We start from the raw sequence: 57,671 nt of genomic DNA, 5'->3' as shown, positions 1-57,671 counted from the left end.
GGATTTGCACCAGATAAATGCCCGGCGTAAGTTTGCTTACGTCCACCTGGGTTTCCGCTCCCGTTCCGTTTTTCGCCAGCACCTGCTGACCGGTAATCGTGAGGAGTTTTACCTCGTCGAATTCGCCCTGAATGGTAACGCTGGAGGTGGCCGGGTTCGGGTATAGTAATAGCTTTTTCGCGGCAAAATTACTTTCTTCAATTCCGGTAACGTGGTTGCCCATGTAAACCCGCACCATAACGGCGCCGTTGTTTTCAGGCAACCAAGTATTGGTGGCATTAAAATAGCGCGGGGCATTGTGGTTCAGGTCGAAGCCGGTAGAAAAGGTCGCGCTTCCGGAGGGAATGGTCCAGCCGGCAAAAAAACTACCAGATACGGTTACCGGCGGATTGACCGGAATATCTACCCAGGTATCGAGTTGAGCTAATGGCGGAACGGTATAGGTTTGGGAGAAAATACTGTTTCCGTCGGGTTCCCCGCTGGGTTTGGCGTTCCAGATCCGGAAAGTGACTATTGTGCCTGGCGTATTGTTGCCTTTCGGCACGTAAAAGGAAAGTTTCTTTACCTGGTCGTTTTGGTTCAGGAAATACTTCTGGCCCATCTGAAAAAGGGATCCCGGGTTGGTGCGCGGAATATTGATCACGGTTTCCGGCGAGCCATCGTCGTAAGCATAATAATCGCGAAGCGGGGTTACGCCGGAAATGGTATCGTTGTAAAGGGTTGGAGAATCGGTTGGCTCCTGGGTATCTACAGTAACAGTGGTCTTTACGTCTTGAGGACCCGAAAGATTGGCAAAAATGCTCTGGTTGGGGCTATTTGGGAATTCCCGGTATTGCCGGGCAAAAGCCGCAATAGCGATAGGATTTACCGCAATGGTTGCAGGGGTTCCGTTTCCGATCTGCACCGTAGTCGTGCTCGTAATATTCCGTTGCTGGTCTTCCAGGTTATTCAGCGTGGTATAAACCGAATCGTTCAGTTCACCGGCTATATTGGCCTGGAACTGATGAATGGGCATGGCCGTGTAGCGCTGAAGCAAAGAAGTTATCGGGCGGCTGGTGGTAATATCTACCCTTCTTTCGTTTTTCTGGCGCTTGGCATTCAGGTACACATAATCCAGGTTCCAGGTATCGAAGCGGGGTCTAGATTCGCCGTAGCTCCGGAACCGGAACTGGAAGTTATTATGGAAGAACTTCGCGTCGGTTATTGGAATAAAGTATTGCGTAAACTGATCTGCTGATTGAGAACCGCGGAAAATCCGGGCAGAAGCGCTTTGCCAGACGCCAAGATTATTCAGGAATTCGACTTGAAAATACGAAGAAGTACCAGGCACTAAACCAATACCGCCCAGCTGCAGATAAAAGCTCAGATAAACGGAATCTGAAGCGGAGAACCCGGATAAATTAATTGGCCGGGAAGTTAAGGTATCTACGCCGGTTTTCTGGGTGCTGCTTACCGTGGAAAGGTTACCGGCGGCAGAAAAACTGTTAAAGGTGGCTATGTTCTTCGAAACCGGATTCCGGCTGAACTGATTATTCACATAAACGCTGCTACCGTCTTCCCACAAAGTGGTATCGAGACGGTTATTAAATTTTGCAAAATCGTCGAAGAAGGGTAGCGAAAGCGTCCGGGAAGTTTGGGCAAAACCACCGAAACCGGCCAGGCTAAGGCAAAGCAGTAAAAACGTTTTTTTCATAGGCCTATTAATGCAAGCGTTATTTTTTTACCAGAAACCTACCGTTTTCTCCTGCTGCCAAACCGCGGCAACTTCCATTTGCTAAAGGTGTTCCGGATAAATTTCTGGAGTTCAAACCTTCATCCTGCGCCACCCCCGAAGGTATAACATAGAAGTAAAAGCGATAAGCCTACAACGTCCGGAACTTTGAATTTATTTTATACTATTCCAGTCCTTCTACCGGTTCCTGACCGTTTACCCAGATATCTACCAACTGCCCCACACGGATCTTAACGCCGTTACCGGCCTCCGGCCGTTGCCTTACAACAGCTCCCTGGGGTTTTCCGGCCATCTGCACGTAATTGATGCTGCCGATCTGCAGGCCCTGGCCCACAAGTAATACACTGGCTTCGTCTACCGGCATGCCCACTACGTTTGGTAATTCAAATTCGGTGTTGCCTTCACCGTCGCCCACTACCAGGTCTACCGTAGAACCTTTGGCTACCGGATCGCCGGGTTTAATTTCCTTGCCTTTAACCAATTGCTTTAAAACCGCATTCTGAGCCAGATCCGGCACGTATTTAATTTCACCCACCATCAGGTCGTAGCTTTTCAGGATCATCTGGGCGTTTTTCAGGGAACCGTCGATCAGCTTCGGCATTTTGATGATCGGCGGATTCTTCATGTTTACGCTGATATAAATTTTCCGGTTCTCTTTTACTTTCGCGCCCGGCGCCGGGTCCTGGGTCAGGATCACGTAGGGCTTAATGCCGGGGTTGTAGCTGGAATCGGAAACGTAAAAGCGCAGGTTCTGCTCGTCGAGGTAATCTTCCAGTTCGGGCAGGGTCATGCCGGTAATTTTAGGTACCGAAATGGTTTCGCCGTGGTTGGTGGTGGTGGGCAGGTACACAAAAAAGAAAAAGCCCAGCAGCATAAAGGCTACTACTAAAATAATTACCACGTGCTTCAGCACATCGGCTGCCGAATTTGCTTTAAAAAAACTCATATTTGGTTGTTCGTTGTTCGTTGCTGGTTGTTAGTTATTTGCGTTGATTTAGAATTCTGAAGATCAAATTCATACTTCCCAACAACCAATAACCAGCAACCAACAACAAAATTAATGTACCCGGGCTCTTTTCTGGTTTCTTTCCATACCGTATTGCAGGATCCGGTCGATGAAATCGTAGGGCTTGTAGCCGTTGATCGCAGTCTGGTGGAAAATACAGGTGGCCGGGGTCATGCCGGGCAGGGAATTTACCTCGATGATGATCGTTTCCACTTCCTCGTTTTCCAATATCCGTACAAAGGCATCGATGCGGGCGTAACCTTCAATGTTCAGGATCTGGGCCACTTTCAGCAGGTCGGCTTTCACTTTATCGGAAATTTCCTGGCGCTTCTCCGGGTCGGTATCGTAACGGGCCGGGGTAATGTTCTGCCCTTCGCCGGCCAGGAATTTCTCTTCCAGGGAAAGCACCTCACCCACCGCTAACGCTTCCGAGGCCTCGAATATTTCGTAAGAAACCTTTCCATCGGGCAAGAATTTGGTCAATAAGCCGCCGGTAATTTCCAGGAAGTGTTTGGCACCTTCGGCGGAGATCAGGTTCTCGATCAGGTACACTTCTTTCAGCGGGAATTCTTCCTTGTAGTTCAGGGAAAGGGTACGGGCGTGGTCGGCCAGCAATTCTTCCTGTTCCCGGAAGATCAGATTCGTGAAGGCTTCCAGTTCATCGCGGTTTTTGATTTTTTTCACCGCCGAAGAGCAACCGTCGTCGGAAGGCTTGGCAATGAACGGATAACGGAACTGGTTTTCGACTTTCTGATAGAATTCGGTAGCGTTTTTCTGCCAGTCGGCTTTGGAAACCAGCGCGTGCTGCGCTACTTTAAAGCCGTGCTTCCGGAGAATTTCGTTGGTTTCGTATTTATTGATCGTGATCTGGGAAGAAGCAATGCCGGAACCGTTATAAGGAATGCCGAACGTTTCGAGTTTGCTTTGCAGCGCCCCATCCTCGCCCGGACGGCCGTGCAGCGCAATGAACACCGCATCTACCAGGTTGGCCAGTTGGCTGAACGAGATCTGCTGCGGATTCTGAAGCACGTTACCGGCAAACGTAGCGGTTATGCTTTCGGCTTCGGTACGGATCTTTTCCAGGACCGGATGCGCCAGGCCGCCGTTCTCATAATACAGGATCTTTTCCCGGATATCATCGGCATTGTCTTTCAGCATGATGTTTACCGGAATTTCGTACAGGCGGTAATCGTCGGAAGAGCCGGTCAGGAAGATCGGAATGGGTTCGTATTTGGCGGAAGAAGCCAGTTTTTCGTAAATATTGCGGCCGCTTTCCACGGAAATATGGCGCTCCGAAGAATAACCACCCATAATTACACCCACCTTCATTTTCTCTTCTTTCGCGGTCCGCTTGTTCGCAATGGCGCGGTCCAGCATTTCCAGTTGCGAAGCCAACGCCATTACGTTCTTGCCCGACTTGATCCGTTCGGCCATGGACGTGCGGATAATGTAGGTCAGGAATTGCGACGGGTTCAGGCCGATCTCGGCAGCCTGGTGGAAGAAGAACGACGAAGGCAGCATGCCGGAAGTCGTGTTCGGATCGTTCAGGAAAATGGTACCGTCTTCGGCATAAAAACCATCGAGGCGCGCATATACGTTAAACCCGAAGGCTTCGAACAAACGCACGCACTCCTGCCGGATCTTCTGGATCTCTACTTCCGGCAGATCGATCGGGGTAACTTTGCGGCTCAGGCCGGGCAGATATTTGGAACGGTAATCGAAAACTTCGTTGCCTTTTATAATTTCGGTTGGCGGCAGGGCAATGGCTTTGCCGGTACCATCCTGCACTACAATACACGAAAACTCCCGGCCCCTGATAAAAGCTTCTACCAGCACGGCCGGTTCGGTTGCTACGTTGGTAAGCGTTACTACTTCGGTACCGGTAAGGGTGAAAACCGATTGCAGGTGCTTAAGCAGTTCTTCCGGGTGGTAGATGGTAGTTTCTTCGTCGGCGATAACCGGCAGGCCAATGCCTTCGCGGATATCGGTAAGCTGTTTTACCAGGTTAATTTTACCGTTGTGGGTAAGGCCCTGCCATTGCTGGTGGGTAATGGTTTTGGTGAAGAAACTTTTATTCACAGCCGTTTCAAAAGCTTCGAAATCCGGATCTTTCAAAACCGAAACCCCGATAGAAGAACCCTGGTGCGGCGCTTTTATAACCAGCGGCAAACCCAGTTCATAAGTCAGTTGCTCGAACATGGCCGGACGATCGGCTACCTTAGCCCAGGCTTCGGCGGAAATGACACTGTAGCTCGGCGAAGCAAACCGGTTGTTCTGCATGAACTGCTTCTGCACAATTTTGTCGATGCCGATGGCCGAAGCCAGAATGCCAGAGCCGGAATACGGAATGCGGTACCACTCGAGCAAGCCCTGAATGTTACCGTCTTCGCCGTAGGGGCCGTGCAAAGCAAGGAACGCAAAATCGAAGTGTTCCCGGAATTTATGCGGTTGGATCTTGCGGCCTACTTTGGCAATAATGGCATCCTGTTCTTCTTTTTCCAGCTCGCCCAGCGATTCGATGTAGATCTGAAGGTGGTGCATGGAAAAAGGCACAGATTCTACCGGCGGGTAAAAATCGCGGATGGTGCCTTTGTAAATAAAGTGCCAGTCCAGCAGGATGAAGTTTCCGAGGCTATCCACGAAAATGGGAACAGCGTCGAAAAGGGTTTTATCTAAATTATCGAAAACGGTACGGCCGCCGGCAAACGAAATTTCCCGTTCGCGTGATGGCCCGCCAAATATTATTCCTATTCTCATAATGGGTACAGTTGGTGCAAAGTTACAAAAAAATAGGTTCCAGCCCCTACCCTAACCTTTCGCGAAAAGCCGGGGCCAGCATTTTTTATTTCCAACTTATACTGTTTTTATTTGAATGAAGGAAGGGACTTCATCTGATTTTCCCGCGTTATCTAACCGACTTAAATCTATCCTGACTTTTAAGCCACTAAATGCTATCCTTTTCGAAATACTTAAAGTCAGATAAAGGCAGTTGCTTTCCTTTTACTAATCAGTAGCGAAACAATTTTAATTTTAGCTACTACGATTATAATTCTGTAAGTAATTATGGCTTCCAGGCACAGAATCCACAAGATTCCCTGAAAGTATTCGGGATCAGTGACTTCCTGAATGATAGAATGGGAATGGCTATTATTATGTATCCTATTTATGTTCTCCTGTTTAGATCAAAAAGCACTATTGCCGTTTTAGGTTTATAGTTTAGGCTGAAAGGAAAAGGAAATTTGGTTTCTACCAATCAGATCTGCAGCCAGGCCTGGGCTTCGCTTTTAGTATTGAAAACCTGAACGGCTATGGTTTGGGTAATTTGGGTTACATCCCGGGTTTGGTTTACCAACTGTTCCCGGTTTTGGTCCTTTGTTCCGATGCGGGCAAGTTTGATGAGCCGGGTCTTCATCAGTTCCCGGGCAAAAGAAACCAGAAAGTTCTGGTAGGCTTCTTCGTCTACGTCAACCGCTGCCCTGGAGGTGTCGATCAGGAGTTTTTTAACGTCGTAATGCTTAATGGTTTCCACTAAAACATTCACTTCCTTTTTTACAGCGGGGATGTACAATTCCTGCACATCGGGCCAGTTTACGGAAAGAATATCGGTTGCAGGATCGTAATCTAGGGTTATAAGGCTGCTTTGATAGAGTATCATTTAGTTGCTCAGGGTTTACGAGCGGGAACAGGTTTGAGAATCGATTTAAAAATCTGCCTTTAATTGCAGCCGCCACTGTATATCAGAACGAAATTCCGGCGAAAGCATTGCTTAAGTAATTGGTAAAGACTTAAAATTCAGGCAAAATAACTGAGATCAGGAGTTTACACGAACCTTAACTTCTGGGTTTGCGGAACCATTCCAGCGCTTCCTCCTTGTAAACAAAATAACGGGAATCGAATTTGAACTGGCTTTTTCCTTTCACCATAATCGCGCTGATAGCCAAATGATTATAAACGCTTTCCGGAATTACAATGGCTACTTTCTCCATTCCGGCATCGGAGATCGGGAAGAGCACATTTTCGTTGGTCCAGTCCTGGTCCTCGGGTTTTATTTCGTCTATGTGGCGGGTATCGGCCAGCCAGTTCTTCAGTTTGAACTGCTTTACCGCGGCTACACAGGCTTTGGTGGCTTCCCGGTATTGCGCCGAAGTAAAGGTACCCTTCCAGGTCATGATGATGGTTGCGTTCTTTTCTTCTACTTCAATTTTTAAAAACGGGAACTCCTGGTAGATCATGGGCAAAACAAGTCGGCAAAATTTACCTGACAAAGTAAGCCATTAATTTTCAATAATTCCAAAGTTTCCCCGAATAGTACAGCATATCCGGTTTTAATTGTTTTTCATAAACCCGAACCTGGATTAAATCCGGCTCAATGAATTATATTTCAGGCTTTTATCCTGCTTTTCTTAAATTTGAAAGGAAAGTGGCAGGCAAATTTTCCAAAATCTGATACCTTTGTTTCAGGGTACAGCAATTGCGCCCTGCTTCATCCTCAAAATAGAACTTTATGAAAACTGTAGACCAGTATAATTTTGCCGGCAAAAAGGCGCTTGTTCGGGTAGATTTTAACGTTCCGCTCGACAAAGATTACAACATTACCGACGATACCCGCATCCGGGCCGCCGTGCCTACCATTCAGAAGATCCTGGCCGATGGCGGCGCGGTTATCCTGATGTCGCACCTGGGCCGGCCGAAAAACGGACCGGAGGAAAAATACTCGCTGAAGCACCTGGTGCACCGGTTATCGCAAACCTTTAATACCGACGTAATATTTGCCGATGACTGCATGAGCGAAAAAGCCCTGCACATGGCCCAGGAACTGCAGCCCGGCCAGATCCTGCTGCTGGAAAACCTTCGTTTCTACAAAGAAGAAGAGAAAGGCGACCTCGAATTTGCGCAGAAACTGAGCCGCCTGGGCGATGTGTACGTGAACGATGCTTTCGGTACAGCGCACCGCGAACACGCCTCTACTGCTGTAATTGCTCGTTTCTTCCCGAACGACCGCGTTTGCGGCTACGTAATGCAGGCCGAGCTGGACAATGCCCGCAAAGTGCTTGACAACGTGGAGCGCCCTTACACGGCCATCATGGGCGGCGCGAAAATTTCGGACAAGATCATGATCATCGAGCGTTTGCTTGATAAGGTAGATAACCTGATCATTGGCGGCGGCATGGCTTATACTTTCTTTAAAGCGATGGGCGGCACTATTGGTAACTCTTTAGTAGAAGCCGATAAACTGGATTTAGCGTTGGAATTGATACAGAAAGCTAAAGACAAAGGCGTAAACTTATTATTGCCTCAAGATTCTGTGGTTGCCGATGCCTTTAGCAACGATGCGAATATAGAACTACAGGATAACATGCATATCCATACCAACTGGATGGGCCTGGACATTGGACCGGAAGCCCGCGAAAGCTTCGAAACCGTGATTCGCAACTCAAAAACCATTCTCTGGAACGGACCAATGGGCGTATTTGAAATGTCGAACTTCTCTTTAGGCACCAAAGCCGTAGCCGATGCGGTGGTAGATGCCACCCGCGCCGGCGCTTTCTCGCTGATCGGCGGCGGCGATTCGGCAGCAGCGGTGAACCTGTTTGGTTACGGAGAGCAGGTTTCTTACGTATCTACCGGCGGCGGCGCGCTGCTGGAATACATGGAAGGCAAAGTGCTGCCGGGCGTACATGCGCTGGAAATGGAAACGGTTTAACCCCACCCAACCCTCCCCTAAAAACAGGGGAGGACTTTTTTACCGACTACGTATAGCGTCTTTGAGAGCCCTGCCGGAAACGGTCGGGCTTTTTTAGTATGAGGGATACCGTTTCTACTCCCCTACTTTGTTTTCCAACACTTCGTTTTTCCTCCGGATCAGTTCAAGCGTAAATTCTATTTCACGGTCATAACCGGAAAGGATTTGTTCGGAGGTTGGCGAAGCCGGGTATTGGGGCAGTACACCACGGTTTAAGTTTTGCTTTTCGTCTACGTCCAGGGAAATTGCCCACAAGGGAATAGAAAGTTCGAATTTGCTGTTGGGCAGTTTTACCTGCACGTATTTTCCGCCGTTGCTTCCGCGGTAAGCGCCGGCCGTTTCCTGACCGATTATGGTTGCTCTTTTCCGGGAATGAGCAACAGCTGCAAATTCGGCGGCGCTGCCAAATGTTCTGCCGCTCTGGAGGATATACAGGTTGCCGGCGAAAGCATTGAGTTGCGGCTTTTGTTCCTTCAGGTTACTGTGGTAGGTATAGCGAAACGTGCTGTCCGGATTCATTTTAAGCAGCCGACGGTAAAAGAAAAAGTTCAGCGGCACGTGGCCATATTTCAGAAACGTGAAACGACGGTTGGTATTGGTATTGATCTGGCGGTAAAAGCGGAAAGGTTTATCAGTCAAATAAGCATACAGCAGCGCGCCGTATTTGTCATTTCCCTCCTTATTATCCCGAAGGTCGATGATCAGGGTTTTCACTTCGCTGTTCTTGATTTTAGCGAAGGCGGTTTCCAGGAATTCTTCGAAATCGGGTAAGCTTTTATCCGGTTGGAAAGTTGCCAAAGTCAATACAGCGATCTTTTTATCCTGAAATTCCAGCGACCAGGCCGGTAGTTTTTTAAAAGCTTCGTCTTTGAGTTTTACTTTTCTTACCTGTTCCAACTTAGCTGCGTTTGCCCTTACGGTCCTGAAGTTGTCGCCGGTACGGAAAGTGATCTCGTAGACCGGTTTTGCTTCGCCGAAGGTGGCAATATAGCCGCTGAAATTGTCGCCCAGTTCCCGGTATTTTGAACTGGTTACCTGTCCGTCGGCAAAAGAAACGTAGGGCATTAGGTCAGAAACCTGGTAATTCATTTTCCGGCCGTTTATGGCTACAATTTCGGCGTTGGCGGGTACGGCAGCAGAATCGGTAAAGGAATTCAGCGCGTAGGCTTTGCCATTGTTGAAATAAAGCTGAACGGGAAAAAGCTGGTCAGTGTGGTAAGGAAATTCGGGTTCGGTGCGATTCGCGGTTTTTAAAATGGTATTCGCGCAACGGATATTGGTAACCAGGTATTTCAGGCTTTTGTAAAAATCCTGTTCGGTGTGTGGCCGGCTTAAAGAGAAGTAAACGCTATCGAATCTGGTTTTAAAAGTCGGTTTAGAGGTGTAGCGGTACAAACCCGGGTGCGCTTCCTGCAGCGCTTTGTGAAATATGGCAAAATCGGCGCGAAGTTGTTCCGGTTTGAACGTTGGAATGGCCTTTACCTTGCTTTTATTTTTAAACCCGGAGAACAGCTTGCTTTGGGCAGCTACCGGCCAGGTTAAGAACAGAAGCGAAGCTGCAATTAGCAGGCAAAGTACCCGGGAATATTTAAAAGACATAGGTTTGCGAATTTGAGGCAAGGCCTACCTTGCAGGTTGGCTTAACCGCCGCAAAGTAAAGAATAAAACGCATGTACCGGGCATTGTTAAAGGCGAAGCTAGAAACTAAGCGATCGTCAGGTTGCCGTTTTCCTTGTACTTCAGTTTGCCCAGGTCCAGCATTTCCCGGAGCAGTTGGGTTAAGGTTTCTTTCTGGGTAGAGGTAAACCGCGACAGCAGGATTTTCGGCGACACTTCTTCCTGGTGCAGCATTTCCAGCACCTGCTTTTCGAACTGAATTCTTTCGTCCAGCTGTTTTTCTTGTTTTCTGACCTTCAGGCAATAATCGCATACCCGGCAGCTTTTATCGTACAGCTCCCCGAAATATTCGAGCAACATTTGGGTACGGCAGCGGTCATCCGTCTGAATATAACTGATCACGCTTTCGGCTTTTTCCAGTGCCAGTTTCCGGAAAGCCTTCAGTTTTTTCAGGTTCAACGGCAGGCTGGCGGCATCGAATCGCGGAGTAGAAAAAATTACCTGCGGGGCATCGCGCTGCGGTTCGTATACAATTACGCCTGACCTATGCAGAAATTCCAGCGCTTTCCGGATCTGCGGTTCGGGGGCATTTAATTTCTGCGCCAGGCTCCGTTCCGAGATCTTCACGAAGTTACTGAAGAGTTCGCCGCCGTGCATCCGGAGCAGCAATTTAAGGAAAGGGTCGTGCTCGCGGTTAGCAACCTGGAATTTGTAAAGCTCTTCTTTTCCAGCCGGAACGTAAACTTTAGAGGGCGAGAAATACGCGTCGTTAAGTTGAAGAAAGCCTTCGGTTTCGAGCTGTTTTAAACTGTGGTGCGTTTCCAGCGGATTCAGTTTGTAGGTCTTTACCAGTTCGTCGAGCTTAAAATCGTAGGTCTGGAATTCCCCGCTACCTACCGCGATCTGGTAATAATTGGCCAAGGCCTGGTAGGTTTTGCGCAAGGCTTCGGCCGGCGGGTGCGCCTCCTCTACTTTTTCCCGTAGTTCCGGCAAGTCGTTCGGGCTAAACAAAACCACTGCAAAAGCATATTTCCCGTCCCGACCAGCCCGACCGGCCTCCTGGTAATAAGCTTCCAGGTTATCCGGCAGATCGATGTGCACCACTAACCGCACGTCAGGCTTATCGATTCCCATCCCGAAAGCGTTGGTGGCTACCATTACCTGCACCCGGTTCTCGATCCAGGCCGCCTGGATCTGGTTGCGTTGTTCAAAAGTAAGCCCGGCGTGGTAAGCCGCCGCACTGAAACCCTTGCGGAGGAGTTCTTTGGCAATTTCTACCGTTTTCCGGCGGCTGCGCACGTACACAATTGAAGTACCCGGCACGCTTTTCAGCACTTCTACCAGGCGGTTCAGTTTGTCTTCGGCCGGTTGGGCGGAATAAGATAAATTGGTGCGGGCAAAGCTGTTCTGAAAAACATTCTGCTTCTTAAAAGCCAGTTTCTCCTGAATGTCTTTTTTAACGGTTTCGGTAGCGGTAGCGGTAAGCGCCAGTACCGGCACATCCGGCAGCAATTCCCTTAATTCGGCGATCTGTAAATACGGCGGACGGAAATCGTAACCCCATTGGGAAATGCAATGCGCTTCATCTACCGCAAGCAAACAGACATTCATTTTCTTTACCCGTTCCCGGAAAATTTCGGTCTGCAAACGCTCCGGCGACAGGTACAAAAATTTCACACCGCCATACGCACAATTATCCAGTGCAATGTCGATTTCCTGCCGGTTCATGCCCGCGTGAATGGCAATGGCCGAAATGCCCCGGCGCTGCAACTGCATGACCTGGTCTTTCATTAAGGCAATCAGCGGCGAAATTACCAAGCAAAGCCCTTCCTTAGCCATAGCTGGTACCTGAAAGCAAATGGATTTCCCGCCACCCGTTGGCAGCAGCGCTAACGTATCGTTTCCGGCCAAAGCAGAATTGATTATGTCTTCCTGCAGCGGCCGGAATTGATCGTAGTTCCAGTATTGCTTTAGTATTTGGTGAATATCGGGCAAGGTTTTTTTGTGATTTTTGCGGCTTTAAAGATACGGTTTTTAACTTGTTTATAGTTGCTGCAGGTATTTTCAAAAGTATTACATCGGTATTGAAAGTTGATTAAGTGAAGATGTAATTTTATTTTTCCGCTTTTAAATGGCTTTAACTCTATATTCATAATTTTCAACTTCCAATTGAGCTTTCCCCCTCAAGCCCCGAAATGCTTCGGGGTAGACCTAAAGGCTTCGTTTCTAACTCGAAAGCCGTGGATTCACCTGCCCTACCGGGCTGCCTCGTTCCTCGGCACCGGTTAATCCAAAGTCTTTCTCCTTAGAAACTGGTGTCAGTTCTCCTTCGATTTGGCTTTTCTTTTTAGTTTAGTTTTTATCCGCTAACGTGGTTTTCGGGGGCGCTGCGCTGGCTATATGCGTGGGACAGGTCAAGCCATGCTCGTACATGTGAAGGAAAATTCTGGAAATTCTATAATTCTGTAAATTCTGATTCAGATAAGATACCGAATTGATCGGATAACGTGCGGACAGGTCGCGACCTGTCCCTACAAATTGATTACGCCAGACCTCATCACGGAAATCATAAATCAAAAAAATCATAGTTCAGGCAATTGTCCTGAAAATCCTTGAATCCTGAAAATCCTGATTTTGACAATTACTCCTGTTGCCAGCATTCGGATTAAATCAGCAAAATCCAGAAAATCGTTTTCAAAAAAAAAAGCCTGCCCCCTTTGCAGGAAGCAGGCTCTGAGGCAGGATTTAAAAGAAGCTTAAGCAGCTTTGGCTTGGTCTTCACGCTCTTCAATTACTTTACGTAATTTCTGAATGGACTGCGCGGCTCTTTCTTCATCCAGTTTGTTGATGTTGAGCAGCATTTTGGTTTTCTCCTGACGCGTAATCACCACGTTATTCAGCAGGCGGATAATTTCTTCTTTCTGCTTGGCGGTAGCGTATTTCACGTTAGGAGCTTCTCCTTCCGTGATCGGCGCTGCAGTAGTTGTTGCTGCGGCTGCTTCTGCCGGAGCGGCCGGGCTTGCGGTCATGGTAACTGCTGCGGCCGGAGTTTCAGGAGCAGAAGCCGCTGCCTTGGCCGGTTTATCGGCTTTTGCTACAGGTTTCTGTACCGTTTTCACTTCCGGCTGAGTGGTATAATCCATTTCTTCTACCGGGGTCGGCTCGTAACCGGCGGCCCGGATGATCCAGGCCAGAATATTCCGGTAAGCTTTACCAATGGCGCGGGTCTGGGCCATGGATGCGATCGCAAATTCCTGGTAATATTTTTTACCGTTCTCTTTGTTCGAGCAGATCGCAAAACCAGCCCCTACCGTCTGATTGGTTCGTACGTTCACCAGGCTTACTTTGGCTTCGTACTTCATTTCAGCGTCGGTACTCACGTTTACCACATGGTCTACTACCGGGAAAATACCTAAACGGGAACCGGCATACTGCCAGCCTTCCACGTTCACAAACTCCTTGCCCTGAATGTTTTGGTATAATTTGTTTTCTTTGATAAACTTGGCCAGGTCAATGGCCAGGTGCATGGTTTCATCCGAACGGGAAATGTCATAGCTTTCTACCTTCGCCTTTTTAACCATCTTATTTTCGTTCATTTCCTGATTCATTTTACTTCTTTTGTTTGTCTATTTCTTAACAGAATGGCCTGCTAAAAGGTGCAAAACATGACAGTTTTAAATAGAATTAAACACACTGATTATCAATTATTTATAAAGTATTTTAAAATATTTTTAAATTTATTTAAACGGCCTGAATAATAGAAGATTATTGGCTTGGCTTACAATTAACATTCAATGTTATTTTAACCAATTAAGATGGGTAGGATAAGTTGTTGGAAAAATTATATTTGTGTAAAAATGCTCCTGCAATAATGTCGTTCGGAAGAAATTTGTGATCTCAATACCTTCAGCTTACACGATTCTTCCGGAAGGACAATAGTGGAAGTTTAAATTACCTTTTGTCCTGGTGTTTGGTTTCTAATATAAGCATTACAGAACCCAATGGACACGGCTTAAGAAATACCGGAAAAAAGTTAAAAGGGGGTTTTCAGCGGAAGGAAACCAAAGCCAGAAAGCATAAATCTCAGAAGAATTATGATCCTATGGTTCTGCTAATTTTAAAAGCCCGGCTTAAAGTACGATATGCCCGTCTTTCATAACCAGTTTGCGGTCGGCCATGTTGGCGAGTTCGTCGTTGTGGGTTACCACTACAAAGGTCTGGTTCAGTTCGTTGCGAAGGCGGAAGAAAATTTCGTGCAGTTCGTTGGCATTCCGGGAATCGAGGTTGCCGCTGGGTTCATCTGCAAAAATAATTTCCGGGGAATTAATTAAAGCGCGGGCCACGGCAGTGCGCTGCTGTTCACCGCCGGACATTTCGGAAGGTTTATGCTCGAGCCGGTGCCCTAAGTGCAGCATCTCCAGTAATTCGGTTGCCCGGGCTTTCACTTCTTTCTCCGGCTTACCGGCCAGGAAACTTGGCAAGCAGGCATTTTCCAGCGCCGTAAATTCCGGCAGCAAATTGTGAAACTGGAAGATAAAGCCGATGTTTTTGTTCCGGAACCGGGCCAGGTCGCCGTTCTTCATTTTGGTAAGTTCCTGTCCGGAAAAGTGTACCTCGCCCTGGTCGGCAATATCCAGGGTGCCTAAAATATGCAGCAGAGTACTTTTCCCCGCCCCCGAAGCCCCTACAATAGAAACTACTTCGCCTTTGGCAATGCTGAGGTCAATCCCTTTTAATACCGGCAGGGTACCGTATTTTTTATGGATGTTGGTGGCTTGAAGCAGGATTTCGGACATAACGGTAGCAAACTTACTAAAAAAGTACCTACTGGTTTAGAAATTCTACTCAATTCTATGCTTCTTACCCTCATCCCTTCGATTACGATTAATACATAAAATAATTATAGCGTCATCTCGACGTCAGGAGAGATCTCATCAAGTTGGTAATACCTTTTATTCTGGCCTTACTTCCTTATTCCGGAGATTTGACTACGCCGAACTTCGTTTCTCCTAACGTCGGGAAAACGGCAAAAGCTAAAGTTTTGCGTTTTCTTACCCTTTTTAACCTTGCAAATACCTGTTTTAATTCTGTGTCCTATACGTAGCTTCCCTTCGGAGGCCCAACCGCAAAGCCTAGGTGCTTAAAATAAAAAAGCTCAAAACCCGGAACAGTTAAAATGGTTTGGTATGGTATGAAGGAAGTTTACAAAAAGCACCGGTACCAGCCAATCGAAAATTACGGAATCATCGGCGACCTGAACACCATTGCCCTGGTCGGCCTGAACGGCTCCATCGACTTTATGTGCTTTCCCGATTTCGATTCTCCCAGCATTTTTGCCGCTCTTTTAGATGCCGACAAGGGTGGCCGTTTTGAGATCCGGCCGGAGTTTCTGGAAATGAAAACCAAACAGCTTTACCTGCCCGATACCAACGTGCTTCTTACCCGTTTCCTTTCGGCCGACGGCGTAGGGGAAATAACCGATTTCATGCCCGTGGAAGAGCTTTATTCCGGGAAAGAACTGATCCGGCGGGTTACCACCATCCGCGGCGAAGTAACTTACCAAATGCGCTGCCTGCCCCGCTTCAACTACGGCAGAAGCAGCCATCAGCTTGAGGCCATAAGCGATACGGAGGTAATTTTTACCAGCACCGGCGAAGATAAAACCCGCCTCCGCCTGCTCAGTTCCGTACCGCTCCGGATCGAGAACGGCGATGTGTTCGCCCACTTTACATTAACCCCAAACCAGACCGCCGACTTTCTGCTGGAACACATCGAAAAAGAAAACCACGAAGCCCGGGATTTTAAAGCCTTTATTACCCAGAGCCTTTTCGATACGGTAAACTATTGGAAAAACTGGATCGCCCAATCTACTTACCGGGGCCGTTGGATGGAAACCGTAAACCGTTCGGCGCTGGTGCTAAAACTTTTAACTTCCTATAAATACGGTTCTATTATAGCCGCGCCCACCTTCAGCCTGCCCGAAAGCATTAACGGCAAACGCAACTTCGATTACCGCTACACCTGGATCCGCGATGCTTCTTTTACTATTTATGCGTTTATCCGGTTAGGCTATACCAAAGAAGCCGGCGCGTTTATGAACTGGGTAGAAAAATCCTGCTTCGATATTAAAGGCCAGAACCGCCTGGGCATTATGTATTCCATAAACGGGAAAAGGCAGCTGAAAGAAACCATTCTGGAGAATCTGGAAGGCTATAAAAAGTCGGCCCCGGTGCGCATCGGCAACGACGCTTACAGCCAGCTGCAGCTCGATATTTATGGCGAACTTCTGGATGCGGTTTACCTTTACAACAAATACGGCGAACCCATTTCCTACGATTTCTGGAAAGACCTCGAAAGCCAGATCGAGTGGCTAAGCCAAAACTGGAACCAGCCCGACGAAGGTATCTGGGAAGTGCGCGGCGGCAAACAGCATTTCCTGTATTCGCGGCTTTTGTGCTGGGTGGCGCTAGACCGGGCCATTAAGATCAGCGAAACACGTTCCTTCCCTTTAAACCCGAACTGGCACACCGAACGCGACAAGATTTTCAACAGTATTTTTACCGATTTCTGGAGCGAAGAAAAGCAGGCTTTTATGCAGTTTCCCGGCTCCGATACGGTAGATGCTTCCGCCCTTTTAATGCCCCTCATCCGGTTTATCAGCCCCAAAGATCCGCGCTGGCTTTCTACTTTAAAAAGAATTGAAGACGAACTCGTTTCCGATTCGCTGGTTTACCGCTACCGCCACAACAAAGCCGCACCGGACGGTTTTCTAAGCCGGGAAGGCACTTTCTCCATGTGCTCGTTCTGGTACGTAGAATGTTTATCGAAATCGGGGCAGCTGGCCAAGGCACGGCTTTATTTTGAAAAAATGCTGGGCTACGCTAACCACCTGGGGCTTTACTCCGAACAACTGGGCTTTGAAGGCGAACATTTAGGCAATTTTCCCCAGGCATTTACCCACCTGGGTTTAATAAGCGCCGCCCTGAACCTGAACCAGCAATTAAACGACAGCCGCAACAAAGACGTGAATTATTGATTATGAATATGAGCACAAGGTTTAACTGAATTTGCTCTGTTTATGATTGTTTTTTTTGCCCCCCTTTGGAGGGGGACTTTCAGCCTGGTTGCGTAAGGTTAGTTAGTATTCGAATCATTTGAATTGCCCATGGCTTCAGCCAGATTTACAAAAAACGGAGTGGCCTTAAGCCGATTTACATTATAGAAACCTTTTAGCCGCTACTTATGAAAGCAATTGCCCTGGTGCCCGGCACCACCACCGTTTGCCTCGAAGACAGAACCGAACCACAAATTTCCGCCGACGACGAAGTAAAAATAAAAGTCTGGGAAGTAGGTATTTGCGGTACCGATCGCGAAGAAATTTCCGGTGGCCGGGCCTTAGCGCCCAAAGGCAAACAGGAATTGATCATCGGTCATGAAATGTTCGGGCAGGTGGAAGCGGTAGGCAAAAAGGTAAAAAAAGTAAAACCCGGCGATTTCGGCGTTTTTATGGTGCGGCGCGGCTGTAACCAGTGCGCGGCCTGCCTTAACGGCCGAAGCGATATGTGCTACACCGGACATTACACCGAAAGAGGCATAAAGGGCGCCGACGGGTATCAGGCCGAATTTGTGGTTGACAAGGAAGCATACCTGGTAAAAGTACCCGAAGAGATCAGGCACCTCGGCGTTTTAACCGAACCCATGAGCGTAGCTGCCAAAGCCATAGACGAAGCTTTATGTCTGCAGAAAGCCCGCTTAAAAGACATCATGGATCAGGAAAAATGGCTGCAGGGCAAAAAGGCTTTGGTAGCCGGCATCGGTGCCATTGGTTTGCTGGCCGCTGTCGTTTTACGCCTGAAAGGAGCCGAAGTAATTGGCCTCGATATTGTACCGGAAGATTCGCTAAGGCCGCAACTATTAAAGCAGATTGGCGGCGCTTACGTGAACGGGAAAGAAACCCAAACCCAGAAGCTAGACAAACACTTCGGCCAGATCGATTTCATTTTTGAAGCTGCCGGCATTGCCGAACTCCAGCTCCAGTTACTCGACGCCTTAGGCATTAACGGCATTTACGTAGCTACCGGCATTCCCGCCGAAGAACGCCCCGTAGCAAATATTACCGGCGACCTGATGAAACAACTGGTGCTCAAAAACCAGATCCTGCTCGGTAGCGTGAATGCCAGTTATCAGCACTACGAAATAGCGGTGGAAATGCTGTTGCAAAGTTACCGGAAATGGCCCGAAGCCATAAACCAGCTTATCACGTCCCGCATTCCCTACCCCGAATTTCAAATCGCTTTGCACCGGCACGACCCTGATGAAATTAAAGTAGTGGTACAATGGCAAAAAGAAAGTACCTGAAACGATAAGATTTTCCGCCCAAAAAGTACGGGCTAACCGCAACGCTTCAAAACTAAAGCAAGCCGGCTATCAGATTTACTCCATTAAAATCCAGAACTCATTCCGATAAAAAATACAGCATGCAGCATTGGATCGACATAACTACCACCATCGAGAACGGCATGGTGCATTGGCCGGGCGATATTCCGGTAAGCGTAAAACAAACTTCCAGCATAGCCCACGGCGACGAGGCCAACGTAACCAGTCTGCACTTTAGCGCGCACACGGCCACTCACCTCGATGCCCCGCTGCACTTTATCGCCAACGGGAAAGACATCACTCAAATTCCACTTGAGATACTAACAGGCCCAACCAAGGTTTTCCATATTAAGGATGAAAAACAAATTGCCTTAAACGAAATCAAAGACCTGACCATTTCTGCCGGCGACCGCGTACTTTTCCGCACCCGCAACTCCGACAAGCCCTGGTCCATGGCGCCCTTTCAGCAGGATTACGTGTACCTGGCCACGGATGCCGCCCTGTACTTAAAGGAGTGCGGCGTGATTTGCATCGGCATCGATTACCTTTCCATTGCCGGCGAAGTGAACGGTACGGAAGTTCACCAATTACTTTTAGGCGCCGGAATATGCATCATAGAAGGCTTGGACCTACATAAAACCGAACCCGGAAATTATGAAATGGTCTGCCTTCCCTTAAAAATTAAAGGTTCGGATGGCGCCCCGGCCCGCGTAATAATCAGGAAAATTTGAAAGAACGAAAATGGCAAAAACAACTATTGGTATTATCGGACTCGGCAAAATGGGAGGCAATTTAGCGTTGCAGGCCCTTGAAAAAGGGTATGCCGTGGCAGGCTACAGCCAAAAACTAAACCCGGAACTGCAACAGGCAGGCGTTCAAGTGGAAAAAACGCTACCGGAACTGGTGCAAAAACTGCCTTCGCCCCGAATCATTTTCCTATATATCCCTGCCGGCAGCGCCGTAGACCAATTACTCGACCAATTATCAGTTCTGGTTTCTCCCGGCGATATCCTGGTAGATGGCGGCAATTCGTACTGGGGCGATTCCATCCGGAGGGCGGAAAAATTAAAAGCTAAAGGCATTCACCTAATAGATTGCGGCACCAGCGGCGGCGTAGCAGGCGCCCGCAACGGCGCTTGTTTCATGGCCGGCGGCGATCCGGAGGCGATAAAAATTGTCGGCCCCATTTTAAAGGAGCTGGCCGTAGAAAACGGCTACCTGCATACCGGCGCATCGGGTTCAGGGCATTTCGTAAAACTAGTGCACAATGGCATTGAGTTCGGCATGTTGCAGGCCATCGGCGAAGGCATGGCATTGCTTTCCGCTTACCGTGATGATTTAGATGTTAGTACGATCTTAAAGGTCTGGAACCACGGCTCGGTAATCAGGTCCTGGCTTATAGAATTAATGGATAAAATTTATACCGAAAAGCAAGGCTTCGAAAAAGTACCATCCTACATCGAAGATACCGGCGAAGTAAACTGGCTCGTGGCTGATGCCTTGCGCATGGAAATTCCGGTGCCCGTAATCAGCCAGTCGGTAATGCAGCTTTTTGCCTCCCGCGAAACCAAACATATAGCCGACAAAGCCATTGCCATGATGCGGCACGGCTTCGGCGGCCACCCATTCGGTGAAGATGCCGGCATTAAACACGAACGCAAAACCGGCAAAGTAGAAAATGAGCAAACCGGATTTCTTTACAACCGCCCGAAGAAAGAGTAATAAAAACGTGTATGGTCCTGAAAATCCAAAAATCCTGAAAATCCTGATCCGGAAAGCTCCCTCTCCTGTTTTTAGGAGCGGGCTGGGGTGAGGTAAAGCGTTTACTTTTGCAGAATTAAGGCGGCAGGTTTGAAAATAAAAAAGGAAAACCTTACTTTCGTGCGACCATTAATCTGTACTCATGAACATACACGAATATCAGGGAAAAGAGATTCTGAAACGCTATGGCGTTCGGATTCAGGAAGGCATTGTGGCTGAAACGCCGGAACAGGCCGTAGAAGCTGCCAAACGTTTAACCGAAGAAACCGGCACCGGCTGGCACGTAATTAAAGCGCAGATCCACGCAGGTGGCCGCGGCAAAGGCGGCGGCGTGAAGCTGGCTAAAAACCTGGAGCAGGTAAAGGAACTTTCCGAGCAGATCATTGGCATGAACCTGGTAACGCACCAGACCGGCCCTGAAGGCAAAAATGTACATAAAGTACTCGTAGCCCAGGATGTTTACTATCCGGGACCTTCAGAAACGAAAGAATTCTACGTTTCTATTTTATTAGACCGCGCTACCGGCCAGAACGTGATCATGTATTCTACCGAAGGCGGTATGGACATTGAAGAAGTTGCCGAGCACACGCCGGATAAGATCTTCAAAGAATATATTAACCCGACTGTTGGCCTGCAGGGCTTTCAGGCCCGTAAAGTTGCTTTTAACTTTGGTTTAGAAGGCGAAGCTTTCAAGGAAATGGTGAAATTCATCACATCGCTTTACAAAGCGTATGTAGACACCGATTCTTCCATGTTCGAGATCAACCCGGTTCTGAAAACTTCTGACAATAAAATTTTAGCGGTAGATGCTAAAGTTGACTTAGATGATAACGCCCTATTCCGCCACAAAGACCTGGCTGACCTTCGCGACACAAACGAGGAAGATCCGTTGGAAGTTGAAGCGGGCGAGCACAACCTGAACTATGTAAAACTGGACGGAAACGTTGGTTGCATGGTAAACGGAGCTGGTCTGGCCATGGCTACCATGGATATCATTAAGCTTTCCGGCGGTGAGCCTGCTAACTTCCTGGACGTAGGAGGTGGAGCAAACGCGAAAACTGTAGAAGCCGGTTTCCGCATTATCCTGAAAGATCCGAACGTAAAAGCGATCCTGATCAACATTTTCGGCGGTATCGTTCGTTGCGACCGCGTTGCAAATGGTGTGGTGGAAGCTTACAAAAACATCGGCAACATCGATGTTCCGATCATTGTTCGTCTGCAGGGAACCAACGCCGAAGAAGGCGCCCGCATCATCGACGAATCTGGCCTGAAAGTTTACTCTGCTGTTGCTTTGAAAGAAGCTGCCCAGAAAGTGAAAGACGTAATTTCCGGTGTGATCGCGTAGTTTTTTCGCCCAAAAGCATATTGTTTTTAAATGCCTTCCTGAGAAATCGGGAAGGCATTTTTTTTTGCGAAATGCCGGTGAAATCGAAATGCCGGTGAAATCGAAATGCCGGGAAAATCGGAATGCCGGGAAAATCGGAATGCCGGGAAAATCGGAATGCCGTAGAGACGCCCAAATTGGGCGTCTCTACAATCCCCCACCACCTATCACCACATCAACGCAACGCCATTACGGTACCTTACGTTATCGGGAAATGCCTGATAAATTTCAAAATAAATACCGTATCCCTTCGGCCCGGTTGCAAAACTGGGATTATGGTTGGAATGCGCCTTATTTTGTAACCATATGCACCAAAGACCGGGAACATTATTTTGGCGAAATTTTGGATGGGGAAATGCAATTGTCGGAAATTGGCCAATTGGTAAATCAGGAATGGATAAAAACCCCGCAAATCCGTCCGGATATGCATTTGGTATTGGATACATTTGTAATTATGCCTAATCATTTTCATGCAATCATCCATATTGGAGAAAATGAATTTAATACCGTTATGGTTAATGGGAATGGTGGTGGTAATGGTAGAGACGCGATGCATCGCGTCTCTACGGTAGGCAATAAAAATACCTTTGCGCCCCAATCCAAAAACCTGCCATCTATTATCCGGGGTTTTAAATCTGCCGTGACCTGTGCTGCCCGAAAAATAAATCCCGATTTCGCCTGGCAGTCCCGGTATCATGACCACATTATCCGGAATGATATTTCCTTTAATAGGATTGCCGAATACATTCAACATAACCCTTTCAAATGGACGGACGATAAATTCTATTCCTGAAGAATAGGTTGAACATACAAGATAAGCATCCGAAAAATCGCTATAACTTAGGGCCGAAAACCCAGCCACGAACCACCATGGTAGAATTTATCCTTTACGTTTCCGACCAAACCCGAAGCCGCGATTTTTATGCAAAGGTGCTGCAAAAAACGCCGGTGCTGGATGTACCCGGCATGACTGAATTCCAATTGAACAAATCCTGCAAACTTGGTATGATGCCGGAAAACGGAATTTCAAAGATCCTTGGGGAACACCTTCCCCACCCTGCAAGTGGCAACGGAATTCCGCGTTGTGAGCTTTACCTTTTTACCGATAACCCAGAAGAAGCCTGTAACCGGGCAGTAGAAAAAGGAGGTAAATTGATCAGCGAAGTGCAACTCAGAAATTGGGGCCATACGGTTGGTTACGTAGCGGATCCAGACGGGCATGTATTGGCTTTTGCGGAACAAGCATAAGCCGCCATAAAAAGAAGAACCTGACCGTCATGCCGGTCAGGTTCTTGAGCTTCAACTTAACTCAGAATTAATCAGCCTTGCTTTGTTTGATGGTGAATACCCGGGAAATATTAAACCCGAACCGGATATCGCCTTTTTCCCAGCTTCCGGTAGTTTCGGTAATGAAGCCTTTTTCGACCATGGCAGTGGAGTTGGTAAAGTGCAGCTGGAACACGTGCCCGCCGGTTTCAATATCGAAGCCGATAGCCAGGGAGTTTTTGAATTGTTCACTGATCTGATCAGGCAAAACGTAATAATATTCAGCATTTACGGCCAGGCGCTTGGTTAATTTAAGCCGGCCGGCCACCCCGGCAGCCATCACGTCGTGCTTTTCATCGGGGGTAGCCACCAGGTTGCGGTGCACGACCGTGGGCATAAACTGCAGGGTAAATCCTTCGCTGAATTTCCTTCCAAAGATTAACTGGTGCGTAAAGGCCAGGCGTGAGCTGAAATAATTCTCCCGCTCCGGATATTGCCATTTCAAAGAGTTCAGAGCGGTGCCGGAAAACCAGATAACGGTTAAAGGCATTGTTTTAGCGCCGGAGCTTTGGCGCAACAGTTTCATTTTCAGAAAGCCGTCGAAGGTTTTCTGCACCGAACTCCGGCCAACGCCTATCATGAGCCTATCGGAAACACCGTAATCCAAACCGATCCGGATGGTAGCCGCATCAAGACCAAAGAGCTCGTAGGCGCCGCCGTTCAGCGGACCGAAGCGGTGCGATATTTTCATGTCGAGTACGCCGCCGGCCGTGTTCTCCAGCGACTGGCTGTTGATTACGCGCGTGGTTTTAAAACTGGCTTTCGCAAATTCCCGTTGCGGCTTGTCGTCTTCAATTAAAGAAAGCAGATCGTCCTGGGCAAAAACGGTACTCGAAAAGCAAAAAAAGGTCAGGCCTAGAAAAAGGAATTTAAAAAAGGGCGTATTCATTTTACTTAGCTTTTCAGGCCCTGGTAATCCATATTCACAGTTACTTTAATTTGCCTGGCAATTTTCTCGCGCACCAGTTTCGGGATCTCGATCTGGTAATCTTCCGGCGCTACGTTAAAAACCGCGTTGGCTTTAACCGCCCCGCTTGCCACCGTAATGGTAGCGGGCAGTTCCACTTCTTTCGTAACGCCATGAATGGTCAGGTTGCCTTTCACGTTCACTTTATAAGTACCATCTTTTTTGAAATCTACGGCCGATAAATTGGTAAGGACGCCGGCAAAGGTGGCCTTCGGAAACTTGCCCGATTCCATGTAGTTTTCGTTGAAATGCTCTTCCATTAAGGCTTTCTTGAATTTGAATGCTTTGATGAGGACGGCGAATTCCATTTTACCGGTCCTGGCATCGATCACACTGGTGGCGTTGCTGTTGTGGGCTTCAATATCTTCCATGGGCGTGCTGGAGAAAAAAGAAACCTGGCCGTTTTTAGTAAAATATTTATCCTGAGCCAATGCCGCCGACAAGGCTACAAAACAAGTAAAGAGCAGGGTGAGGAAGGAACGTTTCATATTTTCGGATTTAAAGAGTGAATAAAAATCGGTATGGTTTTAATTGAAAAATCAGAGAACAAGCACGCATTTTACCAGTACTACATCCATCAGGTAGCCGGTGCACTGGCCTTTCACTTTTACTTGTTGCCCCACCTGCAAAGCAAGGCCTTCGGGAATGTTGGCCGCCGGAACTTCACAGGTTACGCCGCCCATTTCAGAACCGGCATCCAGGTTCAGGTTCAGGGAACCGTCTTCTCCACGGCTAATTTCTTTTAAGACACCCTGCACCTGAAGAGTTTTGTCTAAATACTGCTGATTGGCGGTGGTTTCGTTTTGGGTAAATTGCTCGTAAAGTTCTGTGGTGGGGATGCTGAAATCGGCTTTTTCGTTGTTCAGATCCCGCGCCGGTTTGTTGTATTGCCACCAGCCGCCAAGCCCCACCAGGAGCAGCAATAAAGCGAGGGCGAATATATAATGCTTCGTTTTCATGTCTTCTAATTGTTTGGGATTCCGATTTGGATCCAGCGGTTTATCGTTTCAATATCGCAAGCTGAAAGTTTGTTGCCGCCTTTCGGCATCGGGGAAGGCCCGGTGTGCGAAACGGCGCGGTACAACCTTCCGTCGGAAGCCACTTTCTGCAGGTTGGCGTAGCCTTCCAGCAGGATATTCCCACCGCCTTCAGCCGAACCCGCATGACAGGCATAGCAATTTGCCTGAATAATGGGCAGCACCTTGGTCTGGTAGGTTACAGCCGTGGAATCACAAGCGCTTGTATTCAGGTTCTTTGGGTACAGCTCGCTTTCCACGTCGTAATAGCAACCGGGCAAAACCAGCAGCAGCGCACCAATAATTATTAAGAAATATTGCTTCATGATGTTAGTTATGCAAAGCACTGTCCTCCGATATCTTTCTTATTCTCATTCGAAGTGTGGAGTAAAACCACGAATTGCTGAGGCAGTATTTAAAATCGAATATTGTGAAAATCCTCCCCCTACCCCCTCCAAAGGGGGACTTTCCTTCTACATATAGCATCAGTTATTCAAAGCGCCGTCGCGCACCCATTTTTTAATGAGTGTAATGTTACAATCGGATAGTTTATTTCCGCCCTGAGGCATGGACTTGTAACCGGCTTTATGCGAAACAGCGCCTACCAACCGGCCATTCCGGGCAACGGCAGCCAAACCGGCGTGCGTGCTGTAATTCAGACCGCCGGAAGCCGAAGCGCCGCTGTGGCAGCCTAAACAGTTAGATTGAATGATCGGGAAAATGGTTCTGGAATACGTTACGTTGGTAGAATCGCAGGTAACGGTCGAGCAGGTTTCGTTTTTAGCGCCTTGGGCAATCCATTTTCTTATCGTTTCGATGTTTGCCGCCGAAAGGGGTGGTCGGTTATAAGGCATCCGTTTCCGGGAATCGGTTTCCGTGATACGCTCATACAGGTCGCTTCCTTCAGGATCACCGGGACGCACATCGGCATTGCTGGTCATCACGCTGTTGTAGGAATCCAGCACCACGCCTTCTTCCCGGTCGTTGGCGTTATGGCAACCGCTCATGGTACAGTTCGAAAGCAGGATAGGCAACACGTCGCGCTCAAAATAAACGGTGTTCGGATCGCAAAGCTGCCCCGGATTATTCGGGTTGTTCGGATTATTGGGATTAGCCGGATTTTCCGGCTGTACCGGGATTTCGTGCTTGCAGCTTATCGTAACGGCAAGCCACATCAGCATCAGGCCGGCCTTCCATAACTTTCCCGAAAAACGTACCATGGGCATATTCCTGATTGTTGTTCCTGTAATTAACTTTTATCCGCTGCTGCTTTCTTTCTTCGGCAAACTTCTATTCATAAATCAATTGATTGCCGTTTGCTTCGGATTTCTACGTCTAAGTTGCTGCCTTTAATTATTAAAAAGAACTGAATATTGCTGAACCGGTAAAAGCATCTTCTGAACGGGAAAATTCCGGTTCTACCGGAAGGCAGCTTTTAATGGGCTTCAATTTTTTTTCGGATAATATAAGGCCGGAGATTACAGTACCGCTACATTTTAAATCAAAAATCTCCTTGGCCTGTGTCTCACAGGCCAAAGCACTACAGTTTAAAATTAGGCTACATTCAAATATCCTTCAATAACCCTTATGAGGCTTCGCCTTACTGAAGTTAAAAACTTCAGATCATAAATAGGTCTCAGTTATAAACTTAGACCAGCTAATATGAAAATGAAACAAGTAGTACAGTCTGAATAAAAGCCCTACCAACCTGATGAGATCCCTCCTGCCGTCGGGATGACCGGATGATTATTTTTACAGGATTAACCTTCAAAGTAGTACTTCTTCAAAATTTAAGTTTCATGAATGTTACTTCCCCGTCAGCCAGCTTTTAAAGGAAGAGGACCGTTCCGTGCTCACAATAGTTTCAATATCGGAGGGCGGATTCAGCTCGATCTTTACCCGCGATTTGGAATAGCTGTACATGCTGCCAATTGCTTTCACGTTGATGATGAACTGCCGGTTGATGCGGAAAAATTGAGCCGGATCGAGCACGTCTTCCAGTTCATCCAGGGTATTATCTACTGGCAGCTTCTTGTTTTCAAACGTGTTCAGGAATGTAATTTTTTCTTGGGTGAAGAAATAGGCAATATCGGCTACTTCTACCGTTTTAATGTTGGCGCCGTAGCGGATCACCAGGCGTTTCTGGAAGGTCTTGGGTAGGTTGGGTTGCAGCGCCTGCAGCAGTTGCTGGTAATCGATAGCAGGTTTCTGAGCAGGCGTTTGCAACTTTTTCCATTTCTCCAGGCTCTTTTCCAGTTCGGGCAGTTTCACCGGTTTCAGCAGGTAATCGATGCTGTTGAGTTTGAAGGCTTCCAGGGCGTACTGGTCGAAGGCGGTGGTAAAAATAATGGGTGCGGTAACTTCCACTTCCCGGAAAACCTCAAAACTGGAACCGTCGGCCAGGTGGATGTCGGAGAAAATCAGCTCGGGCGCCGGATTACTCTTCAGCCAGCTTACAGTGCTTTCAATGCTGTCGGTAACTTCCAGGATATTCACCTCCGGATCGAGTTGCCGCAAAAGCTTCTGCATGCGTTGTGCCGCCGCTTCTTCATCTTCAATCAGTAATACATTCATAACTACTCAGGATAAAATAGTGGGACTTTTACTTCAAAAAGGATATCGTTTTGATTTATGACCACGGGGCGTTTGCCTAAAATGGCGTAACGGTTCCGTATATTCGCAAGACCAATGCCGGTCGATCTTTCGGCTTGTTTTTTAGGTTGCAGGTTATTGCGTACGGCCAGGTAATTTTCTGCTTCCGCCCCAATTTCTACCATTAAAGGTTTGCTTCTGGAAACCACGTTGTGCTTGATGGCATTTTCCACGAGCAGCTGCAAGGTGAGTGGGGCAATACGTAACTCCTGAACCGAATCCGGCACCTTTACTTCCAGCTTCAGGTTGGAACCGTAGCGTTTTTGCTGCAGAAAGTAATAATTCTGAATAAGCACCAGTTCTTCGCGTACGGTAATGGTATCTTTCTCGCGGTAAACCAGGATGTCGCGGAAGAAGTCCGATAGCTTTTCCACGTACTCCACCGCGGCCTCCTGGTCGTCTTCGATAATGCCGATCAGGGTGTTGAAACTGTTGAAAAGGAAGTGCGGGTTTACCTGGTTCTTCAGCGTTTCGAACTGAAACATTACCTTGTCTTTCTCGAGGCGTTCGGCTTTTTTCAGGCGCTTTTCCCGGCTTTTAATAAAGCCGAACAACAAGCTACCCGCCCCGGCCAGGCTTGCCAGGTAAAACCACATCGTATTCCAGAAAGGCTTTTCAATAGTAAAGGTATAGGTTTGCACCGGGGCATTAGAAAAATTACCGGTGGCCGAAGCGCTAACTTTAAAGGTGTATTTTCCGGGCGGAAGCTTGGGGTAGGTAATGCTCCGGTTATTCGACAGGATCCATTCGCGGTCGTAGCCTTCCAGTTTCAGGCGGTAAGAAACATCGGCGGGCGCCTGGTACCAAAGGCCGGCGTATTCGAACGTGATGTGGTTTTCGTCGTAGGCCAAAGGTTGCGCGTTTTGCCCAAGAGGCTTCAGAAAGAGCTGCACGCTGGTCAGGCGCATTTGCGGCGAAACCGGCAGTTCCGCTTTTTCCGGTTGATAAGCAGCCAAACCTTTTTCGGCGCCAAACCATACCGGTCCGGCAGCATCGCGGCTGACCGTATTCAGGTTCGGATCTTTCATTTTCAGGCCCCGTTCTTCGCCCAGGTACGAAATTCTTCCCGTAGCCGGTTCCAGCACGTCCATTCCTTTTTTATGCAAAATGAGCAGGTTCCCGAACTTATCCGTAGCCAGACTGCTGATGTCCGGGTCGCGTAAGCCTTCCTTCAGCCCGAAATTTTTAAAAACCGTTCCGTTGAATTTAAAGATACCGGCTTTCGGGGCGCTTACCCACAGGCTTCCATCTTTCGTTTCGGCAACGGAATAAACGGTGCGGGAAATCAGGCCATTTTTTTCGGTGAACCGGGTGAAGCGGCCGTTTTGGAGTTTTATCAGGCCTTTGCCGTCGGTAGCAAACCAGACCTGCTTTTTAGAATCGATGAATACCTGGTAAATGTAATTAAAGCCGATGCCGTCGCGCTGGTTAAAATTCTCGAAGTTTAGTGGTGTGTTCAGCGCTTTATTTTCCGGCTGTATCCGGCAGCGGGAAGCGCCGCCCAGGGTAGCCAGCCAGACTTCCTCTTTCGTGCCGGCTATCGATAATACGTTGTCGTTTATCAGGCCGTCTTTTTCGGTGAATTGCCTTACCTTTTTCGAAACCGGATCGGCCAGGAAAAGACCGCCGCCAAACGTCCCGATCCACAAAAGCCCATGAACGTCTTCGTAAAGGCTGATGATCTTGAATTTCCGGAAGGGCTGCTCCATGAATGCCGGTTCTACTTTTAATCCCTGCAACTGCTTTCGGGCACAAAACAAACCTTCTTCCGTGCTGAACCAGATATTGCCGTTCCTGCCGGTAAGCACCGCCTGAACGCCCGTTGGTTTTACGCCCTTGGCCGTTTCTAAAAAGCGAAGGTTTGGGAAGGCTGTCAGCACTTCGGGAGCATTGCCGGCAACCCACATGGTACCTTCGGCATCGGTTATCAGGTCGGTAATTCTTAAACTGGTTGAAGCGGCATCGTTGTTTAAGGAAATTAACCGCTCAGGCTCTGTAGGATCGAATTTCCAGAGGCCGCGGCCGTGCGTACCGATGATGCAGGAACTGCCGGTAGGCAGCAGCGCTTTCACGCCTCCCTCCTGCCAGTTTTGCGAAGCCGGGAAGTTTGAAATTTTCAGCGTAGCCGCATCGATCCGGCAAAAGCCGCCGGAATACGTGCCTGCCCAAATCGTTTTGCGGGCCGGGCATGGGGCCAATGCCGTTACAATATTATCGGAAAGCCCCTGGGCCGCACCAATTTTCCGGATCGCTTTCTTATCGGTACTGAAATTACAAACGGCAATGCCGCGATCGGTTCCCGCCCAGATCTGACCGTAAGCATCCCGTGCCAGCGAATAAATATAATCGTCCGGCAGGCCGTCGTCGGTGTTCAGGTTGTAAAGGCGGTTCTTTATCCAGACGTAAATGCCTTCGCCGTAAGTAGCAAACCAGATATTACCTTTGGCGTCTTCCTCAATATCGAGAATGGCTTCTTTGGGCGTTCCTTCTTCGGGGCTGAAAGCCTGAAGTTGGTTGTTTACTAAGCGGTAAATTTTCCCATTATCGCAACCGATCCAGAGTTGTTTTTGCTTGTCCTGGAAAAGCGCGGAAACCGAAGGAAGGGGCTTTTTACTGGCTAACCGATACGGTTCCGGTTTCAGGCCGTCGAAGCGGAAAAGTCCTTGCGCGGTGCCAAGCCAGATAAAGCCATCCTGATCCTGGTAGAGCTTTTTAACTTTCAGGAGTTCGTTCTGGTATTCGAAGGTGCGGGTGTTTAATTGTAGCTGCTGCCCGGAAACCAGGAGCGGCAACAAAAAAAACAGAACCGAACACCACCTTAAAAAGCGCATTTCCGGGAATTAAGATTGCGGCAGGAAAACAGCATTCACGGTAACCGAAATCTCTTCGGCAATTTTCTGGTACACGATCTTGGGAATGGTGATATTATGATCGGCCAGCGGCACGGTGAAGTTCGAGGTAATAGTTATCGTGCCTTTTTTAATTTGGATGGTAGCTTTAATGATCCGCTCCTGCTCCACGCCGTGTACGTTTAGTTTGCCCTTGGCCCGAACCGTGTAGGTGCCATCGGTATCGTAAGGAACATCTTCAATAATTTTCCCGGTAAAAGTGGAGTTCTGGAATTTATTCGACTCCATGTAATTTTCGTTGAAATGTTCCCGCTGCAAGGCGCTGTTAAACCCTTCGAAGGTATTGTTGGGCACCGAAAAGGCAAAGGTCTGGTCGTCCGGCTTCAGTACGCCCTTCATTTTGGTAGAAGTAGCCTCAATGAGTTCCAGTGGGGCATCGGACTTAAAATGAATGGTAGCGTCTTTGGCCAGGTACAAACTTTTAACCGGCGCCGTTGCCAGAAACTGCCACACCAGAAACCCGAGTAATGCAAAAGACTGAATCATGCTCTAAAACTATCCTTACAAACAAAAATGCCAATGGAAACCATTTGCAGGGTAGTAAAATTAACACAATTCCCGGAAATTGCAAGAGACCAAAACAGCCTTTACTTTTTAACCTGAAATGGTAGCGTTTTAAACACAAAAATGAACGTACCCAGGCACGTTCCTTAATTATTTTTCATGAAGGTATCTAAACCTCACAGGTCTCGGAGACCTGTGAGGTTTTACTAATGCACATTCAGTTTCACATCCACATTCCCGCGGGTACCTACCGAATACGGACAAATGCGGTGCGCTTCTTCTACGATCTGCCGGCCTTTGTCTTTATCGAATCCCTTCAGATCTACATCCAGGGTTACTCCCAGGCTGTAAGCGCCATCGTCTACCTGGTTTAAATCTACATGGGCCGTAACGGTACTTTCCGGATCTAAATGCACGTGCTGCCGGCCGGCTGCCACCAGCAAGGCGCTCTGAAAACAGGCAGCATAGCCGGCGGCAAACAGCTGTTCGGGATTGGTGCTCCCACCGTTGCCTCCCAGGCCTTCCGGCAAAGCCACCTTCATATCAATAATGCCATCTGAAGATTTTACATGACCGCTACGGCCTCCTTTGGCCGTTACTTCGGCCCGGTATAAAGTTTTCATAGCTTCTCCTTTTTTAAACTGAAACGATAGCGTTTTAACCAGGAAAACCAAAAAAGGTTTAAAACGCTGCTCAGCAAAAGAACTTAACTGCATAGAATGCACTCCTTTCATAAACTGGCAATTGCTGCCTGCCTTTTCTAAACCGGAAATTTGAACTTTACGGTTGTTTTTGCCTGGCAACTACCCGCAACCGGCAACCACAAAAAATGTTTAAAACACCGCTTGAAAATTTCTGATACCGCATTAAATCCCTACCTTTAAGCGCTCGAAAAGTGCATCTGACGCATTACGGCGGCAGTTGCCCATAAAAATCAGCCTCACCAACCTTAACATCAACTTCCCTATTGTTATGAAAAATGCTACGTCGAAAGTAATAAGAAAGAATAAAGCCCAGATCCTTGAAAGCTGGATGAAATACCAGCTGACAGACGAAGACTTGCGCGACGACCTGATGAACATGGAAGAACTTCATGGCCAATCGGAACAATTACTCGACAGCTTTTTAAATGCACTGGAAAGCGGCAACATGAACGATATAAATGCCCGGGAATTTGAACCGATCCGCGATACCTTAGGGGAAATTTCGGTGATGCGGGCCCGGCGGGGTTACTCCCCGCGCGAAACCGGTACGTTTGTGCTCAGCCTGAAACAAAGCCTTTTCGATGCCCTGGAAAAAGAATTTAAAAGCCAGCCGGAAATACTTTATAAGGAAATAATTCTGGTAAATAACCTGCTCGACAGCCTGAGCATTTTCACCTTCGAGACGTTTATTAAAGGCCGTGAGGAAGTGATCCTGCGCCAGACCGACGAAATAAACGAGATCTCTACGCCGGTTATCCGGGTTTGGGAAGGCATTCTGGCATTGCCGATCATTGGAACCCTGGACAGCGCCCGTACCCAGATCGTAATGGAAAACCTGTTGCAGGAAATTGTGGCTACCGGCAGCAGCATTGCCATTCTGGATATTTCCGGCGTACCGGCCGTAGATTCGCTGGTGGCCCAGCACTTAATTAAAACCGTAAGCGCCACCCGTTTAATGGGCGCCGAATGCATTATCAGCGGGATCAGGGCCGAAATTGCGCAAACCATTGTGCACCTGGGCATAGACCTGAGCAACATAAAAACCAAAGCCTCGCTGGCCAGCGCCCTCCGTCTTGCTTACGACATGATGGGCGTAGAAGTAAAAAAAATGGATAGAAGATCAAAAATTTCATTGCTGTAATATAGATGGATAGAATACCGATCCTGAAAATGGGCCCCTTTTTGCTGGTGACCATTCAAGTTGACCTTTACGACCGGTTGGCGCTTAACCTGGAAAACGATCTGATTACCATGGTAAGCAAAACCGAAGCAAAAGGTGTTTTAATCGACATTTCGGCAGTAAGCATTGTAGATTCGTTCATGGGCCGCATTCTGGGGAATATTGCCTCCATGTCCCGGATTATGGATGCCGAAACCGTTGTTGTGGGTATGCAGCCGGCCGTAGCCATTACGCTGGTAGAATTAGGCCTTACACTACAAGGGGTGCATACTGCCCTGAACGTAGAAAAGGGAATGGAGCTTCTTCAGAATAAGATCGGGCTTAACCTCTTAAATCAGGAAGAATACCAGGAGCCCGCCGATGATACAGATCTCTAAAGATTCGATGCCGATTTTGCGGGAGCAGGATGTGGTTCCGTTCCGGAACCGCGTGCGCGAGCTGGCTACCAAAATCGGCATGAGCCTGGTAAACCAAACCAAGCTGATTACCGCGGCCAGCGAACTGGTCCGGAACATGCTGAAGTACGCCAACGGCGGCAAAGTTTTGCTGGAACTGATCAGCAGGAACGGCCAGACCGGCGTGCGGCTTACCTTCGAAGACCAGGGTCCCGGCATTAAAGACATCGACCTGGCCATGAAAGACGGCTTTTCTACGGGCAAAAGCCTGGGCCTGGGCTTACCGGGCACCAAAAGGCTGGTAAACGAATTCAGCATTAAAAGCGTACCCGGCGAAGGCACCACCGTTACCATTACACACTGGAAAAATGGACGTTAACCAACACCAGCGCTTTGTGCTGGCCGACCGTAGTTACCTGAGCCTGGTAAAGCGCGACATTACCAAGCTGGCCGAAACCTACGGGTTTTCAGAAACCGAGCTCGGCAAAATAAACATTGTGGTGTCGGAAATGGCTACCAACCTGGTGCGGCACGCTACCACCGGCGGCGAAATACTGGTTAAACCCACCGATCCGGATCTGAAAGGCATCGAGATCATCTGCATCGATCACGGACCAGGCATGGCCAATCCGGAGCGGATGATGGAAGACGGCATTTCTACGTATGGTTCCTCCGGCGAAGGCCTGGGCGCGATAAAAAGGCAGTCTTCGTTTTTCGATTATTATTCCCGCCCCGAAACCGGCACCATTTTGCTTTCCCGTATTTTCAAACCCGTTCACCCGGAAACCCAGATTTCCAAGCCCCCCAAACTGGAGATTGGCAGCGTGATGGTGGCCAAAAACGGCGAAACCGTGTGCGGCGATGGCTGGTACTGCCGGCAGATAGACGGTAAGACCTACATACTGGCTTTAGATGGCCTGGGCCATGGACCGGACGCCAACGAAGCCGCTTCGAAGGGAGTTGCCAGTTTTCTGAAAAGCCGAAACATTTCCCCGGCCGAAATGATGCGGGAGCTGCACGCCGACATCCGGAAAACGCGGGGAGCGGTTGGCGCAGTGGTAAAAATAAACACCCGCGAAGGCGAACTGGATTTTTGCGGCATCGGCAACATTACCGGGAAGATCTTCAGCCACAGCAGTTATACCGTAATTAAAAACCTGGTTTCCTATAACGGTATCTTAGGCCATAATATTCCGCATACGGTGCATAACCAGCGTACCGAATGGCAGGCCGGCCGCCTGATGGTGCTTCACTCCGACGGCATAAAATCGCGCATGGACCTTACCCGTTACCCGGACCTGCACCGCCACGACCCGAACCTGATTGCGGCAGTAATATACCGCGATTTCAGCCGGGGAACCGACGACACCCTGGTGATCGTTACCAAACCGAAGATTTAAGTATGCAGCGTAGCATTGCCAAAATAAATATCAGCAACGAACTGGATGTGGTGCTGGCCTATAAACGGGCCATGCAACTAGCCGAACGATGCGGCATTGCGCTGGCCAATCAAACCAAATTTGCCACCGCGGTTTCGGAAATCTGCCGGAATGTAGTTGAATTCGTAGGCGAAGGCAGCATTCAGTTCAATATAACCGACGATTACGGCCTTTTGTACCTGGAAGCTTATATTGCCGATCGCGGGCGCGGCATCGGGAACCTGGACCTGTACCTGGATCCGGGAAACACCTTTTCCGGCCGGGGAATGGGTATTTCCAACGCCCGTAAATTAGTAGACAGTTTCAGCATTGAGTCGGAAGACGAAAAAGGGACGCGGGTAAAGTTAAAAAAAAGGATTCCGGCCAACCATCCCATTATTTCCAAAGCCGTGATCGATAACTGGGTGGAAGACTTTGCCCAAGATTCGGAAATTTCGCCTTACGCCGAGATCAAGGATCAGAACATGAAGCTGATCCATTTGCTGGAGGAACTCCGGGTAAAGAACCTGGAAACCGAAAGCCAGCTGCACGAAATCAAGCGCCTGAACCTGGAATTGCTTTCGTCGAACGAGGAAGTTACTACCCTGCTGGCCGAAAGGGAAGCAAAAAACGACCTGCTGCAGCGCAAAAATCAGGAACTCGATGCGTTTGCCCACATTGTTTCGCACGATCTGCGGTCGCCGCTGCAAAACATAAAAGGGCTGGCCATGCTCCTGGAGGCCTACCTGAAAATGGGTGCCATAGAAGAAATTCCCCCGGTTCTGAACCTAGTGGTAAACCAGACGGACCGGATGGATAACCTGATCCTGGATATTTTATCGTATTCGCTGGCCGGGAAAAACAAACTACCGAAAAAAGAAGTGCAGGTGCAAAGCCTGCTTTACGAGGTAACTTCCTTCCTGAACATTCCGGATAATTTTGAGATAGAAATACCCGAAAATCTGCCAACGCTATACACCGAAGAAATATTCTTGCGGCAGATCTTTAACAACCTCATTAACAACGCCATAAAGCACCACGACCTGGCCAAAGGCAGCATCCGGATTGGTTGCGAAGCAGAAGGGAAATTCCTCCGGTTTATGGTAGCCGACGATGGCCCCGGCATTAATCCGAAAAATCAGGGAATCATTTTCAGGCAATTCGAAGCCTTGGGAAGCGGGTTAACCTCGGAGAATACCGGTCTGGGTTTATCTATAATTAAGAAAATTACCGAAGAAAAAGGCGGAGCGATCTGGGTGGAATCGTCGGGACGGGGTTCGCAATTCTATTTTACCTGGCCCCTTTCCGAAGTAATAGCCTAGAGCAGATAAAGTTTTATTTGTCGGGTAAAAGCAGGCTGAAGCATGGTTGTTGGTGAAAACACTATAGCCGTCAAGCTAAGAAGAAAAGCTGGTCATTCCGAGCAACGCCGAGGAAACCTATACATACCTCTATGACAAAGCGAGCGTAGCACGATTTGTCTTACCGTTTAATTTTAAATATGCGGCTGCATAAGTTCCCTCAGAGCTCCGCTCGCAAGTTTCGCGCTTCCTCGCGCTCACTTGTGTTCGGGATGACCCAATAAATTAGCTTAGCTTAACGGCTATGGTATGCTATTTGGAGTCTTCCGCAGGTCGACTTCAAATTCAAAATGAAATGGGAAGTCTCTGACTTCCTGTTAGCTATGAAAAACGGCAGCTGAATTAAAGGGAGCAGGTGAAAGCCGATTGCCAATCAATCAACTTTTATACCTGAAGAGCCGGGTCGGAGACCCTGTTTTTCATTCATAGTTTGAAGTCATCCTCTGGAAGACTCCAAACAGCTTGGGGACTAAAGCAGAGAGGCAGTTATTTCCAACCAACTTTTCAGAAGAATTAGATAGCCGGTAAAACAAAAAACCACAGTTAAGCCTGTGGTTTTTTGTTTTGTTTATGAGCAAAATAGTTTTTCAGAATTTCCCTTACATCGGCTTCGGAAAGCGCTTTGGAAAGGTGCTTTTTCACTTTCGTATAGTTCTTGAGCTTTTCCAGATCGTAAAAGCTGGCCGAAGAAGTAAGCATTAGAATTATTACATGGTCGAGTCTGTCGAACCCTTCTTCCGCATATTTTTCCAGAAAAGTAAAGCCGTCCATAACCGGCATTTTAATATCCAGAAAGATCAGATCCGGGCAAACAAAACCAGGTTTCGGATTTTCGCTGCAGGCTTCTTTTAAAAACTCCAGCGCCTCTTTGCCATTCCGGACAGCTTTTATCTCATTGGCAACTTTCATGTTGGTAAGCAAACGGGAATTCACCAGATTGGTAACATCGTCGTCGTCTACCAGTAAAATTAAATTAAGCGGTTTGGTTGTTTCTCCCATCTTTTTCCGTCACAAATTCCTGTTTCTATCTTTAAAAAGGAAACTCATCCAATCATTTATACCTCCCAAAATCCGGAAAATATAGAAGTCGCAACTGCCCTTTTCAGAAAACAAATGTAGGGGTTCTCCCCCTGTATTTCAAACCAAATTACTTCTTTTCAAAGGAATAATCCATTGCACAAGCCACCAGACCATTGAAATAAAGTCTGAATCCGCTGGCACTTGTACAACCTTAAAAAAACAATGTGGGGAAGTAAACCTGAAACCCGAAGCGTAACTATATCCTTTTAAGCCTAAAGGCAGTATTAGGTTTTAAGCCGAAAACGGTACCGTTTTCGGCGCAAAACCTAAAAGCAAACAAACCATGGACACGTATAACTTAAAACCGGAAAACATGCGCGCTCCCGAGAATTTAACGGAGGCAGAGATCAGGAAAAGCCTGGAAGAACTCGACAATAAGATCAAAACCCTGCAAGCCCGCGCCAATGCTACCACAGCCGATTCCAACCATACCTACCACGAACACATTGCTGCCCTGGAAGCCAAACGCGCTAAGATTGCCGAAAAAATGAGCTCCCCGGAACAAAAAAGCCAATCGGCCTGGGACGAAATTAAAAAGAACATCGAAAACCTGGGCGAAGATTTACGTGGCCTGATTGCCGGCGGAAAAATGTAGAATTGTTTAATTGTTGATTGCTGATTGTTAATTGATTTATAATAGAAAAACCTGCCGTTCTTGAGCGGCAGGTTTTTCTATTAATATGATACTGTTTTGAGTTGGTACAAACTTATAAATGGCTGTCATGTTGAGCGATAACGTAACAACTCGTCAGCTCTTGGTACACCCCTTAAATCTGGCTTAGTGCTGAGCGCCAACGAGGTCCTTCGCTGGCGCTCAGGATGACAGTTAGTTTTGAGATAGCTTTCAGATATCTTCCATCATCAATTACCTATCATCAATTACCAATCAGAAATTACAAATTTCAGAAATTACCAATCAACAATTAACAATTAACAATCAGCAATTCTAAAATTAAGCAACCGGCTCGCGGAAACCTACCCAGGTAAAGCGTTTAATTAAAAACTCCGGGTTGGTGATGGAGGCGTTTCCGGCCGGGTTGCCGCCGGTTACGTGGAAGTCGGAGAAACCGGCATTCTGGTTCACGTAAATGCCGCCGGTCAGGTTGAAGCTTACCGGGGTGCCGGCCAGACTCATTTCGTCCATGATTCTTTCCTTCGTTTCCGGATCGGTGGTGTAAGCGCCACAGGAAATTGCGCCGTGCTCCATAGCCATTTCTTTCGCCAGTTCAATGCTTTCGTCGGTATTCCGGGTTTTAATTAATAAAGCGATCGGGCCGAAAAGCTCTTTGCTGTACACTTCTTTGTCGGTAGCATTTACTTCATAGATTACCGGCGAACAGGTACGAGCTTCGTGGAACATCGGGTTTTGTACCTGGCAGGAATCCAGCACGCTCCGGCCTTTAATGGAAGCCATGTCTTTCACGCGGTTTTCGGTAAGCGGGTTCTGAATGGCGCCCAACACGTGCGGACCGGCTTTCGGGTTATTTACCAAAGCAGTTACCGCATCGGCAAGTTTCTGAGCTACCGTTTCGTAAGGCACTATTTCGCCGTTCACATTTACGCCGGTTTCCGGGATAAAGAAGTTTTGCGGCGCGGTACACATCTGGCCCGAATACAGGGTTAAAGAGAAAGCCAGGTTTTGCGCCACTTTATCCAGGTCGTTCATCGAATCGAGGATAATGGAGTTTACCCCGGCTTTTTCGGTGAATACGATCTTACCCGGCAGGTTTTCCAGGTAGTTACCAAATTCGGTACCGCCGGTATAGTCGATCACTTTTACTTTCGGGTTTTCGGCTAATTCTTTGGCGATCAGGCGGTCGTCGGCATCTACGGCTAACTGGCAGATGTTCGGATCCAGGCCGTTTTCCTGCAGCACTTTCTGCACTTCGGCAACAATAATGGCAATTGGCAATACAGCTTTCGGGTGCGGTTTCACGATAACCGGGTTACCGGTAACCAGACTGGCATACATGCCCGGCACGGTGTTCCAAGTCGGGAAAGTGGAGCAGCCAATTACCAGGGCAATTCCTTTCGGCACAGCTTTCCAGGTTTTATTCAGGCGAAGGCTGTATTTGCCCATCGGTTTTTCCCAGCTGGCCTGCTCCGGATAGCGGGTTTGTTCTTCCAGGCCGGTGGCAACGGCCTCTAACGCGCGGTCGGCAGCGTGCGGACCGGAGGCCTGGAACGACATCATAAATGCCTGGCCAGTGGTGTGCATGGTGGCGTAACCGATCTCGAAGAACCGGCTCCGCAAACGCTCCAGCGATTCTACCAGCAGGGCAGCCCGGTCGGAAGGGGAAACTTTCCGCCACTGGTGAAAAGCAGCTTCCGCACGATTAATCAGCGTTTCAGGGGAAAAGAACGGATATTTCACGCCCAGCTTTTCCTGGGTGTACGGCGATTCCTCCTGCCCTACCCAGTTTTCCGGGCTTTCCTGCAGCAGTTCGGCAAAATTCTTATTCAGGGTGTTTTTGTATTTTTCGCGGCCTTCTTTGTCGGCATTTTCGCCGTAGATCTCCGGCGACGGGTTTTCCGGGAAAATGGAATAGAACGTACGTTCGTGCAGCGCTTTTATAGCAGCATCCAACGATGCCTGGTGTTTTTCTTTCAGATTATTCATAGTATTAATAATAAAATAGTTTTGTTATTTTTAGAAATGAAATTCGTAAGTTCCGGCTCCGTATTTTGAAACCTAAATTTAGCTGATAAGTATTTAACCTACCAGTTTTATTAGAAATTTACAATTTACCTATATATTCACTAAAATTTCATCAAAGCTAAGATTATTTATAAAACTTTGCCTCTATGCGGTATTTCTACTCCTTTCTTTGTCTCATTATCACCACTTTCGGCCTTCTTCCCGCCAACGCCCAGGAAGCCCGGAATATCCCCGGAAAACTGGTATTTAAACTTAAACCCGAGTACAAACGCAACATTACCAGCGATGGCATAAACCTCCGGAAGCTGCAGGAAACACTGGCAACCTTACAGGCTACCGGTCTGGTGCGGAAATACCCAAAAGGATTTTTACCTGAAGGCAAAGCCGATGCGGTTGACATTTCACTGATCTACCAGCTAAATTTAAACAATACGGTTTCTCTGGATAAAGCCCGGCAGGCGATCCTGGCCACCGGCGTAGTGGAATATGCCGAACCGTTACGCTTTTACCCGCTCCTTTACCAGCCCAACGACCCAATGGCCGATTCGATGGCCACAACAACCCAGTATCACTTAAAAAATATTAAAGCATACCGGGGCTGGGACTTTGAAAAAGGCGATACTTCTATTGTGATCGGCATTCTGGATACCGGCATCCGGTACACGCATAAAGACCTCCGCACGAACCTGAAATATAATTATGCCGATCCGATCGATGGTCTCGATAACGACAACGATGGCTACGTGGATAATTTCCGGGGCTGGGATATTGCCGATGAAGACAACGATGCTACGCCTTTTCTTCAGGGCCACGGCATAAACGTGACCGGGGTGGCCGCCGCTTCTACCCATAATGGCAGGGGCGTGGCCGGGGTAGGCTTTAACAGCAAGTTCCTGCCCATAAAAATTTATACAAGCAGCAGCAACCCCTTTTCTTTTGCCGGTTACGAAGGCATCGTGTACGCGGCCGACCATAATTGCGACGTGATCAATTTGTCGTGGGGTGGCTGGGCGCCGTTCTCTTTCTATGAGCAGGACATTATTAATTATGCAGCCATAAACCGGAATGCGGTGGTGGTGGCTGCCGCCGGAAATACCAACGCCAAACTTAATTTCTATCCGGCTTCTTACAGCAACGTGCTTTCCGTGGCCGGTTTAAACAACCTGAACGTAAAAGCCACGAATGCTACTTTCAGCCACCTGGTAGATATTTCCGCTCCGGGCTTAAACATCCGGACTACCGCCAACGTGCACGACAGCGCCTACACGGTGGTGGGCGGCTCTTCTTTTGCCTGCCCGATGGTGGCCGGAGCTGCTGCTTTAGTGAAAAAGAAATTCCCGCAATACAATGCCCTTCAGATTGCCGAACGCCTTCGGGTTACGGCCGATGCAGGAATTTACAGCGTGGCCGGCAATGCGAATTACACCGAAATGCTGGGTTCCGGAATTCTGGATGTGGCCAAAGCGCTTTCTGCTGCCAATGTAAAATCGGTACGGTTTACCAATTTAAACCTGCAGGCCGCAGATAAAATTTTCCCGGGCGATACCTTAGATATTCTTGCTGATTTTAAAAACTTCCTGGATCCGTTAACGAATCTTACCGTTACGCTTTCCTCTCCTTCCCCGAATGTGACTGTGGTGCAGAATACGTTCGCCGCCGGCCCCATGGCAACTCTGGGTACCATTTCCAACAATACACCTTTCCAGGTGCACATTCACCCCAATGCCCCGCTAAACCAGAAACTTATCCTTCGCTTTAGTTTTTCCGACGGCAGCTATACCGATTACCAGTATTATGAACTGCAAATCAATCCGGATTACCTGACCATAGATATCAACAAATTAGCGGTTACAGTTACCAGCAAAGGCAATATCGGTTTCCAGAACATGAGCCCGGAACAGGGCGCCAGTGTGCGGTACAAGAAAGTGAACCTGCTTTCGGAAGGCGGTTTTTTGGTTGGCAGCGCCCCTACGAAGGTTTCCGATAATATCCGGAACGCAACAAACTCCCCGGACAATAATTTTCAGCGGATCAACGCCATCCGCTACGTAAACACCCCGCCGTATGCCGACCAGGAGGCGCAAGGCAGCATGCAGGATGATCCGACTGCTGCCGCAAGCGTTGGTGTGACCATAGATTACCACGCCTATGCCTGGCAAAATGCCCCGAACGATAAATTTGTGATCCTGGAATATAAAGTCCGGAACGCGAAGGCAGATACCCTCACAAACCTATACGCGGGCCTGTTTGCCGACTGGGATGTTTTTGACCCGATCCGGAACGTGGCGTTGTGGGATTCTGCCACAAAAATGGGTTATGTTTATATTTTTGAACGGGATACTTTATTTGCGGGCATAAAACTCCTGACTTCCGGCGCCCCTTCTTATTATGCCCTTGATAACGGAACTCCACCGGCCGGTACCATTAACATCAGCGATGGTTTTACGGATGCGGAAAAGTACCAGGCCCTTTCCGGCGGCGTAGCCCGTAAAATGGCCGGCAATTTAACTTCCGGCAACGATGTAGCCCACCTGATTGGCAGTAAGTTACCTGATCTGAATCCAAGCGACAGCGCTACCGTCGCTTTTGCCATCCTGGCCGGCGACAGCTTCAACGATCTGAAAGCAAGTGCTCAGGCTGCCCAGAACCGCTACGATTCCTTAGGAATTAAAATTATTACCGGGCAAAAAGCAGCCTTCGCCAAATTACCGTTCAAGGTTTACCCGAACCCGGCTTCCCGTAACCTGACGATCGATCTTCCGGAGGAAAATTTTACCGGCGCGTACCAATTAACGCTCCTGAATACGGTTGGCAAAACAGTAGCGGTTAAGCAGGGAAAAGCCGATAGAAAAATAAATGTTGATGTTTCAGGCTTACCGGCAGGTTTGTATTTTGTAAAAATCAGTAATGCTGCCCGTACCTATACTGCCAAAGTTCAGGTTATTAAATAACTCATTTTGGACACAAAGCTTTCATGCTACCTCTTCATTGCCGTCTGCTTTAGCTGACGGATTGCAGGCTGTTTGAAGATGACAATAGCCTGATTTTTGCAGCCAAACATTTCAAAAAGTTTGGCTGCAAAAATCAGGCTTTTCTGCTACCGTCAGCTAAAGCAGACGGCAATGAAAATTGGAATTAAGCCTGATAGTGCAGTTTTTCAGCCTGCAATCTTAGCATTTTTTATACCCGATTTAACTAAACCAGATTTAAGAATTGCCTCAAATAAAAAGCCCGGCTGCATTAGCAACCGGGCTTTTTCAATTTAAAATAATAGCGATTTAGGCAGTAGCACTCTGGCTTTGTAAACGGATCAGGTTTAGGGCTGAACCGGCTTTGAACCAGGCAATCTGACCTTCGTTGTAAGTGTGGTTTACATCGATGGTATCGGAAGAACCGTCGCTGTGGTGTAAAACAACTTTCAGCGGAACACCCGGCGTGAAGCTGGTCAGGCCGATGATATCAATCAGGTCGTCTTCCTGTACGCGGTCGTAATCTTCCTTGTTGGCGAAAGTTAAGGCCAGCATACCCTGCTTTTTCAGGTTGGTTTCGTGGATACGGGCAAACGATTTTACCAATACCGCGCGTACGCCTAAGAAACGAGGCTCCATGGCCGCGTGCTCGCGGGAAGAACCTTCGCCGTAGTTTTCGTCGCCCACTACAATAGAACCAATTCCGGCTGCTTTATAGGTGCGGGCTACGCTTGGAACTTCGGCATAAGGGTTGCCGCTTACCATTTGGTTTTTCACGCTGTTCACTTCGCCGTTGAACGCATTGACAGCGCCGATAAGCATGTTATTGGAAATATTATCCAGGTGACCGCGGTATTTCAACCAAGGGCCTGCCATGGAAATATGGTCGGTAGTACACTTACCCTGCGCCTTAATTAACAGACGAAGACCCATCAGATCCTGGCCGTTCCAAGGCTGGAAGCCTTCGAGTAACTGCAGACGATCAGAATTCGGATCTACTATTACTTGTACCTGGCTGCCATCTACGGCCGGACCTACGTAACCGGCATCTTCTACAGCAAAACCTTTCACCGGCATCTCAATACCCATTGGCTCATCCAGCATTACGGCTTCGCCATTTTTGTTTGTAAGGGTATCGGTAAGCGGGTTGAAAGTAAGGTCGCCTGCAATGGCAAAAGCCGTTACGATTTCCGGTGAAGCCACGAACGCGTGGGTGTTCGGGTTACCGTCGTTACGTTTGGCGAAGTTCCGGTTGAAGGAAGTGATGATGGAGTTTTTGCGTTTCGGATCGTCGGTGTGGCGTGCCCACTGGCCGATGCACGGACCGCAAGCGTTCGCTAATACCACGCCGCCCATTTCGGCAAACGTATCTAATAAACCATCGCGCTCTACGGTGTAACGTACCAGCTCAGAACCCGGCGTAACGGTAAATTCCGCATTTACGGTCAAGCCTTTGTCGATAGCCTGTTTGGCAATGGAAGCTGCTCGGGTAATGTCTTCGTAAGAAGAGTTGGTGCAGGATCCGATCAGACCTACTTCCAGTTTAGCCGGCCACTCGTGGGTACGAACGGCAGCTGCAAATTCAGAGATCGGCCATGCCGCATCCGGCGTGAACGGTCCGTTTACGTGCGGCTCTAAGGTAGAAAGATCGATCTCGATTAACTGATCGTAGTAAGCAGCCGGGTTGGCATAAACTTCGTCGTCGGCGCGTAAGTGCTCGGCAACCTGGTCAGCCAGCATGGCAATTTCAGCGCGTTCAGTACCTACCAGGTAATCTTTCATTTTCTGGTCGTAAGAGAATACCGAAGTAGTAGCGCCAATTTCAGCACCCATGTTACAGATGGTAGCTTTACCGGTACAAGACATGCTATTCGCACCTTCGCCGAAATACTCTACAATCGCACCGGTTCCGCCTTTTACGGTCAGGATACCAGCTACTTTCAGGATCACATCTTTAGGAGCCGTCCAGCCGTTCAGTTTACCGGTCAGTTTCACGCCAATTACGCGCGGGAATTTCAGCTCCCAGGCCATTCCGGCCATTACGTCTACGGCATCGGCACCACCAACACCAATTGCGATCATACCCAGACCACCGGCATTTGGCGTGTGCGAATCGGTTCCGATCATCATACCGCCCGGGAAAGCATAGTTCTCTAAAACTACCTGGTGAATGATACCGGCGCCTGGTTTCCAGAATCCGATACCGTATTTATTCGATACAGAAGCCAGGAAATCGTAAACTTCTTTATTTTCAGCATTCGCCTGCTCTAAATCAGATTCGGCGCCAACGCGGGCCTGGATCAGGTGATCGCAATGTACGGTAGAAGGAACGGCAGCCGTGGCTTTACCGGCCTGCATAAACTGCAATAGCGCCATCTGGGCAGTGGCATCCTGCATGGCTACGCGGTCCGGCGCAAAGTCTACGTACGTTTTGCCGCGCTCGAAAGCAGTGGTTGCTTTTCCTTCATAAAGGTGGGTGTATAAAATCTTCTCCGTAAGGGTAAGCGGGCGGCCAACGGCTGCACGCGCGGCGGAGATTTTATCATTCATTCCGGCATACACTGCCTTGATCATGTCTAAATCGAATGCCATCGTTTTATTCGTTTTATAGTTAATTTTTCTGAATTATCTGGTGCAAATGTAAGGAATATGTGCTTTTATTAGCAACATTTAATTTAAGGTTTGCCCGGCCGGGAGAAGTATACGGCGAAAGCAGGATTTTATCTGAAAACGAAACCCAAAAACGCTATTAATCAGGCCTGTAAAACCGGAATCGGATTTATATATGCGCCGATCTTATATAAACAATGCCCAACCCCGACCCCTCTTCCTGCCTAGAACCATTCTAAATTACCCGGCAAGTCTATAACCCGGCCGGAAAGCCAATGTTTAATGCGGCTCTGCTTTTACCGGTTCTTTCGGTTTATTCAGCCTGAATTTCGTATTTTTGGAATTAGGATATTTCACACCATGCCCCAAGGCGCTGCTCTTACTTCAACCCGCACCACCTATTTCCCTGCTTTAACAGGCATCAGGGCGGTTGCTGCTTACCTGGTTTTTGCGGGGCATACGAACGTGGGCAAAGAATTCCTGCCGCCTTTTTTATTCATGATGATCAAGATGGCGGGGCATTGCAGCCTGGCGGTGTTTTTTGTGCTCAGCAGCTTCGTGATCTCTACCCGCTACGCCACTTCGTTTCAGACTACAAAGGAGAATTTCGGCCGGTATTACATCCGCCGGTTTGCCCGTATTTATCCCCTGTTTCTCGTGGTTACCCTGGTGGTGCTTTTGTTGCAGGGCGATTTTAGCAGCTGGCACTGGTTTCTGAATTTCACGTTCCTGAAAAGCTTTTTCTACCACGATCTTTTCAGCGGTGTTTCCCAAGCTTGGTCGCTGACCGTAGAGGAATGTTTTTACCTGACCGCACCCTTGCTTTTCATAGGTTTCAGGCGGTTTCCCTGGCAAACCCTGGCGATTATTTTTCTTTTCGGCCTCGGCCTGGTTTTTATCGGAAAGCAATTTCCCGGGTCCGGCTTTGTTCCCACGGTTGGATATTTGCTCGATTTCACGTTTTTCGGCCGCTGCTTCGAATTTTATTGCGGTTACCGGCTGGCACAATACTTCAGCAAAAAAGACTTAAAAAGCCAACCAAAGAAAAAGTGGTACCGGCTGACTTTTGCCGGTATGGCCTGGATGTTTAGCTGCCTGCTGCTGATCGTTTATTTTCTGCACCAGCAAGTGGTTTTGTTTTCTGGTTTTTCGGTTGGCATTACTACTTTAATAAACAATTTCGTTTTTCCGGCCGGCGTCTGTCTTTTCTTTTACGGGTTGCTTACCGAAACTACGTTGGTTTCCCGGGTTTTAAGTTCCAGACCGGTACGGTTTTTAGGCAAAAATTCCTTCAGTTTTTCGTTGCTGCACGGCGGTATTATTTTCGAGGTGCTCTATTTTCAGGTAAGCGAAAACAAGTTTATTATTTTCCTGATAATTAATGTTTTAGCCGCCATAGCTTACCATTTTTTCGAAGAACCGGTAAACCAGTACATCCGACGGAAAACCGCTAAAAGGCTCCCGGAATCGGAACCGGCTTTGGCGTAGCTTTCTTTTCAATTGTTTTAAAATCTAACCTTCTTGAAAACCGCCACCGTAAACCAGAACCAGTATTTTCCGGCGCTTACCGGCGTCCGGGCGCTAGCGGCTTACCTGGTTTTCGTGCACCACGTGCTTCCCGGCCGTGGCATTTTGCCGGAACCTATTATCCAGAGCATGCATGCAGGGCAAATGGGCGTAAGCATTTTCTTCGTTTTAAGCGGCTTTCTGATCTCTTACCGGTATTCCGAAGCCTTGCCAGCCGGCAACATTTCCTTTAGAAACTACTTCCTCCGGCGCGTGGCCCGCATTTATCCGCTTTACCTGGTACTGAGTATAATCGTATTGCTTTGGCAGAAAAACTTCGATCCGTGGCATTGGTTCCTGAACCTGAGCTTGCTGAAAGGTTTCTTTGCGTTTGAACGGCTTACCGGCATTGCCCAGGGCTGGTCGTTAACGGTGGAGGAATGCTTTTACCTGGGCGCCCCGCTCCTGTTCCTGGTCTTCCGGAAACTAAAGATTTGGTCGGTTTTGCTGATTTTGCTTGCGGGGCTTTCAATCGTTTTTCTCGCGCAACTGGGGGAACCGAAGTCTTTTATGGTAAACGCCAACTTTATGCTGAAATGCACCTTGTTTGGCCGCTGCTTCGAGTTTTATTGCGGTTACCTTCTGGCCCGGAAAATGCAGAAAAATGCAATTAACAAGTCTCTCGAAAATAACGGAAGCACATTTACGATTGCGGGGGGATTGTGCCTGCTGCTGTTTTACGGCGTATTTTCCTGGCTGAACGGAAAGATGCTTCCGGTACTCGGCGGCATTGAAATAATAAACTTGGTAAACAATTTCGTGCTGCCAATTGGTATTGTGCTGTGGTTCTACGGACTGCTTACGGAAAGAACAAGTCTGTCCCGGATATTGAGCAGCAAGCTTGCTCAGGTTTTAGGCCGGAGTTCCTACGCTTTTTACCTGATCCATTTAGGCTTGGTGTACGAGGTCTTTTACTTCCACGTAACCGACAATAAATCCCTTATTTTCCTGATCCTGAACGTAATTTCCATCGGACTCTATTACCTGTTCGAGGAGCCGGTAAACCGGTTTATTCTTCGGAAATGGCAAACCCGGAAAACGGGAATTCTCACAGCCGTTTAATCAGGGCTTCAATTCTTCTGAGTAAATTCTATCTCATAAACGATTGCCAAAGGTAGCGGTAGCGAAACAACTTCTCGGCTAATGGTATTACCGCTGTTTCTGGCTTTTATGCAACGAGCCAACAAGGTCCTTCGCTATCGCTCAGGATGACAGCTTTTTTGAGATGGCTTCTTAACAGATTTGACAGGCTATTTTTCCCGCTCAATGGTGTAAGCCAGGAGTTGCTCTAAAGAAGTGCGGGATGGCGATGGCTCGAAGGTATGCAGAATTTCCAGGGCTTCCTGGTGAAACTGGTTCATGCGTTGAATAGCGTAATCCAGGCCGCCGCTTTTCTTCACGAAATCAATTACCTGGGCTACGCGCTCATTTTTACCATCATTGTTTTTAACCAGGTAGATCATTTTGCGCTTGGTCAGCCAGTCGGTGTGTTGCAGGGCGTAGATCAGCGGCAGGGTCATTTTCTTTTCCTTGATGTCGATGCCTACCGGTTTGCCAATTTCTGCAGTGCCGTAATCGAACAGATCGTCTTTTATCTGGAACGCAATGCCCACTTTTTCGCCGAAAAGTCTGGCCTTTTCAATTACTTCCGGCGAAGAATCTACCGAAGCGGCGCCTACGGCACAGCAGGAAGCAATCAGCGAAGCGGTTTTCTGGCGGATGATATCAAAGTAAACTTCTTCGGTAATATCGAGGCGGCGGGCTTTTTCGATCTGCAGCAGTTCGCCTTCGCTCATTTCGCGCACGGCATTGCTTACGATCTTCAGCAAGTCGAAATCGTTGTTTTCGAGCGATAGCAGCAGGCCTTTGGAAAGCAGGTAATCGCCCACCAAAACGGCAATTTTATTTTTCCAGAGGGCATTTACCGAGAAGAAACCCCGGCGATAATTGGCACCATCCACCACATCGTCGTGCACCAGGGTGGCCGTGTGCAGCAACTCAATTAAAGCCGCGCCGCGATACGTAGGGTCGGTAATTTCGCAGTGGCGACAGAGTTTGGCGGTAAAAAAAACGAACATCGGCCGCATCTGCTTGCCTTTGCGCTTTACAATGTAGCTCATTATTTTATCGAGCAACAATACGCGCGATTGCATACTCGCCCGGAATTTCTTTTCGAACAATTCCATTTCGGCGGCAATCGGGGCCTGAATCTGATTTAAGCTGATCTTCATTTTCTTGAACGTACAATATTACCACCCTTCCGTATGTATTCCAAACCCGCTATTTGTAAAACCCGTATTATTTCTCTTATTTCCCTTTCTCAACCCTTTTGTTATGTCCGAAATCAGGAAAATACCTTTTATTCTGGAGCCGCCGCACGGCCGGGCCTTCAGCGCCGATGCTTGTTTTATACCCGACCGGAAACCAAAACCGGTAGTGGTGTTTGTACATGGTTTTAAAGGCTTTAAAGACTGGGGCTACTGGAATTTACTGGCCGATTATTTTGCCGGTCAGGGCTTCGTTTTTGTAAAACTGAACCTTTCGCACAACGGCGCCACCACCGAAAGTAACGATCTGGTTGATATGGAAGCTTTTGGCAATAATAATTTCTCGCTGGAAATGACAGACCTCGGGGTTTTGCTCGATTACCTGACCGGTGAATCCTGTTCTTTCCGGGAAGAAATCGATCCGGAGCAGATCGGCATTATCGGGCATAGCCGGGGCGGCGGGCTGGTGCTTTTAAAGGCCCGCGAAGATGCCCGCATAAAAGCTGTGGCTACCTGGGCAAGCGTAAGCCACATGAACCCGGGTTGGGGCGAAGAAGTAATTGCCCGCTGGCAACAGGAAGGCGTAATTTACAACCTGAATACCCGCACCCAGGCACAAATGCCGCTGTATTACCAGCTCTACGAAGATTATGCCGCCAATCCGGACCGCTTCGATGTAAAACAGGCTACGGCGGCCTTAAAGCAACCTTTGCTTATTGTGCATGGCGCCCAGGACCCGGTGGTTCCGGTTTCCCGGGCGTATGAACTGCTCGAACAAAAACCGGACGCTGAGGTTTACATCGTACCAGGCGCCGACCATTCTTTTGGCGGATCGCACCCTTATTCTAAAACTGAATTACCGGCTGATGCTTTAAAAGCAGCCGAAAAAACCGTATCCTTTTTCCGTAAAAACCTGAATAATGGCTGATCTTATTTTACTTTTAGGCAGTAACCTTGGCGACCGGCTGGAATATTTAAGTAAAGCGATCCATTATTTACAGGAATCGGTAGGCCCTATAACCAAAATCTCATCGGTTTATGAAACAGCGGCCTGGGGCTACACCGACCAGGAACCTTTTCTGAACCAGGTGCTGGAATTACAAACCGAATTGCTGCCTGAAAGAGTGCTGCATGAAACGCAACGCATCGAAAAAATGATCGGACGGGTACACCTGGAAAAATGGGGCCCACGGGTCATCGACATCGACATTCTTTTTCATAACCAACATATCCGCACCGCACCCAGCCTGACGATCCCGCACCCGCAATTGCACCTGCGCCGCTTTACCCTCATGCCCCTGGCCGAAATCCTTCCGGACTTTATTCACCCTACACTTCGCAAATCGATCTGCAGACTTCTGGAAGAATGCCCCGACCAGTTACCGGTAAGGCTTTATCATCATGGGCAGATAGAGTAAAATAAACCGGAACATAAAAAAAAGCCCTGGTTCAGGATTCTGAACCAGGGCTTTTATATGAGAAAGGATACCGTTTTTTTAGGAAGCTGCCGGTGCATTTACGACACCCGAGGCTACTTCGGCATTTTTATCGATTTTCTTTACCAAACCTTGCAGCACTTTACCCGGTCCGCACTCAATAAATAAGGTAGCGCCGTCGGCGATCATTTGCTGCACGCTCTGGGTCCAGCAAACCGGGGCCGTTAGCTGTTTTACCAGGTTCTGCTGAATGGTTTCCGGATCGATGTGCGGTTTGGCATCTACGTTCTGGTAAACAGGGCAAATGCCCACGTTAAATTCGGTGTTGTAAATGGCTTCGGCCAGTTCTTTTTCCGCGCTGTGCATTAGCGGGGAATGGAAAGCGCCGCCTACCGGCAAAATTAAAGCCCGTTTTGCGCCAGCTGCTTTCATTTTTTCGCAAGCCAGCTCAACGCCTTTTACGCTGCCGGAAATTACCAACTGCCCCGGGCAGTTAAAGTTCGCGGCAACCACTACTTCGTCGGTAATGCTTGCGCAAATTTCCACCACTTTTTCATCGTCCAGGCCTAGAATAGCCGCCATGGTAGAAGGTTCGTTTTCACAGGCTTTCTGCATAGCCATGGCACGTTGCGCTACCAGTTTCAGACCGTCTTCAAAAGCAAGCACTTTGTTGGCAACCAAAGCCGAAAACTCGCCTAAAGAGTGCCCTGCCACCATATCTGGTTTAAAATCGGGAAGCATGGCGGCCTGAATTACCGAATGAATGAAAATGGCCGGCTGGGTAACTTTGGTTTGTTTCAGCTCTTCGTCGGTGCCGTTAAACATCAGGTCGGTAATGCGGAAACCAAGAATTTCGTTGGCTTTCTCGAACATTTCTTTAGCGGCCGGAAACTGGTCGTAGAGGTCTTTGCCCATGCCTACAAACTGTGAACCCTGGCCCGGAAAAATATATGCCTTCATGTTGCTGTTTAAGTTTTACTGCTGTTCAATAAATTTCGGGCCGAAAGATACGCGATAAATTTCAAAAAGAACCCCAACCGGTTTTACTTTCCCGGCCAGCTACTTTTTTTTGTCTGAAACCTACCGTTATAAAAAAAGCAGCCCCATTACTGAAGCTGCTTTTCCTGAAGTTCTACCGGACTATTTCTACCCAGCCTTTAAAAGTTCGCCTCGAGGCCTTCGGATCCCGGCCGGCAAATTCTATTTCCGCCAGGTAATAATAAATGCCATCGGCTAAGCGGTTCCCGTCATCGGCGGTACCATCCCAATCAATGGTTGGCCCGGTGGTTTTATCGAAAACTTTTACGCCCCAGCGGTTATACACCTGATACCGGACCGAACGGATAAAGGCGCTCTGGCGCGGCCGGAAGGTATCGTTGGCACGGTCGCCGTTCGGGGTAATAATGTTGGGCAGTTCCAGGAAGTAACAGACATCCTGGCACACGATATTGCTATAGCGGCTTTCGTTCCCCGAAGAATCTACGGCCGTAACCGCATAGCAACCCGAAGGCACGGGCAGGTTCTGGTGCAGGAAGGACGTGGCCGGCGTAGTAGCCACATATTCAAAGCTTTCTCCTTCCCTGGCCTGGTAGTAGATTTTGAATTCTTTTACATCGTTGCCGCATTCGTTGCCAGTGGCCGGCTGCCAGCGGAGCTTATTGCTGAAAGGCGGTCCGAAAGGCACCTGCTGCAGCGAATCGCAATTAAGCAGAGCCAGACTCAACGTCGGTGGACAAGGGGCGGTGGTATCGCGGACTACGGCACAGAATCTTTCCGAATTATTGCGCACAACCGGCGGCAGCTTTGGATTTACAAATTGCCCAACCGTTTGCACGTAATAACAATACGTCCGGCCGAATCTCAGAGGTTCATTATTGAAGGTCCCGCGATCGGTGTAACTGCCGCTGAAAGGCCCGGCCTGCACGCTGTCGATGAGCACAAAGGCCTGATTTATTTCCCGGTAAATGAGGTGCTTGCGTGGTTCATTGTTCCAGGGTACCTGGTAGGTCCAGTTCAGCTGCATGGTTTCGCCTACCGATTCGGCCGTTAACCGCACACTGGAGGCCGGCTGGCTCGATTCCAGTAATTCCAGCACCCCGTTATTGGTATAATAAAAATCTAAACGGTAGTGGTAAGCGCTGTCCTGGGTGTTCAGCCCCTGGTCTACAAAAGCAGTATCGTCAAGGTTTGCCGAGGAGAAGATCTGCTTGTAAATCTGACCATCGGTAACGCCAATTGCCCGCTGCAAACGGTACTGGTAAGGGCCGGTAAACTGGCTCAGGTCGCCTAAAGGCTTGCTCCAACGCACCTGTATTTTTCCGTTTGTAAGGCTGGTTTCGGTTACCGTTACGTTTGTAAGCGCCGTACCCAGGATCGGCACTTCGGCGCAAACCTCCAGTGAGGCCAGACTTTCGCCGCGTTTCGGGGCCGGGAACTGGGCGTAGATCAGGTAGCAGTAATTAGCCCCCGGCCGCAAACCCTGGCCATTATTATTGTCGGTAAAGGAAGTGATATTCGGGCCTACTTCACCTATTTTCTGGTAACCCGTAGAGGCAGGTACGCCCGTCTGGCAGGTGGTAGGAACAAAATTGGCCAGGTTTTCCCGCCGGTAGATCAGTATTTTCTCGGCATTGGCACAACCCGCTACCGTATATTGGTTCCAGGTAAGCAGTATCTGTCTATTCGGTTGCGGCGTAGCCGTTAAGCCGGTAGGCGCCGGTCCCACCACTGTAATGTTCCAGGCCTTCAGGTCTACCAGCGGCGTTTCTCCCTGCCCCGGATTATCGGTAACTTTGAACACTACCTGGTAAGGCTGTTCGCTGATATCGGCACATCTGGTCTGCCACTGGAAAGTACCGGAAGTAGGCGCTGTCTGCACAAAAGTAGCCGGCGGCAGAATTCCGGAATAGGCATTAAGGGTTAACGGGTCGCCATTGCTGTCGGTTGCTTTTACCACGCTTCGGATCAGGGTTCCGGCCACTACGCAGGTATCGTTGGGAACCTGCAATATGGGTCGCTGGTTTACCGTGCCTCTTACCCTGATCTGCATGTCACGGGTTACTTCTCCCAGCTTTATGGCTCCCCTGCCGGGCACAACCTTCCACTCCTCTACCACCAGGGCAATGTTATATTCCCCTATCATGTTCGGGGCATTCCAGCGGATCTCTCCGGTGTGGGCATTCAGATCGAACCGCACAGGTTGCCCGGGAGTAACACCGGTAACCGGGTCGGTAACGGTATTTCCGCCAAAGCTCGGATCATTCGGATAACGGTAACTAAATACATCTGCCGCAACCGGCGCGGTGGAAAGTCCGGAGTTGCGTTGCGGAACTACCAGACGGTAAGAAAGGCTATCCTGATCGAGGTCGTAAGCTCCCGGAAAATGAACGAAGATCTGCCCCTGGGCAGCCCAGTCTATAGGCGGAACGCTGAACTGAGGGGAACGGTTAATGCCGATCTGAGGAAAAATGCTGACCCGGGTGCGGATGTAAAAACTATTCGTACTGGAACTGGCAATATTAATGATACTGGAATTGCGGTTCTCTTCGTTATAAACAACATCGTAGCTGCGGCCCGCTGCCGAATAAATATGCTCAAAATAAAAAACCCGGCGGTTAATATCCGGGGCAATGGGTACATCTGAAAACTTACCTACCGTCTGGCTGGTACCGTCTCCGAAAAATAGCGTCGCCTGGTCGTCCGGAATGCCCGGTCGCGGGTCTACGTAGGTTACCAGTTTAAAATAATACTTCAGGGGGTTGGGGTTGTTTACCGCTGTATCGCTTTTAGCGGTAATTTCGCCGGCCCGGATATGGGTTGCCAATGCTTTTGGAAGCACTAAAAAATATATACCCCATACCACCAGCAAGCTAAAAAAACATTTCTGCCAAACGGTAGGTTTTCTTCTCATAAAGTCCGGTCTAATATAGCAAAAAACAAATGTATTCTAAAACTTTCGGGTATTTACGAATTTCTGTTCCCAATAACAGGTTAAACTCATTTTACCGGGTATTTATTGCATAATTGCTATGTTAACGCCTTGAAACTATTTAGACTCATTCAAAATATGATTCCAACGTTGTTTTATACATATCCGGCTCTTACCTTTGACAATTAAACAATCTCTACTCTGCTTACTTAAAACCTAATAATTAACAAATGAGTTGGTTTACTAAAACGTTTTCCAGTAGTATAGGCCGCAAAATCGTGATGTCGATTACCGGCCTTTTTCTTTGTTCCTTTCTGGTGGTTCACCTGATCGGTAACCTGCAGCTTTTTAACAACGACGGCGGCCAGGCTTTCAACGTGTACTCGCATTTCATGGGCCACAACCCGGTTATCAGGGTAATGGAATTTGTGTTGCTGGCTGGCTTCGTATTTCACATCTGGGATGCCGTTGCGCTTACCCGCCGCAACAAAGCTGCCCGTCCTATAGCTTATGCGGTAAACCATCCGGAACAGAACAGTAACTGGTCTTCCCGTAATATGGGTTTACTCGGAACAGTAATTTTGGTTTTCTTAATTATTCATTTGTACAATTTCTTCCTGCCAACGAAAACCGGCGGCCTCGACAAGGTAATGATCGACGGGGTAATGGTAGATAACCTGTACATCCGCGTGGCTGAATCTTTCAAGATCTGGTGGTACGTTGTCCTTTATGTAATTTCCATGATTGCGTTGGCTTACCATTTAATGCACGGTTTCCAGAGCGCCTTCCAGACGCTGGGCCTGAACCACAAAAAGTACACCCCGGCTATTAAAGGTTTCGGTTACGCTTTTTCCATTATCGTTTGCCTTGGCTTTGCTGCCATGCCGCTTTATTTCTTCCTGTTTAAGTAATTCATTTTCTTTACCGATATGATTTTAGATTCCAAGATCCCGGAAGGCGCTTTGGCCGAAAAATGGGACAAACATAAATTTAACGTGAAGCTGGTAAACCCGGCCAACAAACGGAAATACGACGTAATTGTAGTTGGAACCGGTCTGGCCGGCGCTTCGGCTGCTGCTACTTTAGGCGAACTGGGCTACAACGTAAAAGCGTTCTGCTACCAGGACAGCCCGCGCCGTGCACACTCTATTGCGGCTCAGGGTGGTATTAACGCTGCCAAAAACTACCAGAACGACGGCGACTCCGTTTTCCGTTTATTCTACGATACCATTAAAGGCGGCGACTACCGCGCCCGCGAAGCCAACGTTTACCGCCTGGCCCAGGTTTCGGTAGATATTATTGACCAATGCGTTGCGCAAGGCGTGCCTTTTGCCCGCGAATACGGCGGCCTTCTTGCGAACCGTTCTTTCGGGGGTGCCCAGGTAAGCCGGACGTTCTACGCCCGCGGCCAGACCGGACAGCAGCTGCTTTTAGGCGCTTATTCGGCGCTTAGCCGCCAGATCGCTTACGGTAAAGTAAAAATGTACCCGCGCACCGAAATGCTGGACCTGGTAATGGTAGACGGCAAAGCCCGCGGTATTATTACCCGGAATATGGTTACCGGCGCCATCGAGTCGCACAGCGGGCACGCGGTAATTCTGGCTACCGGCGGTTACGGCAACGTGTTCTTCCTGAGTACCAATGCTATGGGCTGTAATGCTACGGCTATCTGGCGGGCGCACAAGAAAGGCGCTCTGTTCGGTAACCCTTGCTTCACCCAGATCCACCCTACTTGTATTCCGGTTTCCGGCGATTACCAGTCTAAACTGACGCTGATGTCGGAATCGCTGCGTAACGACGGCCGTGTTTGGGTTCCTAAAACCCAGGAAATGGCCCAGCGCCTGCGCCGCAACGAAATTACAGTAGCCCAGATTGCCGAAGAGGATCGCGATTACTTCCTGGAAAGAAAATACCCGGCTTTCGGTAACCTGGTACCACGCGACGTGGCTTCCCGGAACGCGAAACTGGCCTGCGACGAAGGACGAGGCGTAGGAACGACCGGTCTGGCTGTGTACCTTGATTTTGCCGATGCTATTAAGCGTGATGGTCAGGATAAAGTAGCCGCTAAATACGGTAACCTGTTCGAAATGTACGCCAAAATTACCGGCGAAAACCCATACGAAACCCCAATGCGCATTTACCCGGCGGTACACTATACCATGGGTGGCCTTTGGGTAGATTACAACCTGATGACCACAATCCCGGGTTTATATGCCACTGGCGAGTGTAACTTCTCCGACCACGGCGCGAACCGCTTAGGTGCTTCGGCCCTGATGCAAGGTCTGGCAGACGGTTATTTTGTAATTCCTTACACCATTGGCGATTACCTGGCGCAAATGCCGGCAAACCGCGTAGAAACCAGCCATCCGGCGTTTGCCGAAGCCGAGAGAAACGTTCGCGACGGTATTCAGCAGTTGCTTTCCATTAACGGTACCAAAACGGTAGACGAATACCACAAAGAACTGGGCCACATTATGTGGAACTACTGCGGTATGGCGCGTAACGCCGAAGGCCTGACCAAAGCCAAAGGTATGATCCGCGAATTGCGGGCCGACTTCTGGAGAAACGTGAAGGTAATGGGCGTAAACGAAGAGTTCAACCAGACTTTAGAGAAAGCCGGCCGCGTAGCTGACTTCCTGGAACTGGGCGAGCTGATGGTAGACGATGCCCTGAACCGCAACGAAAGCTGCGGCGGTCACTTCCGCGAGGAATACCAGACGCCGGAAAACGAAGCATTGCGCGATGATGCCAATTATGCTTACGTTGCCGCCTGGGAATATACCGGACCGAACCAGCCGGAAAAACTCCACAAAGAAGAACTGAAGTTCGAAAACGTGAAGCTGACCCAGCGGAGCTATAAATAATTAGTAATTAATAATTAAGAATTAATAATTGAAATATGGAGTGAAGAAATTGATAAGGTAATTGATCCGCGAGGAAATAATTATTAATTATTAATTATTCATTCTTAATTATAAAAAGTTATGGCAGGAAATAATCCGAACCTCAAACCCATGAACCTGACGCTGCGGGTTTGGCGCCAGAAAAACAACCACGACGCCGGTAAATTAGAAACCTACAAAGCCGAAAATATTTCCCCGGAAA

General features: G+C 48.5%; 47 protein-coding genes (2 of these 47 running past the window's edge). 23 read left to right on the top strand and 24 right to left on the bottom strand.

Annotated elements, in window-relative coordinates:
* The 5 genes from F0P94_RS09120 to F0P94_RS09100 all read right to left on the bottom strand — a co-directional run.
* On the bottom strand, positions 1–1,693 hold the 5' portion of the coding sequence (locus tag F0P94_RS09120; RefSeq protein WP_150903575.1) for a T9SS type A sorting domain-containing protein. 50 nt of this gene lie to the left of the window's left edge; 1,693 of the gene's 1,743 nt are visible here — the first part of the coding sequence; the start codon lies at positions 1,691–1,693; its stop codon lies off the left edge, out of view.
* Positions 1,694–1,895: 202 nt separating this feature from the next.
* Positions 1,896–2,678, bottom strand: coding sequence for a PASTA domain-containing protein (locus tag F0P94_RS09115; protein ID WP_150903574.1), 783 nt, complete (start codon positions 2,676–2,678; stop codon positions 1,896–1,898).
* 111 nt (positions 2,679–2,789) lie between these two features.
* Entirely contained in the window at positions 2,790–5,495 is a 2,706-nt protein-coding gene (locus tag F0P94_RS09110) for a D-alanine--D-alanine ligase family protein (protein WP_191906985.1), read from the bottom strand.
* A gap of 496 nt (positions 5,496–5,991) precedes the next feature.
* Positions 5,992–6,393 (bottom strand): hypothetical protein, encoded by a 402-nt coding sequence (locus tag F0P94_RS09105; RefSeq protein ID WP_150903572.1) that lies wholly within the window; start codon positions 6,391–6,393, stop codon positions 5,992–5,994.
* Positions 6,394–6,568: 175 nt separating this feature from the next.
* Positions 6,569–6,970, bottom strand: a complete 402-nt coding sequence (locus tag F0P94_RS09100) for an STAS/SEC14 domain-containing protein (protein ID WP_191906984.1) — start codon at positions 6,968–6,970, stop codon at positions 6,569–6,571.
* A gap of 272 nt (positions 6,971–7,242) precedes the next feature.
* Between F0P94_RS09100 and F0P94_RS09095 the strand changes: the two genes are divergently transcribed.
* On the top strand, positions 7,243–8,442 hold the full coding sequence (locus tag F0P94_RS09095) for a phosphoglycerate kinase (protein WP_150903570.1): 1,200 nt from the start codon (positions 7,243–7,245) through the stop codon (positions 8,440–8,442).
* A gap of 114 nt (positions 8,443–8,556) precedes the next feature.
* Here F0P94_RS09095 and F0P94_RS09090 read toward each other — a convergent pair whose 3' ends face one another.
* From F0P94_RS09090 to F0P94_RS09075, 4 genes are all read right to left on the bottom strand, one after another.
* The gene (locus tag F0P94_RS09090) at positions 8,557–10,080 is read right to left on the bottom strand and encodes a S41 family peptidase (RefSeq protein WP_150903569.1); all 1,524 of its coding nucleotides are present in this window, start codon (positions 10,078–10,080) and stop codon (positions 8,557–8,559) included.
* Between the two features lie 105 nt (positions 10,081–10,185).
* The gene (locus F0P94_RS09085; RefSeq protein WP_150903568.1) at positions 10,186–12,093 is read right to left on the bottom strand and encodes a RecQ family ATP-dependent DNA helicase; all 1,908 of its coding nucleotides are present in this window, start codon (positions 12,091–12,093) and stop codon (positions 10,186–10,188) included.
* A 761-nt stretch (positions 12,094–12,854) separates the two neighbouring features.
* Positions 12,855–13,694, bottom strand: coding sequence for a hypothetical protein (locus F0P94_RS09080; protein WP_225307173.1), 840 nt, complete (start codon positions 13,692–13,694; stop codon positions 12,855–12,857).
* A 534-nt stretch (positions 13,695–14,228) separates the two neighbouring features.
* On the bottom strand, positions 14,229–14,894 hold the full coding sequence (locus F0P94_RS09075; RefSeq protein WP_150903566.1) for an ABC transporter ATP-binding protein: 666 nt from the start codon (positions 14,892–14,894) through the stop codon (positions 14,229–14,231).
* 395 nt (positions 14,895–15,289) lie between these two features.
* Between F0P94_RS09075 and F0P94_RS09070 the strand changes: the two genes are divergently transcribed.
* The 7 genes from F0P94_RS09070 to F0P94_RS09040 all read left to right on the top strand — a co-directional run bounded on the left by F0P94_RS09070 (position 15,290) and on the right by F0P94_RS09040 (position 22,867).
* Positions 15,290–17,134, top strand: coding sequence for a glycoside hydrolase family 15 protein (locus tag F0P94_RS09070; protein WP_225307172.1), 1,845 nt, complete (start codon positions 15,290–15,292; stop codon positions 17,132–17,134).
* A gap of 206 nt (positions 17,135–17,340) precedes the next feature.
* Positions 17,341–18,456, top strand: coding sequence for a glucose 1-dehydrogenase (locus tag F0P94_RS09065; protein WP_150903564.1), 1,116 nt, complete (start codon positions 17,341–17,343; stop codon positions 18,454–18,456).
* Positions 18,457–18,575: 119 nt separating this feature from the next.
* Positions 18,576–19,205: a cyclase family protein gene (locus F0P94_RS09060; protein ID WP_150903563.1), complete on the top strand. Its 630-nt coding sequence runs from the start codon at positions 18,576–18,578 to the stop codon at positions 19,203–19,205.
* Between the two features lie 10 nt (positions 19,206–19,215).
* Positions 19,216–20,196 carry a phosphogluconate dehydrogenase (NAD(+)-dependent, decarboxylating) gene (gene gnd, locus F0P94_RS09055; protein WP_150903562.1) on the top strand — a complete coding sequence of 327 codons (981 nt, stop codon included), beginning with the start codon at positions 19,216–19,218 and terminating at the stop codon, positions 20,194–20,196.
* Positions 20,197–20,377: 181 nt separating this feature from the next.
* Positions 20,378–21,580, top strand: a complete 1,203-nt coding sequence (gene sucC / locus F0P94_RS09050; protein WP_150903561.1) for an ADP-forming succinate--CoA ligase subunit beta — start codon at positions 20,378–20,380, stop codon at positions 21,578–21,580.
* A 64-nt stretch (positions 21,581–21,644) separates the two neighbouring features.
* Positions 21,645–22,412, top strand: a complete 768-nt coding sequence (locus tag F0P94_RS09045) for a transposase (RefSeq protein WP_225307171.1) — start codon at positions 21,645–21,647, stop codon at positions 22,410–22,412.
* 77 nt (positions 22,413–22,489) lie between these two features.
* Positions 22,490–22,867, top strand: coding sequence for a VOC family protein (locus F0P94_RS09040; RefSeq protein WP_150903560.1), 378 nt, complete (start codon positions 22,490–22,492; stop codon positions 22,865–22,867).
* 67 nt (positions 22,868–22,934) lie between these two features.
* On the opposite strand, the gene F0P94_RS09035 is transcribed toward F0P94_RS09040, so the two are convergent.
* The 9 genes from F0P94_RS09035 to F0P94_RS08995 form a co-directional block, all read right to left on the bottom strand.
* The gene (locus F0P94_RS09035; protein WP_150903559.1) at positions 22,935–23,834 is read right to left on the bottom strand and encodes a DUF5777 family beta-barrel protein; all 900 of its coding nucleotides are present in this window, start codon (positions 23,832–23,834) and stop codon (positions 22,935–22,937) included.
* Positions 23,835–23,839: 5 nt separating this feature from the next.
* Entirely contained in the window at positions 23,840–24,400 is a 561-nt protein-coding gene (locus tag F0P94_RS09030) for a YceI family protein (protein ID WP_150903558.1), read from the bottom strand.
* 51 nt (positions 24,401–24,451) lie between these two features.
* Entirely contained in the window at positions 24,452–24,871 is a 420-nt protein-coding gene (locus F0P94_RS09025) for an OB-fold protein (protein ID WP_150903557.1), read from the bottom strand.
* 5 nt (positions 24,872–24,876) lie between these two features.
* Positions 24,877–25,254, bottom strand: coding sequence for a hypothetical protein (locus tag F0P94_RS09020; RefSeq protein WP_150903556.1), 378 nt, complete (start codon positions 25,252–25,254; stop codon positions 24,877–24,879).
* A gap of 159 nt (positions 25,255–25,413) precedes the next feature.
* Complete coding sequence (locus F0P94_RS09015) at positions 25,414–26,148, bottom strand: c-type cytochrome domain-containing protein (RefSeq protein WP_191906983.1); 735 nt, start codon at positions 26,146–26,148, stop codon at positions 25,414–25,416.
* Between the two features lie 586 nt (positions 26,149–26,734).
* Positions 26,735–27,502: a LytR/AlgR family response regulator transcription factor gene (locus tag F0P94_RS09010; protein WP_150903554.1), complete on the bottom strand. Its 768-nt coding sequence runs from the start codon at positions 27,500–27,502 to the stop codon at positions 26,735–26,737.
* A gap of 2 nt (positions 27,503–27,504) precedes the next feature.
* Positions 27,505–30,375 carry a sensor histidine kinase gene (locus F0P94_RS09005; protein WP_191906982.1) on the bottom strand — a complete coding sequence of 957 codons (2,871 nt, stop codon included), beginning with the start codon at positions 30,373–30,375 and terminating at the stop codon, positions 27,505–27,507.
* Positions 30,376–30,420: 45 nt separating this feature from the next.
* Positions 30,421–30,975 carry a YceI family protein gene (locus F0P94_RS09000; protein ID WP_150903552.1) on the bottom strand — a complete coding sequence of 185 codons (555 nt, stop codon included), beginning with the start codon at positions 30,973–30,975 and terminating at the stop codon, positions 30,421–30,423.
* A gap of 224 nt (positions 30,976–31,199) precedes the next feature.
* Positions 31,200–31,616 carry an organic hydroperoxide resistance protein gene (locus tag F0P94_RS08995; RefSeq protein ID WP_150903551.1) on the bottom strand — a complete coding sequence of 139 codons (417 nt, stop codon included), beginning with the start codon at positions 31,614–31,616 and terminating at the stop codon, positions 31,200–31,202.
* Positions 31,617–31,965: 349 nt separating this feature from the next.
* Between F0P94_RS08995 and F0P94_RS08990 the strand changes: the two genes are divergently transcribed.
* Genes F0P94_RS08990 through F0P94_RS08970 form a run of 5 tightly spaced genes read left to right on the top strand, consistent with a single transcriptional unit; the run spans position 31,966 to position 36,012 of the window.
* A complete protein-coding gene (locus F0P94_RS08990; RefSeq protein WP_150903550.1) occupies positions 31,966–32,838 on the top strand; it encodes an STAS domain-containing protein in 873 nt (290 codons plus the stop codon).
* Positions 32,839–32,843: 5 nt separating this feature from the next.
* Positions 32,844–33,254, top strand: coding sequence for an STAS domain-containing protein (locus F0P94_RS08985; protein ID WP_150903549.1), 411 nt, complete (start codon positions 32,844–32,846; stop codon positions 33,252–33,254).
* On the top strand, positions 33,238–33,651 hold the full coding sequence (locus tag F0P94_RS08980) for an anti-sigma regulatory factor (RefSeq protein ID WP_225307170.1): 414 nt from the start codon (positions 33,238–33,240) through the stop codon (positions 33,649–33,651). Before F0P94_RS08985 ends, F0P94_RS08980 begins: the two co-directional genes overlap by 17 nt.
* Complete coding sequence (locus F0P94_RS08975; protein ID WP_150903548.1) at positions 33,641–34,672, top strand: ATP-binding protein; 1,032 nt, start codon at positions 33,641–33,643, stop codon at positions 34,670–34,672. Before F0P94_RS08980 ends, F0P94_RS08975 begins: the two co-directional genes overlap by 11 nt.
* Positions 34,673–34,674: 2 nt before the next feature.
* The gene (locus tag F0P94_RS08970) at positions 34,675–36,012 is read left to right on the top strand and encodes a sensor histidine kinase (protein ID WP_150903547.1); all 1,338 of its coding nucleotides are present in this window, start codon (positions 34,675–34,677) and stop codon (positions 36,010–36,012) included.
* Between the two features lie 582 nt (positions 36,013–36,594).
* Here F0P94_RS08970 and F0P94_RS08965 read toward each other — a convergent pair.
* Positions 36,595–37,050 (bottom strand): response regulator, encoded by a 456-nt coding sequence (locus F0P94_RS08965; protein WP_150903546.1) that lies wholly within the window; start codon positions 37,048–37,050, stop codon positions 36,595–36,597.
* 364 nt (positions 37,051–37,414) lie between these two features.
* Here F0P94_RS08965 and F0P94_RS08960 point away from each other — a divergent pair, with 364 nt between their 5' ends.
* The gene (locus F0P94_RS08960) at positions 37,415–37,726 is read left to right on the top strand and encodes a sll1863 family stress response protein (RefSeq protein ID WP_150903545.1); all 312 of its coding nucleotides are present in this window, start codon (positions 37,415–37,417) and stop codon (positions 37,724–37,726) included.
* Between the two features lie 357 nt (positions 37,727–38,083).
* Here F0P94_RS08960 and paaN read toward each other — a convergent pair whose 3' ends face one another.
* Complete coding sequence (gene paaN, locus F0P94_RS08955) at positions 38,084–39,751, bottom strand: phenylacetic acid degradation protein PaaN (protein ID WP_150903544.1); 1,668 nt, start codon at positions 39,749–39,751, stop codon at positions 38,084–38,086.
* 185 nt (positions 39,752–39,936) lie between these two features.
* On the opposite strand from paaN, the gene F0P94_RS08950 reads away from it, so the two are divergent.
* Together F0P94_RS08950 and F0P94_RS08945 are read left to right on the top strand one after the other, a co-directional pair.
* Positions 39,937–42,741 carry a S8/S53 family peptidase gene (locus F0P94_RS08950; RefSeq protein WP_150903543.1) on the top strand — a complete coding sequence of 935 codons (2,805 nt, stop codon included), beginning with the start codon at positions 39,937–39,939 and terminating at the stop codon, positions 42,739–42,741.
* A 120-nt stretch (positions 42,742–42,861) separates the two neighbouring features.
* On the top strand, positions 42,862–43,056 hold the full coding sequence (locus F0P94_RS08945) for a hypothetical protein (RefSeq protein WP_150903542.1): 195 nt from the start codon (positions 42,862–42,864) through the stop codon (positions 43,054–43,056).
* A 12-nt stretch (positions 43,057–43,068) separates the two neighbouring features.
* Here the strand turns inward: F0P94_RS08945 and F0P94_RS08940 are convergent, their stop codons facing one another.
* Positions 43,069–45,351, bottom strand: a complete 2,283-nt coding sequence (locus tag F0P94_RS08940) for an aconitate hydratase (RefSeq protein WP_150903541.1) — start codon at positions 45,349–45,351, stop codon at positions 43,069–43,071.
* Positions 45,352–45,729: 378 nt separating this feature from the next.
* On the opposite strand from F0P94_RS08940, the gene F0P94_RS08935 reads away from it, so the two are divergent.
* On the top strand, positions 45,730–46,857 hold the full coding sequence (locus F0P94_RS08935) for an acyltransferase family protein (RefSeq protein WP_191906981.1): 1,128 nt from the start codon (positions 45,730–45,732) through the stop codon (positions 46,855–46,857).
* 33 nt (positions 46,858–46,890) lie between these two features.
* Complete coding sequence (locus tag F0P94_RS08930; RefSeq protein ID WP_150903539.1) at positions 46,891–47,997, top strand: acyltransferase family protein; 1,107 nt, start codon at positions 46,891–46,893, stop codon at positions 47,995–47,997.
* 188 nt (positions 47,998–48,185) lie between these two features.
* Here F0P94_RS08930 and F0P94_RS08925 read toward each other — a convergent pair whose 3' ends face one another.
* Positions 48,186–49,166, bottom strand: a complete 981-nt coding sequence (locus F0P94_RS08925; RefSeq protein WP_150903538.1) for a polyprenyl synthetase family protein — start codon at positions 49,164–49,166, stop codon at positions 48,186–48,188.
* 103 nt (positions 49,167–49,269) lie between these two features.
* Between F0P94_RS08925 and F0P94_RS08920 the strand changes: the two genes are divergently transcribed.
* Together F0P94_RS08920 and folK are read left to right on the top strand one after the other, a co-directional pair.
* The gene (locus F0P94_RS08920) at positions 49,270–50,130 is read left to right on the top strand and encodes an alpha/beta hydrolase family protein (RefSeq protein WP_150903537.1); all 861 of its coding nucleotides are present in this window, start codon (positions 49,270–49,272) and stop codon (positions 50,128–50,130) included.
* Positions 50,123–50,620, top strand: a complete 498-nt coding sequence (gene folK, locus F0P94_RS08915; RefSeq protein ID WP_150903536.1) for a 2-amino-4-hydroxy-6-hydroxymethyldihydropteridine diphosphokinase — start codon at positions 50,123–50,125, stop codon at positions 50,618–50,620. Before F0P94_RS08920 ends, folK begins: the two co-directional genes overlap by 8 nt.
* Before the next feature lie 78 nt (positions 50,621–50,698).
* On the opposite strand, the gene fabD is transcribed toward folK, so the two are convergent.
* On the bottom strand, positions 50,699–51,598 hold the full coding sequence (gene fabD, locus F0P94_RS08910; RefSeq protein WP_150903535.1) for an ACP S-malonyltransferase: 900 nt from the start codon (positions 51,596–51,598) through the stop codon (positions 50,699–50,701).
* Positions 51,599–51,770: 172 nt separating this feature from the next.
* Complete coding sequence (locus F0P94_RS08905) at positions 51,771–54,461, bottom strand: T9SS type B sorting domain-containing protein (protein WP_191906980.1); 2,691 nt, start codon at positions 54,459–54,461, stop codon at positions 51,771–51,773.
* Positions 54,462–54,796: 335 nt separating this feature from the next.
* Between F0P94_RS08905 and F0P94_RS08900 the strand changes: the two genes are divergently transcribed.
* The 3 genes from F0P94_RS08900 to F0P94_RS08890 all read left to right on the top strand — a co-directional run.
* Positions 54,797–55,477, top strand: coding sequence for a succinate dehydrogenase cytochrome b subunit (locus F0P94_RS08900; RefSeq protein WP_150903533.1), 681 nt, complete (start codon positions 54,797–54,799; stop codon positions 55,475–55,477).
* A gap of 18 nt (positions 55,478–55,495) precedes the next feature.
* Positions 55,496–57,430 carry a fumarate reductase/succinate dehydrogenase flavoprotein subunit gene (locus F0P94_RS08895; RefSeq protein WP_150903532.1) on the top strand — a complete coding sequence of 645 codons (1,935 nt, stop codon included), beginning with the start codon at positions 55,496–55,498 and terminating at the stop codon, positions 57,428–57,430.
* A 150-nt stretch (positions 57,431–57,580) separates the two neighbouring features.
* Positions 57,581–57,671, top strand: partial view of a succinate dehydrogenase/fumarate reductase iron-sulfur subunit gene (locus F0P94_RS08890; RefSeq protein ID WP_150903687.1) — the start only. Its footprint extends 662 nt past the window's final position; the window shows 91 of its 753 coding nt (coding positions 1–91); it begins with the start codon at positions 57,581–57,583; the stop codon falls past the right edge of the window.

It is taken from the genome of Adhaeribacter soli (assembly GCF_008727925.1).
Classification (GTDB): domain Bacteria; phylum Bacteroidota; class Bacteroidia; order Cytophagales; family Hymenobacteraceae; genus Adhaeribacter_A; species Adhaeribacter_A soli.
The sequence above is the reverse complement of the archived record's forward strand: the minus strand, read 5'-3'. Positions and strand labels throughout refer to the sequence as shown.

What these genes read in the sequence shown, in the direction of transcription:
- F0P94_RS09080 (WP_225307173.1), bottom strand. Translation starts at nt 13,694, where the DNA reads ATGAACGAAAATAAGATGGTTAAAAAGGCGAAGGTAGAAAGCTATGAC.
- F0P94_RS09035 (WP_150903559.1), bottom strand. Translation starts at nt 23,834, where the DNA reads ATGAATACGCCCTTTTTTAAATTCCTTTTTCTAGGCCTGACCTTTTTT.
- F0P94_RS09105 (WP_150903572.1), bottom strand. Translation starts at nt 6,393, where the DNA reads ATGATACTCTATCAAAGCAGCCTTATAACCCTAGATTACGATCCTGCA.
- F0P94_RS08900 (WP_150903533.1), top strand. Translation starts at nt 54,797, where the DNA reads ATGAGTTGGTTTACTAAAACGTTTTCCAGTAGTATAGGCCGCAAAATC.
- F0P94_RS09010 (WP_150903554.1), bottom strand. Translation starts at nt 27,502, where the DNA reads ATGAATGTATTACTGATTGAAGATGAAGAAGCGGCGGCACAACGCATG.
- F0P94_RS09065 (WP_150903564.1), top strand. Translation starts at nt 17,341, where the DNA reads ATGAAAGCAATTGCCCTGGTGCCCGGCACCACCACCGTTTGCCTCGAA.
- F0P94_RS09115 (WP_150903574.1), bottom strand. Translation starts at nt 2,678, where the DNA reads ATGAGTTTTTTTAAAGCAAATTCGGCAGCCGATGTGCTGAAGCACGTG.
- F0P94_RS08925 (WP_150903538.1), bottom strand. Translation starts at nt 49,166, where the DNA reads ATGAAGATCAGCTTAAATCAGATTCAGGCCCCGATTGCCGCCGAAATG.
- F0P94_RS08960 (WP_150903545.1), top strand. Translation starts at nt 37,415, where the DNA reads ATGGACACGTATAACTTAAAACCGGAAAACATGCGCGCTCCCGAGAAT.
- F0P94_RS09040 (WP_150903560.1), top strand. Translation starts at nt 22,490, where the DNA reads ATGGTAGAATTTATCCTTTACGTTTCCGACCAAACCCGAAGCCGCGAT.
- folK (WP_150903536.1), top strand. Translation starts at nt 50,123, where the DNA reads ATGGCTGATCTTATTTTACTTTTAGGCAGTAACCTTGGCGACCGGCTG.
- F0P94_RS09030 (WP_150903558.1), bottom strand. Translation starts at nt 24,400, where the DNA reads ATGAAACGTTCCTTCCTCACCCTGCTCTTTACTTGTTTTGTAGCCTTG.
- F0P94_RS09000 (WP_150903552.1), bottom strand. Translation starts at nt 30,975, where the DNA reads ATGATTCAGTCTTTTGCATTACTCGGGTTTCTGGTGTGGCAGTTTCTG.
- paaN (WP_150903544.1), bottom strand. Translation starts at nt 39,751, where the DNA reads ATGAATAATCTGAAAGAAAAACACCAGGCATCGTTGGATGCTGCTATA.
- F0P94_RS09025 (WP_150903557.1), bottom strand. Translation starts at nt 24,871, where the DNA reads ATGAAAACGAAGCATTATATATTCGCCCTCGCTTTATTGCTGCTCCTG.
- F0P94_RS09015 (WP_191906983.1), bottom strand. Translation starts at nt 26,148, where the DNA reads ATGGTACGTTTTTCGGGAAAGTTATGGAAGGCCGGCCTGATGCTGATG.
- F0P94_RS09095 (WP_150903570.1), top strand. Translation starts at nt 7,243, where the DNA reads ATGAAAACTGTAGACCAGTATAATTTTGCCGGCAAAAAGGCGCTTGTT.
- sucC (WP_150903561.1), top strand. Translation starts at nt 20,378, where the DNA reads ATGAACATACACGAATATCAGGGAAAAGAGATTCTGAAACGCTATGGC.
- F0P94_RS08995 (WP_150903551.1), bottom strand. Translation starts at nt 31,616, where the DNA reads ATGAAAACTTTATACCGGGCCGAAGTAACGGCCAAAGGAGGCCGTAGC.
- F0P94_RS08980 (WP_225307170.1), top strand. Translation starts at nt 33,238, where the DNA reads ATGATACAGATCTCTAAAGATTCGATGCCGATTTTGCGGGAGCAGGAT.
- F0P94_RS08920 (WP_150903537.1), top strand. Translation starts at nt 49,270, where the DNA reads ATGTCCGAAATCAGGAAAATACCTTTTATTCTGGAGCCGCCGCACGGC.
- F0P94_RS08940 (WP_150903541.1), bottom strand. Translation starts at nt 45,351, where the DNA reads ATGGCATTCGATTTAGACATGATCAAGGCAGTGTATGCCGGAATGAAT.
- F0P94_RS08965 (WP_150903546.1), bottom strand. Translation starts at nt 37,050, where the DNA reads ATGGGAGAAACAACCAAACCGCTTAATTTAATTTTACTGGTAGACGAC.
- F0P94_RS08985 (WP_150903549.1), top strand. Translation starts at nt 32,844, where the DNA reads ATGGATAGAATACCGATCCTGAAAATGGGCCCCTTTTTGCTGGTGACC.
- F0P94_RS08895 (WP_150903532.1), top strand. Translation starts at nt 55,496, where the DNA reads ATGATTTTAGATTCCAAGATCCCGGAAGGCGCTTTGGCCGAAAAATGG.
- F0P94_RS08970 (WP_150903547.1), top strand. Translation starts at nt 34,675, where the DNA reads ATGCAGCGTAGCATTGCCAAAATAAATATCAGCAACGAACTGGATGTG.
- F0P94_RS09020 (WP_150903556.1), bottom strand. Translation starts at nt 25,254, where the DNA reads ATGAAGCAATATTTCTTAATAATTATTGGTGCGCTGCTGCTGGTTTTG.
- gnd (WP_150903562.1), top strand. Translation starts at nt 19,216, where the DNA reads ATGGCAAAAACAACTATTGGTATTATCGGACTCGGCAAAATGGGAGGC.
- F0P94_RS09075 (WP_150903566.1), bottom strand. Translation starts at nt 14,894, where the DNA reads ATGTCCGAAATCCTGCTTCAAGCCACCAACATCCATAAAAAATACGGT.
- F0P94_RS09060 (WP_150903563.1), top strand. Translation starts at nt 18,576, where the DNA reads ATGCAGCATTGGATCGACATAACTACCACCATCGAGAACGGCATGGTG.
- F0P94_RS08975 (WP_150903548.1), top strand. Translation starts at nt 33,641, where the DNA reads ATGGACGTTAACCAACACCAGCGCTTTGTGCTGGCCGACCGTAGTTAC.
- fabD (WP_150903535.1), bottom strand. Translation starts at nt 51,598, where the DNA reads ATGAAGGCATATATTTTTCCGGGCCAGGGTTCACAGTTTGTAGGCATG.
- F0P94_RS08990 (WP_150903550.1), top strand. Translation starts at nt 31,966, where the DNA reads ATGAAAAATGCTACGTCGAAAGTAATAAGAAAGAATAAAGCCCAGATC.
- F0P94_RS09090 (WP_150903569.1), bottom strand. Translation starts at nt 10,080, where the DNA reads ATGTCTTTTAAATATTCCCGGGTACTTTGCCTGCTAATTGCAGCTTCG.
- F0P94_RS09070 (WP_225307172.1), top strand. Translation starts at nt 15,290, where the DNA reads ATGAAGGAAGTTTACAAAAAGCACCGGTACCAGCCAATCGAAAATTAC.
- F0P94_RS09100 (WP_191906984.1), bottom strand. Translation starts at nt 6,970, where the DNA reads ATGATCTACCAGGAGTTCCCGTTTTTAAAAATTGAAGTAGAAGAAAAG.
- F0P94_RS08935 (WP_191906981.1), top strand. Translation starts at nt 45,730, where the DNA reads ATGCCCCAAGGCGCTGCTCTTACTTCAACCCGCACCACCTATTTCCCT.
- F0P94_RS09110 (WP_191906985.1), bottom strand. Translation starts at nt 5,495, where the DNA reads ATGAGAATAGGAATAATATTTGGCGGGCCATCACGCGAACGGGAAATT.
- F0P94_RS08950 (WP_150903543.1), top strand. Translation starts at nt 39,937, where the DNA reads ATGCGGTATTTCTACTCCTTTCTTTGTCTCATTATCACCACTTTCGGC.